The organism is Hydrogenophaga sp. 5NK40-0174 (assembly GCF_040372165.1).
Taxonomy (GTDB): Bacteria; Pseudomonadota; Gammaproteobacteria; order Burkholderiales; family Burkholderiaceae_C; genus Hydrogenophaga.
Genome location: NZ_BAABWG010000004.1, coordinates 561,999 through 618,039, shown reverse-complemented (window position 1 = coordinate 618,039; position 56,041 = coordinate 561,999). Strand labels below are relative to the sequence as shown.

The window sequence follows — 56,041 nt, the reverse complement described above, 5'->3', positions numbered from 1 at the left end:
ACGCCGTCTTGACCAGCGGCGAATGTGCGATGGCGTAAGCAACCTGAAGACACTCCTGGGCGTGCTTTCCGCCCCCTACCCTGACTTCAATGAACTTCGTGGCGCCTTCTCCGTCCCGGACCAACGCATGCGCGAGGTGGCGCGATACATCCATCAATGCGGTCAGTACAGCCTGACCATCGGCCGAATCCCAGTCCTCGATCGGCGGGTTGCCTGCCTGGCCTGTCGAAATGACAACAAACGAGTCATTGGTTGAGGTGTCCCCGTCAACGGTTACCCGGTTGAAACTGGCATCGGCGAGGCGCTTGGCCAGACCTTGCATGGCACCAGGGCTGACCGCTGCATCTGTAGCCACGTAGCCGAGCATTGTCGCCATGTTGGGGCGAATCATGCCCGCACCCTTGGCAATGCCGGAGACAGTCACTGCCTTGCCCCCGACCTCCACCTGACTGCTTCGAGCCTTCGGGATGGTATCAGTCGTCATGATGCCTTCGGCTGCTTTGAGCCACTTCGGACCAGCGACTGCATCAGCGCTGGCTGCATCCTGCAGCGCCGTAGGCAGTCCAGCCAACAGCCTGTCCATTGGAAGCGGCTCCATGATCACGCCGGTCGAGAACGGCAGAACTTGCTCATGATTGACGCCGAGCGCACGAGCCAGGGCGCTGGCCGTCTGGCGTGCATCATTCAGGCCCTGTGCGCCGGTACCGGCGTTCGCGTTCCCGGTATTGATTACGATGGCGCGAATATCCGCTCCGGCCTCCAGGTGGTCCCTGCAAACTTGTACCGGCGCTGCCGCATATCGATTGAGCGTGAAAACTGCATCGACCAGAGTGCCTTCGTCCAACAAAAACACAGTCAGATCTTTGCGAGCTTTCTTACGGATACCTGCCTCGGTGACACCGATGCGCACGCCGGCAACGGGCAGGAGTTGATCAGGATTCGGAGTATCTAGATTGACTGGCATATGGGCCTCGTATAAAAAAAGGCAGTTGGCCACCACCGACTGCCTTCTCATCGTTCACGCTGAGATCAGCTCAACTTGCCGTGGCATTGCTTGTATTTTTTACCACTTCCGCAAGGGCAAGGGTCATTTCGCCCCACGCGAGGGACATCATCACCACTGGAAGGTGTTGCAGTCATCCCATCTGTTGTATGGGCCTCACCTGACTCGTCTGGTGCGGTGTAGGTCACGTTCGAGATGTGCTCGGCGCTCTCACCAATCTGCTGGGCCGCCTCATTGGCCTGCTCGGCAGATTGAATGCGGACATTCATCAAAATGCGCGTCACTTCGTGCTTGACGCTGTCGAGCAGTTGTCCAAACAGCATGAAGGCTTCACGCTTGTACTCTTGCTTCGGCTGTTTCTGTGCATAGCCACGCAAGTGAATACCTTGCCGCAGATAGTCCAGTGCCGCGAGATGATCGCGCCACTGGCTGTCAATGTTCTGCAGCAGCACCATGCGCTCAAATTGGGTGAAGTTCTCTTCGCCAACCAGCGCCACCTTCTCCTCGAAAGCCTTGGTGGCTTCGCCCTGTACGCGCTCCGCCAGCTCCTCTGCATCGATGGCGTCGGCATCATTGACCCACTGGACGACTGGAACTTGCAGTGACCAGTCGTCTGCAAGGGCTTTCTCCAGACCCGGCAGATCCCACTGCTCCTCCACACTTCCAGCGGGAACATACTGCTGGACCACATCAGAGAAGCAGCCGTTTCGCAGGTCATCAATCTGTGCCCTGAGGGAATCGGCGTCGATGATGTCGTTTCGCTGCTGATAGATCACTTTGCGCTGATCGTTGGCCACATCATCGTATTCCAGCAGCTGCTTGCGAATATCGAAGTTGCGAGCCTCCACTTTGCGCTGCGCGCTCTCAATGCTCCGCGTGACCATGCCTGCCTCAATGGCCTCGCCCTCGGGCATCTTGAGCTTGTCCATGATGGCCCGGACGCGATCTCCCGCAAAGATCCGCATGAGCTGGTCATCCAGGCTCAGGTAGAAACGGGACGACCCGGGGTCACCTTGACGGCCAGAACGCCCGCGCAGCTGGTTGTCGATACGGCGCGACTCATGCCGTTCGGTGGCAATGATGCGCAGGCCGCCGAGTGATTTGACCTTTCCGTGATCCTCTTGCCAATGTTGGCGAATCTGCTCTGCTTTCTCTTCTCTGGCTTTTTCGTCCAGGGTTTCGTCGTTCTCCACCGCCGCCAACAGCTTCTCAAGATTGCCGCCCAGCACGATATCGGTGCCACGCCCAGCCATGTTTGTCGCGATGGTGATCGCGCCAGGACGGCCTGCCTGGACAATGATGTCCGCCTCACGCTCGTGCTGCTTTGCATTGAGGACTTCATGCGGAAGCCCCTCTTTGGCCAGCAGGTCCGCAATGATCTCGGAATTCTCAATCGAGGATGTTCCGACGAGTACGGGCTGACCGCGTTCGTGGCACTCGCGGATGTCCTCAATGGCGGCCCGGTATTTCTCAGGCGTGGTCTTGTACACCCGATCGAGCTGATCGCTTCGCTGGCTGTTGCGGTTCGGTGGAATCACGACGGTTTCAAGGCCGTAGATCTCCTGGAACTCATACGCCTCTGTGTCCGCAGTTCCGGTCATGCCCGAGAGCTTCTTGTAGAGGCGGAAGTAGTTCTGGAACGTGATGGAAGCCAGTGTCTGGTTCTCGGGCTGGATCGCCACGCCTTCCTTGGCTTCGACAGCCTGGTGCAGGCCATCGCTCCAGCGTCGTCCAGCCATCAGGCGGCCCGTGAACTCATCGACGATGACCACTTCTCCGCCCTGCACCACATAGTGCTGGTCACGATGAAACAGGTGGTGCGCTTTGAGCGATGTCACCAGATGGTGCATCAAGGTGATGTTCCCTGGGTCGTACAAGGATGCCCCCTCAGGCAACAGGCCAGCGCCAGAGAGCAGTTCCTCTGCCTTTTCGTGCCCTTGTTCGGTGAGGTGGATGGAATGCGCTTTTTCGTCGACCGTGAAGTCTCCGGGCTTGATCACGCCTTCGCCTGTCCTGGGATCGGCCTCGCCTTCCTGGCGAACCAAAGAGGGGATCAGCGCCTTGATCGCCACGTACACAGGTGTTTGGTCTTCCGCCTGGCCACTGATGATGAGCGGCGTACGGGCTTCATCGATCAAAATGGAATCGACCTCATCGACAATGGCGAAATTCAGGCCCCGCTGAACACGGTACTTGGATTCGTACACCATGTTGTCGCGGAGATAGTCGAAGCCATACTCGTTGTTGGTGCCGTAGGTGATGTCTGCAGCGTACGCTGCCTGCTTGTCGGCCCGCTCCATTTGCGGCAGGTTGATGCCCACCGACAGGCCAAGAAAACCATACAGACGGCCCATCCACTGCGCGTCGCGGCTGGCGAGGTAATCATTGACCGTCACCACATGGACGCCGTTACCTGTGAGCGCATTGAGGTAGACGGGTAGCGTGGCCGTCAGCGTTTTGCCTTCGCCAGTACGCATCTCTGCAACCTTGCCTTGATGCAGTGCCAGGCCACCAATCATCTGCACGTCAAAATGACGCATCTTCATGACCCGCTTGCTGGCCTCCCTCACCACGGCAAACGCATCGGGGAGGATATCGTCCAGCGTCTCGCCCTGCCCGAGTCGCTGCTTCAAAGCAGGCGTCTGGGCACTCAGCTCTTCGTCCGACAGCTTTTCATACTGCGGCTCAAGTGCGTTGATGCGGACAACAATCTTGCGGTAGCTTTTGAGCAGACGGTCATTTCGGCTGCCGAAGATTTTGGTGAGAATGTTGGTGGCCATAAAAAAATTGGCTCGACCAGGCGATCTTTCGCTTCAGGACGAACCGGATATTCGCTTAAGAGTTGATGCAGGTGCCCAGCTCCATACGAGAGCAGGCACGAGCCAACAGGGATGATTCCGGGCTAACAGGCCATTCTACCTTCGCCCGGCAGTGGTCCTTAGCGCTTGGCGGATATGGTCGCCAGTTGCTCCCCAGCATCGAGGAACCGACGCGGGTTCTGGACAGTGCCTGCCACCCAGACTTCAAAGTGCAAATGGGGGCCGGTCGACCGCCCTGTCGAACCGACGTCGGCGATGTGCTGGCCGCGCTTGACCAGGTCCCCTTTCTTGACAAATACCTTCGATGCATGGGCATATCGGGTAATCACCTTGTTGCCATGGTCAATCTCTACCATGTTGCCGTAGGCAGGGTGACGTTGCTCAACCACGACAACCCCTCCTGCTGCGGCCAGAATCGGGGTGCCGGTATCTGCTGGAAAGTCCAGCCCGGTGTGCAGTGCCTTGCGGCCATTGATCGGATCTATTCGGTATCCGAAGGGTGAACCGATGCGCGCGCCTTCCACGGGTTCCTGGGTCGGGACAAGATAAGACTGCAGTTGCTGCTCGAACAAGCGAGACTCCACATATGTCAACCAGTCCAGCCGTTGCGCCGACTCTTCATCAAGCGAATCCATCGCATGACCAAACTCTTCGGCAGACAAAGGGGATACGCTCATCAAAGCACCACCTTCGCCCGGCTTCACCTTGAAATCCTCAGGATCCAGGCCCGCGAGTTCGGCGACTCGTGCCCCCAGGGAGTCTACTTGGATGAGGCGGGCCTGCATTTCGCCGAGCCGCCTCGCCATCGCGTCAAGGTTGGCCCTCATATAGGCGCTGTCCGCGTTTTCTTCCTCAGCTGGCACCCCCCAGGCTTGCACCCACCCCTGGTGCTGTGCCCATGCCAGGCCACCAACCGTCAGAGCGCCAAGCCCGCCTATCAGCAGCAGCGCCAGCATCATCAGTTTTGCGCCCGTCAAATGAATAGCCTTGCTCTTTGCAAGCCAAGCGTCCGTGATAATGATGTGCATTGCTGTCCCCGACTGACTGAATCGCTCTGTTTGATTGGTTCAGATACAAATAAGAGATGTCCAACTACCGCCCCACCTACAACATGCGCTCGTTGGAGCAAGCTGCGGGCGACGCGCCAACTTTGGCCGCCCTGCAGGCTCGCATTGCCAAGTCACAAGCACATTTGGAGCGAGTGAAGCCACTCTTGCCGCCCGCGCTCAGGAGCCAGGTGAGGTCAGGCCCTCTCACAGACGGTCAATGGTGCATTCTGGTCCGAAGCGCGCCCGCAGCGGTGAAGATCCGGCAGTTACTGCCAAGGCTTCTGGACGCACTGAACCAAAGTGGTGCAGAGGTTAGCGCGATTCGCGTAAAAATCCAAGGCCCCACCGAACGCGCGGTTTATTGAGCCTGACAGACGAATAAAAAGGAGAGCATGGATTTCAGCCACGCTCTCCTTTGTCTTGGTGCCGCTTGTCTGACTCGAACAGACGACCTATCGCTTACAAGGCGAGTGCTCTACCAACTGAGCTAAAGCGGCGAATCTCGAATTCTACTTGACTCGCTTGAGGGTCGGGCGACCACCGGTTGGCGGCGGATTGGGCGGGTCAGGCTGGTGGTCCTCACTGTCCACGATGGCCGGACCACTTGGCACTGCACGCAAGGGCGTAACGTTGCTGTTGGGCTCTTCTTCCGACGCCCCTCCTTCAACAGGAGCGAGAGCTTGTGCGGGCTGCTCTGGTGGGGGAAAGCCCATTCCCTGACCATTCTCCTTGGCATAAATGGCCAGGACATGGGAGACCGGAATCATCACATCTCTGGGAATACCGCCGAAACGGGCTTTGAAATGGATGTAGTCATTGCCCAGCTGCAAGCCGCTGGTGGCGTCGTAGCTGACGTTGAGCACGATCTCGCCGTTGTTCACGTACTCTGCTGGAACCTGAACAGATTCGTCAACGCAGACGGCCATGTACGGTGAAAAGCCGTTTTCCGTACACCATTCATGCAACGCTCGAACCAAGTATGGGCGAGTAGATGGCAATCCAGGATCAGCGTCAATCATGCGGGAGCTTGTTCAGGTAGCAGGGTGAGCAATGGGGCGGGTGCTTACTTGCGCATCACCTTCTCGGAGGGCGTCAACGCCTCAATGTAAGCGGGGCGCGAGAAGATTCGCTCTGCATATTTGAGCAGAGGCGCTGCGTTCTTGCTCAGTTCAATGCCATAGAAGTCCAGGCGCCACAGCAATGGAGCAATGGCCACATCAAGCATGGAGAAGTTGTCGCCCAGCATGAATTTGTTTTTGAGAAACACTGGAGCGAGCTGGGTCAGGCGGTCACGAATGTGCGAGCGCGCCTTCTCCAAGGCCTTCTCGTTGCTCTTGGCCGCACGGCTCTCCAGCACGGCCACGTGTGCAAACAGCTCTTTCTCGAAGTTCAGGAGAAACAACCGAACGCGCGCACGATCCACCGGATCTCCGGGCATCAGCTGGGGATGCGGAAAACGCTCATCGATGTACTCGTTGATGATGTTGGACTCATACAGGATGAGATCGCGCTCGACCAGGATAGGCACCTGACCGTAAGGGTTCATCACGCTGATATCTTCCGGCTTGTTGTAGAGGTCGACATCACGGATCTCGAAGTCCATGCCTTTTTCAAACAGAACAAAGCGGCAGCGATGAGAGAAGGGGCAGGTAGTGCCAGAGTACAAGACCATCATTCGAGGGGCTCCTTGAAACAAAACAGTGGAAGGCGACGCTGCGGAACGGCAGTCGTATCGCTTCCACTGGCCGGGCCAGCCCCGGACCGTTGTCCGGCCGACGGGTACTGGCTGAGGGATAGATGGGAAATTACTTGACGTCTTTCCAGTAGGCGGCGTTCAGGCGCCAGGCGATCAGGGTGAAGACTGAAAGGAAAATAAGCACCCAGACGCCAACACGAACACGCTTGGTCTGGGCAGGCTCGCCCATCCACTGGAGATAGGCCACCAGGTCACCAACAGCGTCGTCATATTCCGCCTTGGACATGGTGCCAGGCTTGACCTGTTCCCAGCCGGTCACGATTTCCGTCGTGTGGCCATGGCTTTCGACCTCTTTGATCACAGGCTTTTGCTCGCCTTGCAGTTGCCACAGTGGATGTGGCATAGCAATGCTCGGGAACACCTTGTTGTTCCAGCCAGTGGCCTTCGTGCCGTCCCGATAGTAGGTGCGCAACAGCGTATAGATATAGTCGGCACCGTTGTACCCATGGCCGGCACGCGAACGCGCGATCACGGTCAGATCAGGCGGCGTGGCACCAAACCAGTCTTTGGCCTCGCGCGCATTGATTGACGCCTTCATCGTGTCACCGATCTTGTCGGTGGCAAAGGTGAAGTACTTCTGGATTTCCTTGTCTTCCAGACCAATATCGCGCAAACGGTTGTACCGCATGAACGCTGCCGAATGGCAGTTCAGGCAGTAGTTGACAAAAATCTTCGCACCGCGCTGCAAAGCAGCCTGGTCAGTCACCCGATTGGGCGCTTTGTCGATGGGAAACCCGCCTCCGGCGGCCGTAGCCGCACTGCTCATGCCAAGAGCCAGTGCGATGCCCAAAAGAATCTTTTTCATTGGAAGTTTTCTCCGCTAATGGCTTCTGTGTCTCAGTGAGGCTTGAACGTCACGCGGTCTGGGACCGGTTTGAACTCGCCCTTGGTGGACCACCATGGCATCAGCAGGAAGAAGCCAAAGTAGAACAGAGTGCCAACTTGAGACACGCGCTCTCCAACAGGAGATGGAGGCAAGACGCCAAGGTAGCCCAGGATCAGGAAGTTGATGACGAAAACGGCATACAACCACTTGTTCCAGCTCGGACGGTAGCGGATGGACTTGGCAGGGCTGAAATCAAGCCAAGGCAGGAAGAACAGAATGATGACGGCAGCGCCCATCACCACCACACCCCAGAACTTGGCATCGATGGTCAGCATGGCAACAGCCAGCACTGCGGCCACACCCAAGACACCCACCTTGATAATCGCATTCAGTCGGCCAATGAACAGCGCACCCAGGGCGGCAAGCGCGACACACCCCACCAGCACATACATCATCTCGGAGGTGATGGCACGCAGCATGGAGTAGAAAGGCGTGAAATACCAGACTGGCGCAATGTGCGGTGGCGTCTTCAGCGGATCGGCCGGGATGAAGTTGTTGAACTCCAGGAAATAGCCGCCAAACTCGGGAGCGAAGAACACGATGGCAGTGAACGCCATCAGGAACAGGCCCAGACCGAAGATGTCGTGCACGCTGTAGTAAGGATGGAATGGAATGCCGTCGAGCGGGATGCCATTGGCGTCCTTGTGCGCCTTGATCTCGACGCCGTCAGGGTTGTTGGAACCCACTTCATGCAGCGCAATGATGTGGGCGACCACCAGACCCAGCAGAACCAGAGGCACAGCAATCACGTGGAAGCTGAAGAAGCGGTTCAGCGTTGCGTCGCCGACAACGAAGTCACCGCGGATCAGCAGGGCAAGGTCAGGACCGACCACCGGAATGGCAGAGAACAGGTTCACAATCACCTGCGCACCCCAGTAGGACATCTGGCCCCAAGGCAGCAGATAGCCCATGAAGGCTTCAGCCATCAAAGCCAGGAAGATCCCGCAACCAAAGACCCAGACCAGTTCGCGTGGCTTGCGGTAAGAACCGTAGATCAGGCCACGGTACATGTGCAGATAAACCACGATAAAGAAGGCAGATGCGCCCGTGGAGTGCATGTAGCGGATCAGCCAGCCCCAGGGAACATCACGCATGATGTACTCGACCGATGCAAAGGCCAGCGCCGCATCAGGCTTGTAGTGCATCACGAGGAAGATGCCGGTGACAATCTGGATCACGAGCACTACGAGTGCCAGTGAACCGAAGATGTACCACCAGTTGAAGTTTTTCGGGGCGTAGTACTCTGCCATGTGCTCGTTGAAGAGCTTGGACAGAGGGAACCGGTTGTCAATCCAGTTCAGCGTCTTTTGCGCCAGGGGCGCGTCAGGTGAAATTTCTTTGAATTCAGCCATGGAATGCCTCAGTGGTCGAAGGTCTGCTGCTTTTCGCGGCAGACGGATCAGGCCTTTTTCTCTTCACCAACAACGATAACGCTGTCGGATGCGTAGTAGTGCGGTGGCACTTCGAGGTTGTCGGGGGCGGGTTTGTTCTTGAACACCCGGCCCGCCAGGTCGAAGGTCGATCCGTGACAGGGGCAGAGGAATCCACCCGGCCAGTCCGCGGGAAGGGATGGCTGAGCACCCGGCTGGAGCTTGTCTACCGGGGAGCACCCGAGGTGAGAGCAGATGCCGATGCCGACAAAAATCTCTGGCTTGATGGAGCGATGGCGGTTCTTGGCGTACTCTGGCGTCGGGTAGGCCTTGCGCTCGGAATTGGGGTCAGCCAGTTGCGACTCATCCTCTTCCAGCGTCTTCAGTTGCTCAGGGGTGCGACGCATGATCCATACGGGCTTGCCGCGCCATTCCTTGACGATCTTCTCGCCCGGGGCAAGAGAAGAAACATCGACTTCGATGGGGGCACCAGCGGCCTTGGCACGCTCCGAAGGCTGGAAGCTGCTCACAAAAGGCACGGCGACAGCGGCTGCACCTGCACCACCCATGGCACAGGAAGCGATCAGCCAAGTCCGGCGGCTGCTTTGGGCAGCCGCATCGACAGTTGCATCATCACTCATGGGGAACTTTCATTAACATGAAACTAGGGTCAACCCGCTATTGTACCGGACCTAGACAGGCAAATCGAGGGTAAATGAGGCCGCGTCTCATCCAGAATCGATTTGCGCTGCTAACCATCAGTTTCGATTCAGCCCCTAATACAAATGTGTTCCATGTGACAATGCTTGCACCCCGCTCAGTAACACCACGCGGGGAGCAAAGATCGATAGCCCCAAATCACCACAGGAGAGTCACATGGGCATGATGCAAGAGTTCAAGGAATTTGCCGCGAAGGGCAACGTGATGGATATGGCCGTCGGTGTGATCATCGGCGCGGCATTCGGAAAGATCGTCAGCTCGCTGGTTGACGATGTGGTGATGCCTGTAGTGAGCACCATCTTCGGAGGCCTGGACTTCTCCAATTACTTCATCCCCCTGGCCGGACAATCTGAAACCGTGCTCGCCGAAGCAAAGAAAGCTGGCGCCGTCCTCGCTTACGGCAACTTTCTGACCATTTTGCTCAACTTCATCATTCTGGCTTTCATCATTTTCATGCTGGTCAAACAGGTCAACCGGCTCAAGCGTGAGGAACCGGCAGCACCTCCGGCCGCCACGCCCGAGGACATTGTGTTGCTGAGGGAGATTCGTGACAGCCTCAAGCGCTGAAGCAGGCAGCTGATACCAGCGGCCCTACCCATGAAAGAAGCCGCTACTCCCAGCGGCTTCTTTCTTTCTGTTTGGTGAACCCGCCCCCGGGCAGTCAACCCAATGGGCAGAGGTTTCGCTCAGCACTGACCCATGGCCTGCTCCAGCGCGGCCAACAGGCTTTCGCAGGAAGCACTCCCTGTGCCCGCCAGATCAAATGCCGTGCCATGGTCGGGGCTGGTGCGCAGGAAAGGCAATCCAATCGTCGTATTGACTCCGTGCTCCAGGCCCATCAGCTTGACCGGGATCAGGCCCTGATCGTGATACATCGCGATCACCAGATCGAACTCGCCCTGGCGAGCCCTCATGAAGACTGTGTCCGGTGCATGCGGCCCCGACACGTTCACTCCCTCGGCTTGCAAAGAAGCCACCACCGGCCCCAGCACGTCCAGCTCCTGGCGACCAAACAGCCCTCCTTCTCCGGCATGGGGGTTGACCCCTGCCACAGCCACACGAAGGCCAGGCACGCCCTGGCGTGAAAAATGAGCCTGGGTCAGCAGTATCGTCTGCCTGAGGTTCTCGGCCGTGATCGCAGCCAGTGCCTCCTGCAAACTGACATGGATGCTCATCAGCACAGTCCGTAGGCCAGGGCAACTGAGCATCATTCGGACAGGCACCGACTCGATGCCAATACCGGCGTGAAGCGCGGCCAGGTGCTGCAACATCTCCGTATGCCCGGGAAAGGGTTCTCCAGCGGCTGCCAGAGCTTCCTTGTGGATAGGCGCGGTCACCAGGGCTCTTGCATGCCCATGCAGACAGGCCGCGGCGGCAGCCTTGATGGCCTGCGCGGCCATATGCCCTGCTGCAGCGCTCACCTGGCCCCAGACAGGCAAGCTGGCCGCCCCTGACTGCCGCAGGGAAACAAGCTGAACCCGCCCTGTCGTTGAGGGCACGCATCGACCTTCATGGTCATCCGCCTCGAAGAGGTCAGCAAACCGCACCCCCAGTACGCCACACGCACGGTCGAACACGCCATCGTGACCATAGACGACGCAGGACGACCGGATCTCGGGGCGTTCCAGCATTGCCCGGACAACAATCTCCGGCCCGATGCCCGCCGGATCACCCATGCTGATGGCGACAGGCCTGGGAGAATTTGAGAGAGCCATGGAAGGCCTTTCTTCAGGCCGGGTTGGGTATGTCCACAAACTGGTGCTGGACACCAAGTTCGTCCGCCAGCCGTTGTCCCACCGCCTGCACGCCATACCGCTCGGATGCATGGTGACCACAGGCAATGAACGCGACTCCGCATTCGCGCGCGTAGTGCGCTTGTGGCTCGGATATCTCACCCGTGATGAAGACATCAGCACCTGCAGCGATGGCGGATTCGAAGTACCCTTGAGCACCTCCCGTACACAGGGCTACTGTCTTGATCTGCCGGCCGTCACCCTCCACCAGTAACGGCGTTCGATCGAGGCGCTCTTTGACGTGGCTGGCCAATGCCGCAGCCGATTCGAATGCAGCGTCGCCAATCCAGCCCAGTTGCTGGTCGCCAAAGCTGCCAGCTTCGCCCTGCCATCGCTTGACGCCCAGTCGCGCCGCCAGCTGGGCGTTATTGCCCAGCTCCGCATGGGCGTCCAGCGGCAGATGGTAGGCGTACAGATTGACGTCGTGAGCCAACAAGCGCGCGAGGCGCTGCCTCATCCACCCAACAACCCGCCCGTCCTGGCCGCGCCAGAACAGGCCGTGATGAACCAGAATGGCGTCTGCTTGCGCATCGATCGCTGCGTCGATCAGTGCCAGACTTGCTGTGACGCCGGTCACCAAGCGCCGGACCCTGGACTTTCCTTCGACCTGAAGACCGTTCGGTCCATAGTCCTTGAAAAGCGCTGGCTGAAGCAGCATCTGCAGGCGCTGGGTCAACTCGGACCGGTCGACGCCATGAGTGGAATCGACTTGTGATGTTTTGGCTGTCATGCCGCTATTTTGACAGCCAGAGCGGCTTTCGCGTCAGCGCTGCGCCTTCGCCGATTCGTCGATCTTGCGGGAGAAGAAACGCAGGAACCAAACGGCCATCACAATGATGAACACCAGCACCGCCAGGCTCAGCAAGCCGTAGTCAGTGGAAAAAAGGTCGATCACCGCTTTCATGTCACTCTCTCCTTTGCAGATAGATACATGAGCATTGCACTGCTCATGGCCAAGTCAGGCATTGACATGGGTCAATAGGCTTGAAATATCAGTGACTCGCCGTCAATTGCATGACAATAGTCATGTTCGGCGGCCATATCGGCCGCGCAATTGCCTGCAATCCCTATGAAACGTATCTGGTTGGTTTTCTCGCAGGCTGTCACTGTGTTGCTGGCAGCCTATTTCGTGGTGGCGACGCTCAAGCCGGACTGGGTGCGCAACGCGGGCAAGGGAGCGTCGGTCGTTCAGGTGTTTGAGAGCACCGTGCCTGCAGACGCGAACGCTGGCGCCAACGGCGTGCCCAACTTCCGCAATGCTGCCAAAGTGGCGGCTCCCGCCGTTGTCAGCATCAACACCTCTACCGCAGTGGCCTCTAACGGTGCCACTGATCCGTGGTTTCAGTTCTTTTTTGGAGAGCAAGACCAGTCACCCGCGCAGGCCGGCTTGGGCTCTGGCGTCATTGTCAGCCCCGCCGGGTACATCCTGACGAACAACCACGTGGTGGAAGAGGCCGACCAGATCGAAGTGGTCCTCAATGATGGCCGCCGCACGGCAGCAAAGGTCATAGGCACCGACCCTGAAACAGACCTGGCCGTCCTCAAGATCGAGTTGGGAAATTTGCCTGTCATCACGCTGGGCGACACCGGCAGCCTGGCCATTGGAGACCCCGTTCTGGCCATTGGCAACCCGTTCGGCGTGGGTCAAACAGTGACCAGTGGCATTGTCAGCGCCCTGGGCAGAAACCAGCTCGGCATCAACACGTTCGAGAATTTCATCCAGACTGACGCCGCGATCAACCCAGGAAACTCGGGCGGCGCTCTGGTTGACACAAGAGGGACACTCATGGGCATCAACACGGCCATTTACTCTCGCTCAGGCGGATCCATGGGCATTGGCTTTGCCATTCCGACATCCACGGCGAAATCGGTGCTGGATGCTATCGTTCTTGAAGGAAAGGTCACACGCGGATGGATTGGCGTGGAGCCACAAAACCTGACGCCTGAGCTGGCGCAGACATTTGGCCTCAGCAACGACAGTGGCGTCATCATCACTGGCGTGCTCCAGAACGGCCCCGCCGCCAGCGCCGGAATGATGCCCGGTGACGTCATCGTTGCCGTCAATGGCGTCACCGTGGGTAATGTCTCTCAGCTGCTGGCTACCGTTGCAGCGCTCAAGCCTGGTGAACCGGCCAAACTGGAAATTGTCAGGCGCAGCGGCAAAGAGACTTTGACTGTCACCCCCGCCAAACGTGACCCAGCGCTTCTGAGAGGTCTGGCACGCTAGACATATAGGAGCAGTCGCAGCTGGGGGACAGCCGACGCTCCTTCCAGGGATCACGCGGCTGGGGTACCACTTGGATGCCCCGGTGCTCGGCACTCAGGAGAAAGCACACCTACTGACCACACGCAAGGCGCTACAAGGCACAGCCCCAGAAGTATTAGTCCTTGCCCGCGCTGCCGGTGTCGCCTTGACCATCAACGCTGGCATCCGACGCATTTTCTTCATCGCCATCAGACGCGTCCTTCTTGGGCGCAAACCAGCGCGCCCCGATGATGCCGAGCTCATAGAGCAGGCACATGGGTACGGCCAGCGCCAACTGCGAGATCACGTCTGGTGGCGTGACGACGGCGGCGATGATGAAGGCGACGACGATGAAATAGCCGCGAAAGCCCTTGAGCTTCTCAACAGAAACCATGTCGAGACGCACCAGAAGCATCACGACAATAGGCACCTGGAATGCCAGGCCGAAAGCCAGATACAACGACAGAATCGCCTCCACATACGAAGCGATATCAGGGGTCGCCGCAACGCTCTCGGGCGTGAAGTTCTGAATGAAGCCAAACATCTTGTCCAGCACAAAGAACTGAACAAACCCAATGCCCAGGTAGGCCAGTGCGCTGCCGAGCACGATCAGGGGGATGGCAAAGCGCTTTTCGTGTTTGTAGAGACCGGGCGCGATGAATGACCACAGCTGGTACATCCACCAAGGCAGAGAGACCAACAGCGCGGCCATGGCCAGCACTTTAAGGGGCACAAAGAAAGGCGAGAACACCCCAACCGCGATGAGCTTGGCATCAGGCGGCATGTGCGCCTTGATGGGCACGGCAATCAAATCGATCAAACCGCTTGGGCCAGGCCATAAGGCCAACGCGCCCATGCACACCAGCAATCCGATCAAGCTGTAGACCAAGCGGTCTCTCAACTCCATCAAGTGCTGGACAAAGGGCTGCTCTGTGCCTGCCAGCTCGTCAGCTGGCTCATTTTTTTCGGACATCAACGGGAACTTGAGGTATTGCGGGGGCGGTAGCGCGCCACTCGCGCCGCGCCAGAAAGAGCGCGGGTTCGCACGCCTGAGCGTGCCTTGTACCACTGAGGCATCGCTGTCTGCTTGATGCGCCAGTTCTTGCGTGGGTGCCTGTAGGTGGGATAGACGGGCTCTCCAAGCTCATTCAGGGCGTCAGAGGAATAGGCTCCGTCGCTCTCTTCAAGGGCTGAGGTGGCCTCCGCCCAGGACTTCTCGAAATCGTTGGCCCCCTCGCGCACAGACGATTCGACGTCACGGGCTGCGCCTTCGACGCTGTCTCGCATCTTCTTCAGCTCGTCAAGTTCGAGCGAACGGTTGACCTCTGCCTTCACATCAGCCACATAGCGCTGCGCCTTGCCCAGCAAAGCCCCTACGGTTCTGGCTACCCGCGGCAACTTCTCCGGGCCAATCACGACCAGTGCCACCGCACCGATGAGGGCGAGCTTGGATATTCCGAGGTCAATCATGACGATCTAACAAAAACAAGAAGGCGGAACACATGGCAGAAGGTGCGCCGTGGCCGAACCCCGCAGCGCCCCATGACCAACGCTGGCTCAGCTCTTCTGCTTTGCCTCGACGTCGATGGCCTCAGATTGTTCCGCAGACTTGCTCTGGGTGACCTGACCTGCCGGAGCAGCTGGCGCTTCATCCGCGCTGCCGTCCTTCATCCCATCTTTGAAACCTTTGACGGCGCCACCGAGATCAGAACCAATGTTCCGAAGCTTCTTGGTACCAAAAACCAGAAGCACGATCACCAGCACCACCAACCAGTGCCAAATAGAAAACGATCCCATTCCTTACTCTCCAGAACTGAAATATCGCACGATGCGCAATTGATTTGATTCTACGCCGCGCAGAGGTTCCCTCGACCGATTCACGCCTCAACGGCGGTAGATATTGGCCATTTTTACCAGTTTCAACCCTTTTTCCAGGGGCGGGGGCCACCAATCACGTGCACGTGCAAATGGTGAACCTCTTGCCCACCATGCGCGCCCGTGTTGCAGACAACGCGAAACCCACCCTCAGGATAGGGCTCACAGCCCTGCTCGGCAGCCAGTTTTGGCGCCAGCACCATCATCTTGCCCATCAAGGCTGCATGTTTGTCTTCCAGGTGGGCCATCGACGGGATGTGTGCCTTGGGGACCATCAAAAAGTGAACAGGTGCCCACGGCTCGATGTCATGAAAAACGAAGACATCGTCGTCTTCGTACACCTTCTTGCTGGGAATGGCGCCAGCAACAATCTTGCAGAAAATGCAGTTCGGGTCGTGAGATTCGGACATACAGAGTTAAAAGAAATCAAACAAGGTCGAGCCTCACCGGCAGGACTGGTCAACTGGGCATTGGACGGCTGTCCTTCATCCACAGTGCGCCTTTGATAATCCGGTAGAGGAACCAAATGGAAACCACGATCCAGGCAATCATGCCCGGAACAACAAAAACAAACCAAAGCGGCAAGGTCACCACGTAGAGCACACCGGCCCAGATCACCGAACGAATGCGCCAGGAAAAATGCGTGGCCTGCCACGTCCCTTCTGCATCGGACTGCTTGACCAGATCAATGATCAATGCAATCAGCAGAAGACCGAGCCCGACTTGCGTACCCGGAAGAACTGCAGCAAGGGCGACGACAAAATGCAAGCCGTAGCTGATCCACCCGATCGTCTTCAGCGACTCGGCGTCCTTGTCTCCACTCTCGCCGACGGGGGTCACGTCGATGATGTCTTTGTCTTCGGACATGCTCTCTCCTTGCTTGGTACCCAGGGGCACATCAATCGGACTGCCCTTCTCGCGCTTTGGCTTTGCGAAGGGCTTTCTCTTCGAGGCCGCTCAAACCTTCCCTGCGAACCAGCTCGTTGACAACATCGGCAGGGCTGACCCCATAGTGCGACAGGGCGATCATGCTGTGAAACCACAGATCGGCAACCTCATTGACCAGCTTCTGGCGGTCGCCTCCTGCATCGCAGTCCTTTGCTGCCAGCACCACTTCCGTCGCCTCTTCACCGACCTTTTTGAGGAAGGCGTCCGACCCCTTGTGGAAAAGGCGTGCCACATAGCTTTTCTCCGGGTCGCCACCCTGGGATGGCTTGCGAGACTCAATGACTGCAGCGAGTCGCTCCAGCGCATCCAGCTGATTGAAATCGCTCATGGTTTGTAAATGCTCTTTGGATCTTTGACGACTGGCTCAACTGCCACCCATGCCCCTTCACGCAGTTCCTGATAGAAACAACTGTGCCGCCCGGTATGGCAGGCGATGGACGGATCGTGGCCTTTCTGTGTGATCTTGAGAAGAACCACGTCATTGTCACAATCGAGCCTGAGGGCATGCACCACTTGTTCATGCCCGGATTCTTCACCCTTGAACCACAGCTTGTTCCGGGAGCGACTGAAATACACAGCCCGCCCCAACTCCGCCGTTTTCTGCAGCGCCTCGCGGTTCATCCAGGCAAACATGAGGACGTCCCCGCTTTCCGCTTCCTGTGCGATGACAGGAACCAAGCCATTGGCGTCCCACTTAACTTCGTCCAACCATTTCATCCATGGAATCTACCATGCCTCGGCATGAGCTGACACCTTGTCACACAATAGCGCCAAGGGCATTGGCTAGCGGTCATAATGTCCGGAATCAACAGGCCACTGCCCTCATAGCCCCATGAAAGCTAGAACCATCATTCTCGTCATCTTCATCTTGCTGGTCGCTGGCTTCGTCGCGTTGAATGTCGACACCATCTTGCAGCCTTCAACCCTGAACTTCGGGTTTACTGAACTTGAAGCGCCAGTCGGGCTGTTCATGCTGGGCGTCATTGCAGTCACGCTGGTTCTGTTCCTCTTGCTACAGCTGTATCACCAGGCTTTGCACATGATGGAGATCAAGCGGCTGACCAAGGAGGCCAGCGAGCAGCGGCAGCTTGCCGACAAGGCCGAAGCATCCCGGTTCACCGAGTTGCGCAACTACCTTCAGACAGAGCTGCAGGCCATCGCAGACCGGGAGCGGGACATTGCGGACAAACTGCATGCTCGCGTGGACCTGCTGCAAACCAATCTTGAGCAAGTCATGGAGCAAACAGGAAACGGACTGTCCGCCAGCATTGGTGAACTCGAAGACCGCGTGGAACGACGTTTGCCCCCCGCTGAGAGCGACGCGCTGTAAGCGCCCAGGATTCGCCGGCATCGGCACGCCGCTTGGTCAGCGGCGATTGTTGCGGGGTTCTGCAGTCGTCAGAGGCGCACCGGGATACCGCGCTCGGCCATTTTTTCCTTGGCTTGTGCGACTGTGAACTCGCCGTAGTGAAAAATGCTGGCAGCCAGCACAGCGTCGGCTCCGCCTTGCTGCACACCATCGGCCAGATGGTCCAGCGTCCCGACGCCGCCCGAAGCGATAACGGGAATGTCCACAATATCGGATACCGCTTTGGTCAAGGCCAGATCGAACCCGGATTTGGTCCCATCTTTGTCCATGCTGGTCAAGAGTATCTCTCCAGCACCCAAAACCGCCATCTGCCGAGCCCACTGAATGGCGTCCAGGCCGGTGTTCTTTCGTCCACCATGGCTGTAGACATCCCAGCCTTCACCGCGCGCCATCAGGTCATCGCCAAAACGTCGCTTGGCGTCGATCGCCACGACAATGCACTGCGAGCCGTACTTGTCAGCGGCCAGTCGAATGACATCGGGATTGGCAATCGCTGCGGAGTTGAAGCTTGTCTTGTCTGCCCCGGCATTGAGCAAGCGGCGAACATCCTCAACGGTGCGCACGCCCCCTCCCACAGTCAGCGGGATGAATACCTGAGACGCGACATCTTCGATGATGTGCAGGATCAGGTCGCGATCGTCCGAGGTTGCCGTGATGTCCAGAAAGGTCAGCTCGTCAGCACCCTGCTCGTTGTAGCGGGCTGCAATTTCCACAGGATCCCCTGCATCTCGCAGCTCGACGAAGTTGACGCCTTTGACAACCCGCCCACCTGTGACATCCAGGCACGGGATGATGCGTTTAGCCAGCATGGTATGAATCAGTCGCGCAGAGTTGAAATGGAACCGCGCTGCATCACTCTTGCGAGGTCAGTTCGTCGGCGAGTGCCTGGGCCTCTTCGAAATCGAGATCGCCGCTGTAGATTGAACGCCCGCAGATCACCCCCTCCACACCATCTTCTTCAACGGCGCAAAGGTTGCGGATATCGTCGAGGTTGGACAGCCCACCGGATGCAATCACCGGGATGCTGATGGACTGGGACAAGGCTACGGTGGCATCGATGTTGATTCCCGACAGCATTCCGTCGCGCCCAATGTCTGTGTAGATGATGGACTCCACGCCATAGTCTTCGTACTTTCGCGCCAGGTCAACAACCTCATGACCGGTGAGCTTGCTCCAGCCGTCAGTGGCAACTTTGCCGTCTTTGGCGTCCAGGCCCACGATGATGTGGCCGCCAAACGCAGAGCATGCATCCTGCAGAAAGCCAGGATTCTTCACTGCTGCTGTGCCAATGATCACATACCTCAACCCGATGTCGAGGTAGCGCTCGATGGTGTCCAGGTCGCGAATACCTCCGCCAAGCTGCACGTCAATGTCAGGGCCGAGCTCCTTCAGGATCGCCTTGATCGCCGCCTCGTTCTTGGGTTTGCCTGCAAAAGCACCATTGAGGTCCACCAAGTGAACCCGTCGCGCGCCCTTGTCAACCCATTGCCGGGCCATGGCGGCAGGATTCTCGCTGAAGACAGTGGATTGATCCATGTCGCCTTGTTTGAGGCGAACACATTGACCGTCCTTGAGATCGATGGCGGGGATGAGAAGCATGGCTGTCAGTGAGCTCAGGGTGTCCAGGAAAGGAAGTTGGAGTAAAGCGCCAGCCCCTGGTCAGCACTTTTCTCCGGGTGGAATTGCGTAGCAAAAATATTATCGCGGGCCAGCGCCGCTGCAAAGCGCCCGCCGTAGTCCGCCTCGCCCACGCAGTGATGAGGGTCAGCTGGTCGGGCGAAATAGCTGTGCACAAAATAGAAGTAGGCGCCGTCAGGTACACCCTTCCAGACCGGGTGAGCAGGTCCTCTGCCCAGGTCATGAAAAACCGGGTTCCATCCCATCTGGGGAACCTTGAAACGGCTTCCGTCCTGTTGCACCATACCCTCCAGGCGGAAGCGTACAACCTCGCCCGGGATGAGGCCAAGGCATTCTGTCGGTCCTTCTTCGCTTCGGTCGAGCAGCATCTGCATGCCGACACACACCCCAAACAGCGGTTTGGAAGCAGCAGCCTCAAGCACCACATCCATCAGGCCGGAATCCCGAAGCTCACGGATGCAGTCACCCATATGGCCTTGGCCAGGGAGAACCACTCGATGGGCATCTCGCACAGCCTGCGCGCTAGAGGTCACCACGACATCCGTGGCGGTCCCCATGGCAGCATGGATGACCGCTTGAGAAACCGAACGCAAATTTCCGCTGCCGTAGTCGACGACAGCCACTGTCTGGCGATTCATGACATGGAGAAGGACAACTGGCTACAGCGAGCCTTTGGTCGAAGGCACAACGTCGCCGAGACGAGCGTCGCGCTCGAGCGCCATCCGAAGGGCTCGAGCAAACGCCTTGAAGATGGTTTCTGCCTGATGGTGAGCATTCTCGCCTTTGAGATTGTCAATATGCAGCGTAACACCCGCATGATTGACAAAACCTTGGAAGAATTCATAGGCAAGCTGACTGTCAAACGCCCCAATCATCCCTGCACGGAACTCGACGTTCATGTACAGGCCCGGACGTCCGGAGAAATCCACGACCACCCTGGAGAGCGCCTCATCGAGCGGCACGTAGGCATGGCCATAGCGTCGGATCCCCTTCTTGTCGCCCACGGCTTTGCTCATGGCCTGCCCCAGAACAATACCGACATCTTCCACCGTGTGGTGTCCGTCAATATGCAAATCGCCTTTGGCCTCAACCAGCAGGTCAATCAGGCCATGGCGCGCGATCTGGTCCAGCATGTGGTCGAAAAAACCGATGCCTGTGGACAGTTCGGCCTTCCCGGAACCATCCAGATTGAGCCGCACGCGAATTTGCGTCTCGGCGGTATCACGCTGAACGTCGGCTTCCCGGGCCGCTGTGGAGTTGGGAGAAACTTGGGTCATAAGCTTTGCTTGAGGGCATCAACCAGAATGGCGTTTTCCTGCGGTGTGCCTACCGTCAGGCGCAGACAATTGCCCAGCAATGAGTGCATTGTAGAAACATTCTTGACCAAAATGCCTCGCTGCTTCAATTCGGCGAAAGTTTTGGCGGCATCTGGCACCCTGACCAGGACCATATTGGCCTCGCTGGGAAAAGGCTTGACGCCAGAGATCGCGGCCAGAGCAGCCAGCAACCGGTCTCTTTCTTCGCGGACAGTGGCGGCCTGGTCGGCCAACGCCTGGGCATGCTCCAGAGCAAACAATCCGCACTCGGCGTTGAGTGACGAAACGTTGTAGGGCGGGCGAACCTTGTCTATCTGTGCAATCAACTCGGCGTCCCCTAGCATGTAGCCCAGACGGGCCCCCGCCAAGCCTTGCTTGGACATGGTTCTCATGAGCAGCACATGGCGGTTGTCACCCGGATTCGTCCGAATCTGGCTCAACCAGCTCTTGCTGGCAAAAGGCTGATACGCCTCATCGATCACCACAATTCCGCCATAGGCACCCACTGCACGGACAACCGTACGCACGGCATCTTCGCCCCAGAGGTTCGCAGTGGGGTTGTTGGGGTAAGCCAGAAAGGTCACCGCTGGCTGGTGCTCTGCAATCGCTACCGACATGGCTGGCACGTCCAGTTCGAAGTCGGCGGTCAGCGGCACGCCATGGAACGCCAGACCCATGAGTCTGGCGCTCAACTCATACATCACGAACCCTGGAACGGGTGCCAGGATGGATGCCCCGGTCCTGGAGCAGGCCAGCACCAGAAGTGAGATGAGCTCGTCTGAACCATTGCCCAGCACAATGGCCTGAGAATCGTTCAGGTCCAACGAGCTTGCCAGCATAGCCTTCAAGTCGGCGACACGCGACCCCGGGTACCGGTTAACCTCCACTTCGCCCAGACGCTTGCCCAGCTCCGCACGCAGGCGCTCAGGCAGAGGAAATGGGTTCTCCATGGCATCGAGCTTGACCATCCCGGCGGCCGACTGCACGACATAGGCCTGCATGGCCTTGATGTCGTCACGAATGAAACGCAAAGCGGTATTCACTGGCTGTTCCGCATGGGGGGGACTGTATCCAGCCGCAGCTCCGCGGCCCTCGCATGTGCATGTAGCCCCTCACCATAGGCCATTTCAGCCGCAATCTGGCCCAAAGGTTGTGCACCCTGGGCGCTCACCTGGATGAGGCTGCTGCGCTTCTGAAAGTCATACACGCCCAATGGCGACGAGAAACGAGCGGTTCCGCTGGTGGGCAACACATGGTTGGGCCCCGCGCAATAGTCGCCCAGGCTTTCGCTCGTGTACGCACCGAGAAAAATGGCGCCGGCGTGCTTGAGCAGTGGCTCCCATTTGCCCGGCTCCCGGCTCGAGACCTCCAGATGCTCCGGCGCGATCCGGTTGCTGATCTCGCAGGCTTCTTCCATTGATTTGGTGAGAATGAGGGCTCCCCGGTCATTCAGACTCTTGGCAATGATCCCGGCGCGAGGCATGGTCGGCAGCAAGCGGTCGATCTCTGCCTGGACCTTGTCGAGATACGCGTCGTCGGGACACAGCAAGATGCTCTGTGCCAACTCGTCGTGCTCAGCCTGCGAGAAGAGATCCATGGCAACCCACTCAGGCGACGTCGTGCCATCAGCGAGGACCAGGATCTCGCTCGGCCCCGCAATCATGTCGATACCTACCGTACCGAACACCCGGCGTTTGGCCGAAGCCACGTAGGCGTTACCCGGGCCGGTGATTTTGTCCACCTTGGGGATGGTGTGTGTCCCATAGGCCAGCGCCCCGACCGCCTGAGCACCGCCAATCGTGAAGGCGCGCGTAACGCCAGCCACATAGGCGGCGGCCAGCACCAGCTCGTTGCGCTCCCCCTGGGTGGCCGTCTTACCGCCGGCGCCCCCCGTCGCGACACTGCCCCGCACTGGCGTGGGCACGACCATGATGATTTCCTGCACCCCGGCCACGTGAGCCGGTACGGCGTTCATGATCAGGCTGGACGGGTACGCAGCCTTTCCCCCGGGGACGTAGATCCCCACGCGGTCGAGCGGCGTGACCTTCTGGCCGAGCATGGTCCCGTCCTCATCAAGGTACGTCCAGGTCTCACCACCAGCCTTCTTCTGCGCTTCGTGATAGCTGCGCACGCGGGCTGCCGAGCGCTGCAGGGCATCGCGCTGAGCAGCAGGCAGGCTGTCAAACGCTCGTTTGAAGTCCTCTTGCGTGAGTTCCAGAGCTGCCATGGAATCTGCCTGCAGCCCATCGAACTTTGCCGTGTAGGCCATGACAGCCTCATCGCCGCGGGCTCGCACATCCGCCAGGATGTCGGCTACACGCTGCTCAATTGCACCGTCCGCCTCCTCCGACCAATGGAGACGCCGAGCCAGTGCGGCGTCGAAATCGGCGGATGCGGTAGAGAGGCGAAGAGGTCTGGCTGCTTGGGTCATGGTGCAAAGAGGCTTCAGGCCGATGCAGGAGCGCCAACGGCCTGGGCGAACGCATCGATGATGGGACGGATATCTGACTGTTTGAATTTGAGGGCGGCCTGGTTGACCACCAGGCGCGAACTGATGTCCATGATCTCCTCCACTTCGACCAGATGATTGGCTTTGAGTGTCTTTCCAGTGGAGACAAGGTCAACAATGGCATCAGCCATCCCGGTCAGGGGGGCCAGTTCCATGCTGCCATAGAGCTTGATCAGGTCGACATGAACGCCTTTGGAGGCGAAGAACTCACGGGCAATCGTGGTGTATTTGGTCGCCACGGTAAGGCGAGACCCCTGCCTCACTGCTTTCGCGTAATCGAAGTCGTCCGGCACCGCAACACTCATTCGGCACTTTGCAATCTGGAGATCCAGAGGCTGATACAAGCCCTGCCCTCCGTGCTCTATCAGGGTGTCCTTGCCTGTGACACCGAGATCAGCGCCACCATGGGCCACATAGGTCGGAACATCTGTTGCACGAACCAGCACGACCCGAACGCCCGGCTGATTGGTCTGAAGAATCAGCTTGCGCGATTTCTCGGGGTCCTCCAGCACCTCAATGCCAGCAGCGGCCAGAAGTGGGAGGGTTTCGTCAAAGATGCGTCCTTTGGACAACGCCAGGGTAATCATGTCTGGTTTCTCTCAGCAATGCGGACCGTCACCAGCCCTTAGCGAACTCTCTCAATATCGGCGCCAATGCCACGCAATTTGGACTCCATCTGGTCGTAGCCCCGGTCCAGGTGATAGATCCTGTCCACAATGGTCTCACCCTGAGCGACCAGTCCGCCGATCACGAGACTTGCCGAGGCACGAAGGTCAGTGGCCATCACTGTAGCGCCGGAAAGCTGCTCAACGCCTTCGACCACTGCCACTTTGCCATCGATCTGGATACGGGCACCGAGACGCATCAACTCGCTCACATGCATGAAGCGGTTTTCGAAAATGGTTTCGGTCACCGTTGCCGTTCCCTGCGACACGCAATTGAGCGCCATGAACTGGGCCTGCATGTCAGTCGGAAAGCCTGGATACTCTGTGGTACGAAAGCTCTGCGACTTCAAGCGGCCATGGCTGCGAATTCTGATGAACCCGTCGCCTGCATCGACCTCTGCGCCGGCATCCCTCAATTTCTCGACAACCGATTCAAGGTGATCTGCTCTGGCGTTGCGCAGAATCACTTCGCCCCCGGTCGCCGCCACCGCACAAAGAAATGTTCCTGCTTCAATTCGGTCGGCAACAACCTGGTGCTCGCACCCACGCAGCCGGTCGACACCCTGAATATGGATTCGACTCGTGCCATGGCCTTCAATTCGCGCACCCATGGCAATCAGCATTTCGGCCAGATCTGGGATTTCGGGCTCTTGCGCAGCGTTCTCCAACACGGTTTCTCCGTCTGCCAGAGCGGCTGCCATGAGCAGGTTTTCCGTCCCCGTGACAGTGACCATGTCGGTGGCAATACGCGCGCCTTTCAGGCGCTTCTGACCTTCGGGCAACTGGGCAACGATGTAGCCGTGCTCTACCGTGATGTCTGCACCCATGGCCTGAAGGCCCTTGATGTGCTGATCGACTGGCCTTGCGCCGATGGCGCACCCGCCTGGCAACGAAACCCTGGCCTGGCCAAACCTTGCCAACAGTGGACCAAGCACCAGGACGGATGCCCGCATGGTCTTGACCAGTTCGTATGGTGCTTCTGGCTCAATCGGCCCTTTCGCGTCAAACCGCATGCCACCACGCTCACCCAGTGTTTCTGTGCGAACCCCCATGTGGTCCAGCAATGACCGCATGGTGGCGACGTCCCTGAGACGCGGCACGTTGGTCAACATGACTGGCTCATCGGTCAACAAGGTTGCGCAAAGCTCAGGGAGGGCTGCGTTCTTCGCCCCCGATATCAGGACCTCGCCACTGAGCGGCTTGCCACCAACGATCTTCAGTTTATCCATCTGAGAGTCTCCTGTACCTCAGTTCTGTGCTGCCCACTCTTGGGGCGTCAATGTCTTCATCGACAGTGCATGCACTTCGTCTGTCTTGATGCGCTCGCCCAGCGTCGCATAGACCCGCTGGTGCCGTGCAATCGAGCGCTTGCCCTCAAACTCCGGAGAGACAATGACAGCGGACCAATGCCGCCCATCCCCTGAAACCTCAATGTGCTCGCAGGCTAGGTTGGCGGCGATGATGTCTTGAAGCTCTTGTGCTGTCATTTGAACTGTGTCCTGGATAAGGTCGATGTGAGGGCTGCCAAACCGCGGCCGCACAGGCAAGGGTACTGGAGTCACTCAATGCCGGATTTTGTACCCGATTCGCAAGAGGTGAAGCGCGATGAGCGAGACAAAGACCAGCGCTCCGCCCACGATGGCCAGTGACAGCCATGGGGAAACATCGCTGGTGCCGAAAAAGCCATAGCGGAAGCCGTCAATCATGTAGAAAAACGGGTTGAGGTGGCTGATCTGCTGCCAAACGTCAGGCAACGAGTGTATTGAGTAGAAGACGCCCGACAGAAACGTCATCGGCATGATGATGAAGTTCTGGAAAGCAGCCATCTGGTCGAACTTCTCGGCCCACAACCCCGCGATCACGCCCAGTGCCCCCAACAATGCGGCCCCAAGAAAGCCAAAAAGGACGATCCACAGTGGCGCCACTATGTCTGGCCGGGCAAACCACCAGGTGGCAAGAATGACTCCGGCTCCCACAGCCATGCCCCGGACAACCGAAGATCCGACGTAGGCCACAAACCATGCACGATGTGACAAGGGCGTGAGCAGAAGGAAAATCAGGTTGCCCATGATCTTGCTCTGAACCAGGGACGAGCTGCTGTTTGCAAATGCGTTTTGCAGCACACTCATCATCACCAGGCCTGGGAGCAGGAAGGCGGTATAGCTGACTGTGCCGTACACCTGCACACGGTCCTCCAGAACGTGTCCGAAGATCATCATGTACAGGATCGCCGTAATGACCGGAGCCGCCACCGTCTGAAATCCTACTTTCCAGAAGCGCAAAATCTCCTTGTAAAAGAGTGTCTGCCATCCGGTCATGCTGCACCTCCTGTCACTTCTTCGGAAGACAGCGACTCGCTGGCCATGACCTCAATAAAGACATCTTCGAGATCCGGCTTTCGAATCTCCACATCCTCGACGGCGATACCTGCCTGCCTGATCTGGCCCAGCCATTGCTCGATTTCCGTCGCGTCATGGGCTGGCAGTTGAACCACTCGACCTGTCACTCGTGCAACCGATGCCAGGTCGGCCGGCAGGGGCTGGTCGGTCTTGAATGACAGGACGTTGGTTGATGTCTGGCGCAAGAGGTCCGATGTGGAAGCCAGTGCCACCATTTCACCGCGCTTGAGCATGGCAATCCGCCCACACAAGGCCTCGGCCTCTTCCAGGTAGTGGGTGGTCAACAGGACTGTGCTGCCTTCACGATTGAGCTGGGAGACAAACTGCCAAAGCGTCTGGCGCAACTCGACATCGACGCCGGCTGTTGGCTCATCCAGAACAATGACTGGCGGCTTGTGAACCAGTGCCTGTGCCACCAGAACCCTGCGCTTCATTCCGCCGGAGAGCTGGCGCATGTTCGAGTTGGCCTTGTCGGCCAGGCCCAGGCCGTCGAGCAGGCTGTCGATCCAGGCGTCATTGCGCTTGATCCCAAAGTAGCCGGACTGGATTTTCAGGATGTCCCGAACGCTGAAAAACGGGTCGAACACCAACTCCTGAGGCACCACGCCGAGGGCCTTTCTGGCCTTTTGGAAGTCACTGCGCACATCATGACCCAGCACCGACGCCGTTCCACCACTGGCTCTCGCCAGCCCGGCCAGAATGCTGATCAATGTGGTCTTCCCCGCTCCATTGGGGCCAAGCAACCCAAAGAACTCACCCTGCTCTATGTCGAAGCTGACACCTTTGAGCGCACGAAAATCTCCTCTGGGTGAGGAATAGGACTTGGAGACGTTGGAGAAGGAGACTGCGGGCATGGATGGATGGCTAAAAGCCCATGACCGCCATTCAAACGAAAAAGGGCAGGAGAACCTGCCCTGGCGGCCCAAAACCCTATATTTTAAGCGGTGAGCAATTCACTCACGCCATACAGGCGAATGAGCTCCTTCAGGTGCTCAGGGATACCGACAACCTGCAACGTCCGGTTGTTTCTATGCAGATGACGCCGGAGATCAAGCAAGGCCGCTACCGACGCGGTATCGAAATCCTTCAAGGTGCTTGCGTCCACCATGACCCGCCCTCCCTCAACGCCATCTGCGGCAAGCCTGAGCTGCTTCATGGCTCCCGCCACCGACTCGATGGTCAGCTGGGCAGGCAATTTCAGGCTTGAAGAGGTGGTTGTCATGGCAGGCAAACTCAATACGGGAAGCAACTCAGCTGGCGTTGGCCTTGTTCCGCTCAGACAGGGTCGCAATCAGACCATCAATGCCTTTGGTTGAAATTTCCTGGGCAAACTGGGAGCGATAGGTCTGCACAAGCCAGACACCCAGCACATTCAAATCAAAGATCTTCCAGCCAGACTCTGTCTTCTCCAGGCGGTAGTCAAGCTGAATGGGTTCGCCTCGTCCCCGCACCTCGGAGCGCACAACGACTTCGGTGTCACTCGGGTTGGCACGAAACGGGCGGTAGCTGAGCGTCTGATCCCGGATCTCGGCCAAAGCACCGGAATAGGTCCGGACGAGCAAGGTCTTGAACTCGCTTTGCAACTTTGACTTCTGCTCGGCGGAGGCCTGGCGCCAATAGCGACCAACTGCAGAAGCGGTCATGCGCTCGAAGTTCACGTTGGGCATGATTTTGGTGTCAACCAACTCGGCAATTTTTGCCGTGTCTCCGGCCTGGATCGCCGGATCTGACTTCACCACCTCCAGCACTTCGCCGGAAATGCGCTTGATCAGTGCGTCGGGCGCCTCATCGGGCGTGGCATGAGCCACCATTGCAACCATGGACGTCCACGAAATGGTGATGGCTGCCAGCCAATGGCGTCGATTCATCATATGAAATCCTTTCCGGGCCAGAGACGCCCTCGTTCATGAACCCGTTTGAGTCCGTCGGACCTCAACGGTTCCCCAAGCCTGTGAATTATCTGGTACTTTCCACTTCACCCGCAGGAAGGTCAGCCGAGTCCGCGTCGGTGAACTCGGGCAAATGAGGCGCTTCCTCGACGATGATCTCGATTTGATTCTGCCGCCGCTGTAGGTACGCATCTCTCGTGAAGCTGTATTTGTCCAGTGCGACACTTTCAAGCATATTGGTCGCTCGAAGCAGGTTGGCTCGTTTTTCTACGGCCCGGAGTACATACAGCTCGTTGCGGGTCGGGATGTGGTCAATCCCCATCACCAGATCCCCTCGAGACTCAACACCCAGGCCCGCGGCATCCCGAACCGATGAAGGCCCCAGCAAAGGAAGAACCAGGTACGGCCCCGCAGGCACACCCCACCTGCCAAGCGTCTGCCCGAAATCCAGGCGAGTCCGCTCGATGCCCATCTCGGAGGCGAGATCCAGCAGGCCGCCAAAGCCGAGAAAAGTATTCACGTTGAAGCGAAGAAAATTGTTGGCCGCTTCCTTTGGGCGCAATTGCAGCGTTGCATTCACAAACGACCACGCATCGCTGAGGTTGCCAAAGAAGTTGCTGATGTGGGTGCGAATCAGATCGGGCGTGACAGTGGTGTACGCCGTCGCCACAGGCTTGAGCAATGCAGCGTCGACAGCGTCGTTGAACTCGGAGACCCCTCTGTTGAAGGGCTCAAGAGGATCCTTCGGATTCGCATTCGGGTGGGTGGCGCACCCACCAAGAGCCAGTAGCCCACCCAGCAGCAACGTCAACGCAAGCCAACGCCTGACGGTTTGATTGAAGCGCAGACCCAAAGTCATAAGCAAAGAACTTCCTAATGTTGTTTTTCTCGATGGCGGTTGGGCTCTTGTCCTGGCCCCTCCCTTTTCGCCAAGGCGGATGTCACTGCCCCTCGGAAGTCTTGTTGAACAAGAACTGGCCAATGAGGTTTTCCAGCACCACCGCAGACTGCGTATAGGTGATGGTATCGCCTTGCTTGAGGCTGTCCTCCAGCGCACCGGGCTCAATGCCAATGTACTGATCACCCAACAGGCCCGCCGTCAGGATTTTTGCAGACGAGTCCTTGGGAAAGTCAACAGCCTTTGAAATTTCGAGCGTGACGAGGCCCTGGAATGTCACAGGATCGAGGACGATGCTGGTGACCCGGCCAACGTTCACTCCTGCCGACCGCACCGGCGCTCTGGCCTTGAGGCCGCCAATATTGTCAAACCTTGCCTGGACCACATAGGTCTCTCCCCCTGCGTTGAAGCTCGCCAGGTTGGCGGCCTTCAGCGCAAGGAACAACAGGGCCAGTGCGCCAAGTATGACGAATGCGCCGACAAAGATTTCTGTGCTTTTCTTGTTCATTTGGTTGCTGTCCGCTCGTCAGGGAGTCGAAAACATGAGGGCCGTCAGGATGAAGTCCATGGCGAGCACACCCAGGGATGCCGTCACAACGGTACGGGTCGTGGCATAGGCAACGCCTTCAGGCGTCGCTTCGGTTTCATAACCCTGATAGAGCGCGACGGCTGTGCAGATCACACCAAAAACAACGCTCTTGATGACACCATTGCCAACATCGCGCCAGACGTCAACTCCATTTTGCTGGATAGCCCAGAAGTTGCCAGCGTCAACACCGATCAACCCCACGGCAACTATCCAGGCTCCCAGAATACCGATGGCAGAAAAAAGGGCTGTTAGCAACGGAACGGAAATGACGCCCGCCAGGAATCGTGGCGCGAGAACATGGACGCGTGGATCGATGGCCATGAGCTCCATGGCAGATATTTGCTCTCCAGCCTTCATCAGTCCGATCTCTGCAGTCAGTGAGGTGCCTGCACGGCCGGCAAACAGGAGCGCACTGACCACAGGCCCTAGCTCGCGCACCAACGACAGATTCACGACTAGCCCAAGCGCCTCCGCTGCGCCATAGCGAATCAGGGTGTTGTAGAGCTGCAAAGCCAGAACAAAGCCAACCGCCATGCCGGAGGCCAGGATGATCACCAGCGACCTGTTGCCGATGGCGTGTATCTGCTTGACCACGAGACCGAAGCGCAGAAATGCCATAGGCACTGCCTTGATCAGCTCGAAGAAGAAGATGGCGCCTCTTCCCCATCCGGCCAGGGTATTGATGGTGCGGCGACCTACGGCCTGAATGAAATTCATGCTCCAGCCCCCACACCGAAGTCATCCTCCAAGGCTGGAGCAGGATAGTGAAACGCGACCGGTCCGTCCGGTTCTCCCCGCACAAACTGTCTTACCTCGGGGTCTTCACTGCTCATCAGTTGCTCGGGCGTCCCTTGGGCAACCACTCGTCCCCCGGTGGCCAGCAACACCACCCAGTCGCTGATCTCCATACACTGTGGAATGTCATGGGAAATCAGCAATGCCGTTGCACCTGTCACATCTGTCAGGGTTCTGATCAGCTTGGCAGTAACGCCCATGGACACAAGGTCCAATCCGGCGAAAGGTTCGTCATACATGATCAGTTCGGGGTCCAGCGCGATGGCTCGTGCCAGTGCAATGCGCCTTGCCATACCGCCAGACACCTCGCTGATCTTGAGCCCGGCAGCACCTCGCAAGCCGACGGCGTGCAGCTTCATCAGAACGATGTCGCGGATGAGCGCTTCGGGCAGGTCGCTCATTTCCCGAAGCGGGAAGGCCACATTGTCAAAAACGTTGAGATCCGTGAACAGCGCACCAAACTGGAACAGCATGCCCAGCCTGCGTCGAAGCCTGAGCAATTGCGCCTTGTTGCGGACGTCTACGGTTTCACCGTCGAAAATCACTCGCCCGTCATTCGCAGCATGCACACCACCGATCAGGCGAAGCAAAGTTGTCTTGCCACAGCCAGACCCCCCCAGCACCGCGGTCACCTTACCCCGGGCGAACTGCAGTGAGAGGTCATTCAGGATCGTGCGCCGGCTGTCATAGCCGAACGTCACATGATCGATTTCAATAAAGGAAGCGTCACTCATCGGGCCGGTGGCCTATACGGGAAAGCTCCGATTGTCGCACGAGCAAAGAAACCCATCTTGGCGACAGTAACCATTTGGGGTAATAAGCGACAACGCGTAAAAAAGCCGGGGATCAACCCCGGCTTTCTGATGCTGCTCAAGTCCTACCTGCAGTTCAGCGAGGCAGGTCTGTGGCGCCCATGAGGAACTCGTCAACGGCACGCGCGGCCTGACGTCCTTCCCGGATAGCCCACACCACCAGAGACTGACCGCGGCGCATGTCGCCTGCCACGAATACCTTCTCGACGTTGGTGGCATATCCGCCTTCGACGTCCGTGGTCGCTCTGGCATTTCCGCGTGCATCCTTGTCCAGACCGAATGCATCCAGAACCGAGCCCACTGGATGAACAAAGCCCATGGCCAGCAACACCAGATCCGCTTTGTATTCCTGCTCGGTTCCCGGAATTTCGCTGAGCTTGCCGTCCTTGAACTCGACACCGACCGTCTTGAGTCCGACCACCTTGCCGCCTTTGCCGACAAACTCCTTGGTCGAGATGGAAAACTCGCGGGTACAACCTTCCTGATGACTGGAGCTCGTGCGAAGCTTGAGTGGCCAGTAGGGCCAAACCATCGGTTTGTCTTCCTGCTCAGGTGGCTGAGGCATCAGCTCGAACTGCGTCACGCTGGCAGCGCCATGCCGGTTGCTGGTGCCCACGCAATCGGAGCCGGTATCACCGCCGCCGATCACAATCACATGCTTGCCGTCGGCCCGAAGCTGCCCTTTGAGCTTGTCGCCCGCGTTGACCTTGTTCTGCATGGGCAGAAACTCCATGGCGAAGTGAATGCCATCAAGGTCACGTCCTTTGACGGGAAGGTCTCGCGACTGCTCGGAACCACCGGTCAGCAGAACCGCGTCGAAATCTTTCTTGATCTGTTCGGCAGAAACGGTCTTCTTGGCGTCATTCGTGACCTTGCTGTCAGCCGGCCACTCACCCACCAGAACACTGGTCTCGAACTTCACGCCTTCCGCTTCCATCTGCTTGACCCGGCGATCAATATGGGATTTCTCCATCTTGAAGTCCGGAATGCCGTAGCGAAGCAGACCACCGATCCGGCTGTTTTTCTCAAACACGGTCACGTCGTGGCCTGCTCGGGCCAGTTGCTGTGCAGCGGCCATGCCGGCAGGACCCGACCCGACAACCGCGACCTTCTTGCCAGTCTTGTGCTTGGGTGGCTGGGGAACGACCCAGCCACTCTCCCATGCGCGATCAATGATGGAGTGTTCAATGGACTTGATACCCACCGCGTCCCCGTTGAAGTTCACCACACATGCAGCCTCGCAAGGCGCAGGGCAAATGCGGCCCGTGAACTCCGGAAAGTTGTTTGTGCTGTGCAAAACAGTGATCGCGTTTTGCCAATCGCCCTGGTAGACCAGGTCATTGAAGTCCGGAATGATGTTGTTGATCGGGCAGCCGTTGTTGCAAAAAGGCGTTCCGCAATCCATGCAGCGCGCAGCCTGCGTCTTGGCCTGCTCGTCGTTCAGACCGATCACGAACTCTTTGTAGTTCTTCAGGCGCGCATCTACCGGCTCGTAGCCTTCTTCAATGCGCTCATACTCCATGAAGCCTGTAACTTTTCCCATGATGATTTCCTGCTAGCTGTGCGATTACTTGGCGGGGCTGGTCTGCTTCTTGGCAGACGACTTGGCTTTGCTCGTAGCGGCCTCAGCCTTCTTGCTGGCATGAATTTCTGCCAGTGCGCGCTTGTATTCGTTCGGGAACACCTTGACGAACTTGGAGCGTGTCTGCGCCCAGTTGTCCAGAATGCCTCGAGCGCGCTTGCTTCCCGTCCAGCGGTTGTGATCCTGAAGCAGCTTCTTCAACTGCTCTTCGTCGGTCTGCCCGCGATGCCAGATGGCCTCATCGATGCTCTTTCTTTGTTCAGCGGCTGGCAACACGGGCTCGAGGCTCACCATGGCCATGTTGCAGCGCTTGGCAAAGAGTCCATCCTCGTCATAGATGTAGGCTGCGCCACCGCTCATGCCTGCGGCAAAGTTGCGGCCGGTCTTGCCCAGAACCACGACAGTACCACCGGTCATGTATTCGCACCCATGATCGCCAACGCCTTCCACCACCGCGGAAGCTCCGGAGAGGCGGACAGCGAAACGCTCGCCAGCCACACCGCTGAAGAAGGCTTCACCAGAGGTGGCACCGTACATCACCGTGTTGCCGACGATGATGTTCTGTGTGGCCTCTCCGCGGAAGTCGATGCTCGGCCGCACGATGACACGGCCTCCAGACAAGCCCTTGCCCGTGTAGTCGTTTGCATCACCGATCAGGTACATGGTGATGCCGTTGCACAGGAATGCACCGAATGACTGGCCTCCGGTACCCTCGAGCTGAATGTGGATCGAATCATCCGGCAAGCCGTCGGGGTGGTGCTTTGTCACTGCACCCGAGAGCATCGCGCCCACGGAGCGGTTGACGTTGCGGGTCGCCTCCATGAACTTCACGCGCTCGCCCTTCTCGATGGCAGGCTTGGATTTCTGGATCAACACGTTGTCCAGCGCCTTCTCCAGACCATGATCCTGGCTTTCGGTGTGAAAACGTGAGATCTCGGCAGGCATTTCTGGTGCAGCGAGCAGGCGTGAGAAATCCAGGCCCTTGGCTTTCCAGTGATCAATGCCCTTGCGCATGTCGAGCATGTCGGAGCGCCCGATCAGCTCGTCGAACTTGCGAATGCCCAGCTGGGCCATAAGCTGACGCGCCTCTTCCGCGACAAAGAAGAAGTAGTTCACCACGTGCTCAGGCTTGCCTGAGAACTTGCGGCGCAGCGTCTTGTCCTGAGTGGCGATACCGACAGGGCAGGTATTGAGGTGACACTTGCGCATCATGATGCAACCCTCAACCACCAGAGGAGCGGTGGCAAAACCGAACTCGTCTGCACCCAGCATGGCACCGATCACCACGTCGCGACCAGTCTTCATCTGACCGTCGGCCTGAACGCGGATACGGCCGCGCAGGCGGTTCAAGACGAGGGTTTGCTGGGTTTCGGCCAGACCAATTTCCCACGGGCTGCCGGCATGCTTCACCGACGACCATGGCGATGCCCCAGTTCCGCCGTCATGCCCGGCGATCACCAGATGATCGGCCTTGCACTTGGCCACGCCAGCTGCAATCGTGCCCACTCCGATTTCGGACACCAGCTTGACGCTGATGGACGAGTGCGAAGACACGTTCTTCAGGTCGTGGATCAGCTGTGCCAGATCCTCGATCGAGTAGATATCGTGGTGCGGCGGTGGCGAGATCAGACCCACGCCCGGAACGCTGTGGCGCAACTTGCCGATGTACTCGGATACTTTGCCGCCTGGCAGCTGACCGCCCTCTCCCGGCTTTGCGCCCTGCGCCATCTTGATCTGGATCTGATCGGCACTGTGCAGGTACTCGGCTGTCACGCCGAAGCGGCCAGACGCCACCTGCTTGATGCGCGAGCGCAGGCTATCGCCATCAAGCAACGGGGTATCGACCTCGATCAGGTCTTCTCCAATGATGCTCTTGAGCGACTCACCCTTGGTGATCTTGATGCCCTTGAGTTCATTGCGATAGCGTTTCTGGTCCTCACCACCTTCGCCCGTGTTGCTCTTTCCGCCAATGCGGTTCATCGCAACAGCCAGCGTGGCATGCGCTTCTGTCGAGATGGAGCCCAAAGACATCGCACCGGTAGCAAATCGCTTGACGATTTCAGCCGCTGACTCCACTTCTTCCACCGGAATGGCTTTGGATGGGTCGATCTTGAACTCGAAGAGCCCACGCAGCGTCATGTGGCGTTTGCTTTGATCATTGATGATCTCCGCATACTCCTTGTAGCTGCTGAAGTTGTTGCCGCGCGTGCTGTGCTGCAATTTGGCGATGGCATCCGGGGTCCACATGTGCTCCTCGCCACGCGCACGCCAGGCATATTCGCCACCTGGATCGAGCATGTTGGCGAGAACCGGGTCGTCTCCAAAAGCTGCCTTGTGCAGGCGAATGGCTTCTTCAGCCATTTCAAACACGCCGATGCCTTCCACGCGGCTCGGGGTGCCGGTGAAGTACTTGCTGACGGTTTCGGTGTTCAGGCCAATCGCCTCGAACAACTGCGCACCGCAATAGGACATGTAGGTCGACACGCCCATCTTGGACATGATCTTCGACAAGCCCTTGCCGATCGCCTTCACATAGTTGGCGATGGCCTTGTCCGCGCTCAGGTCGCCGGGCAAGTCCTTGCTGATGGCCTTCAGCGTCTCCATGGCCAGATAGGGATGAACAGCCTCGGCACCGTAGCCGCCCAGCACGGCGAAGTGATGTACCTCTCGCGCCGTGCCGGTTTCCACTACCAGACCCGTCGCCGTGCGCATGCCTTCGCGCACCAGGTGCTGGTGAACGGCAGACAAGGCCAGCAACGCCGGGATGGCCACCTGTGTGCGGCTGACACCACGATCGCTGATGATCAGGATGTTGGAGCCGCCTTTGATGGCATCGATGGCCTCTGCACAAAGCGATGCCAGCTTGGCTTCGACACCTTCACGTCCCCAGGCGATCGGATAGGTGATATCCAGGGTGTGACTGCGGAACTTGCCCTGCGTGCCATTTTCGATATCGCGCAACTTGGCCATGTCGTCAAAGTCGAGCACAGGCTGGCTGACCTCAAGGCGCATCGGCGGGTTGACCTGGTTGATATCAAGCAGGTTGGGCTTGGGTCCGATAAAGGACACGAGCGACATCACGATGGCTTCGCGGATCGGATCGATCGGCGGATTGGTCACCTGTGCGAACAGCTGCTTGAAGTAGTTGTAGAGCGGCTTGCTGCGCCCGGACAATACAGCCAGCGGGCTGTCGTTGCCCATGGAGCCGATGGCTTCCTCGCCATTGGCCGCCATAGGGCTCATCAGGAACTTGAGATCCTCCTGGGAGAAACCGAAGGCCTGTTGCTGATCGAGCAGCTCAGGCGAGACCGACTCCATGCCGGCCGACGTTGGCTCGGACTTGACGGCGGGCAGCTCTTTGGCTGCTTCGCCAGCAACGGGGTGATCGACATCGTCCAGCCGGATACGCAGGTCTTCAATCCATAGCTTGTATGGCTTGGAGTTGGACAGCTGCGACTTCAGCTCCTCGTCGTCGATCATGCGTCCCTGGTCAAGATCGATCAGGAACATCTTGCCCGGCTGCAGACGCCATTTGCGGACGATCTTGTTTTCAGGCACGGGCAATACGCCAGACTCGGAACCCATGATGACCAGATCATCATCTGTGACGCAGTAGCGTGAGGGGCGCAGTCCGTTGCGATCCAGCGTCGCGCCGATCTGGCGGCCGTCGGTGAACACAATCGAGGCTGGTCCGTCCCATGGCTCAAGCATGGCGGCGTGATATTCGTAGAACGCGCGGCGACGCTCGTCCATGAGCGTGTGCTGCTCCCAGGGCTCCGGGATCATCATCATGACTGCATGGCTGATGGGGTAGCCCGCCATGGTCAGGAGCTCCAGGCAGTTGTCGAACACTGCTGTGTCAGACTGGCCCGCCAGACTGATCGGATAGAGCTTTTGCAGGTCGTCACCGAGCACCGGAGAGCTCATGACGCCCTCCCGTGCCTTCATCCAGTTGTAGTTGCCTTTGACGGTGTTGATTTCACCGTTATGTGCCACGTATCGGTATGGGTGGGCCAGAGGCCACTCGGGGAAGGTGTTGGTCGAGAAGCGCTGGTGCACCAGGCCCAGCGCGCTCACGCAGCGGGGATCCTGCAGATCCAGGAAGTACGTTCCAACCTGATCGGCCAGCAACAAGCCCTTGTACACAATCGTACGGGTGCTCATGCTCGGCACATAGTATTCGCTGCTGTGCTTGAGCTTGAGTGATTGCACCCGAGCACTTGCCGTCTTGCGGATCACGTACAGTTTTCGCTCAAGGGAGTCCTGAACGATCACGTCGTTGCCGCGGCCGATGAAGACCTGGCGGATCACAGGCTCCTTCTCGCGAACAGCCGGGGACATGGGCATGTCCTTGTTGACCGGAACGTCGCGCCAGCCAAGGAGGACCTGGCCTTCGGCCTTGATGGCTCGCTCCATTTCCTGCTCGCATGCCAGACGGGAAGCATGCTCTTTGGGCATGAAGATCATGCCGACGCCGTACTCACCAGCGGGCGGAAGCGACACACCCTGCTTGGCCATTTCCTCGCGATAGAGAGTGTCAGGTAGCTGAATGAGGATACCGGCACCGTCACCCATGAGCTTGTCAGCGCCCACTGCTCCGCGGTGGTCAATGTTCTCGAGAATCTTCAGGGCTTGTGTCACGATGTCGTGACGCTTCTCGCCCTTGATGTGGGCAACAAAGCCAACGCCACAGGCGTCATGTTCCTGGGATGGATCGTAGAGGCCTCGCTGTTGCAGCAGGTCTTTTTCGGCAGCCGTTGTCATGGCGCTTCCTTTTGAGTGGCAAGGCTGCATCCGCGCAGCAGAAACTGGCGGCAGGCAACCGTGAGAAAAAGTTTTCGCGGGATGCGAAGGATAGTGCATTGCAACAACAATGCCAAGCTGTTTTTTTAGGGTCTGACCCTATTTTATAAAATTGAGACTTTCTGATCGCATTAATTGGGGTCAGATATCCTGAGGGGAGCTTTTCTTGCCGCGTGGCGGGCGACCGGCAGTCAGCGGACGCAACCGGCGGCCGGTCAGCTTGCTCAACTCAGCCAGGAAGTCGCTGGATCCGTAAGGCCATCCGTGAAGCGCGCTCTCCTCAATCACCTTGGCTGTGCGCGCCGAAAGTCCCGCATGCACCAAGTCGGCGTACGCTGCCTCTCGCGCGAAAGGCGTGTTTCCCAGGCGCCAGTAACTTTCATGCGGTACCACGCGTCGGTCTTGCCTCAGACCCACAAAGTCCTGATGAGATGTCCACTCGTACCTCTCCGGTGAGTGACACAAGCCTGCCGCCACAGGCAAGGTATCGAGAAACACCATGCAGGCCAGAAGACTGTCGCCCTCTTCTACCAGGTTTGAACGGTAGCGCCCATCCCACATCGCACCATGAATGCTGTGCCGCTGGTTGAAGGTCGTCACAAAACGGCGGCCGACACCTTGCATCATGCGCGATATGCCACCCTCCAATGTGGGCGTTGCCAGCAACTGAAACTGTGTTGGCAGCAGTGCATAGGCATGAATCTGCACGCCATGTTGCTCGGCAGCCTGTGCCAAGGCATCCCAGAGCAAGGCAAGATCACCTTCGCCTGGTACAAGGTTGCGCCCCGGCGCGACACGTTGAATGACATGGTGTACATGCCCAGTCAGAGTCAATCTGGTCAGACGCGCCATTCTGTCGCTCAGTTCACTGAAGTCTTTTTCTCTTCGAACAGTCCGACACCGAACAGGCGATCATGCTCGCGGATGGCAAACCTGTCCGTCATGCCTGCAATGTAGTCCGCGACCGCACGCATCGTGTTTTCGGATTGCGCGTGGGCTTCTGGCATTTCAGACGGCCGGGACATATAGGCCTGAAAGAGATCCCGGATCACTTGCTTGGCTCTTCCCGTCGTGTCCATCACTCGAGGGTGCCGATAGAGGTGACGCAGCAGAAAGGATTTGAGGTGACGTGAGTCGCTGCGCATCTGGGCAGAGAAGGCGATCAGGGGTTCGCTCTTGCGAACATCGTCCACACCTTGCACTCCAGCCATACCGATTTGCCTCCACGACGCCGAAATGACATCGTAAACCTGTTCGCTGAGCATCAGCCTGATGGACTCGAAGAGAAGCCTTCGCCCATCCAGGCCCGGATGGTCTTTGAGTGCTTGTCGGTGAAAGCGTGCAAACAACGGCACACGGAGCAGTTGGTCCAGCTCAAGCAGTCCGCTGCGTACCCCATCGTCGATGTCATGGGCGTTGTAGGCAATTTCGTCCGCCAGGTTGCAGAGTTGTGCCTCCAGGCTAGGAGATCCACCTGACAGGAACCGGTCCGCAATACCAGAGGGGTCATTTTCCCGCAGGCGCTTTGCATTGGCCTTCGAGCAGTGCTTGAGAATGCCCTCCCGTGTCTCGAAGGTCAGGTTCAGGCCGTCAAACGATGGGTATCGTTCTTCAAGCCTGTCGACCACTCGCAGGCTCTGGATGTTGTGCTCGAACCCCATCAGTTCGTCCCATGGCAGGCCAGCATCGGCCTGGACTTTCTTGACACAGGCGTTCAGCGCGTCCTGACCTGCATGCCCGAAAGGCGTGTGCCCCAGGTCATGAGAGAGCGCCACGGCTTCTACCAGATCTTCGTTGAGCCGCAAGGATCGCGCAATGCTTCTCCCCAGCTGTGCAACCTCCAGTGAATGGGTCAACCTTGTACGAAACAGGTCCCCTTCGTGGTTGAGGAACACCTGGGTCTTGTAGACCAGACGCCGGAATGCCGTTGAATGGACAATTCTGTCGCGGTCGCGTTGAAAAGCCGTTCGGGTCGGCGCTTCAGGCTCGTGATGTCGACGTCCTCTCGACGCAGCCGGATTCGCAGCCCAAGGCGCCAGCTCGGCGTGGTGAATGGGCGGCAAATCAAAGGGGAGCATGCGCAGGACGTCTTGTTCAGCCGCCGCTGCAGCTTTCGTCAATGACTTCGCGGACCATGGTACCGGGCGCGGACTTCACAAAGGCCGAACCTTGTCCGTCAACGACCACGAACTTGATCTGGCCAGCCTCGGATTTCTTGTCGTTCTGCATCAGAGCAAGGTATCGTTCGACGTTCTGGCGTTCATCGATGACAGGCGCCACCACCGGCAAGCCAGCGGCCTTCACAACGGCCTTGAGGCGTTCGACGAAAGCCATGTCAACCAAGCCAAGCTTGTGCGACAGCAAGGCACCCATGACCATCCCGCATCCGACAGCTTCCCCGTGGAGCCAGTTGCCGTATCCCATGCCTGCCTCGATGGCATGGCCAAATGTGTGCCCGAAGTTCAGGATGGCTCGCAGGCCTCCCTCGCGTTCATCCTTTGACACCACGTCAGCCTTGATTTCACAGCTTCGGCGGATGGCATGCACGAGTCGCGCCTGATCCATGGACCTGAGGCCGGCCATGTTCTGTTCAACCCACTCCAGAAAGGCCATATCGGCAATCGGCCCATACTTGATCACCTCCGCCAGACCAGCACTCAGCTCCCTTTCGGGGAGTGTGCGCAATACGTCTGTATCGCACAGCACCACTTCTGGTTGATAGAACGCACCGATCATGTTCTTGCCGGCCGGGTGATTGATGGCTGTCTTTCCGCCCACGGACGAATCAACTTGGGACAGCAATGTGGTTGGCACCTGTACAAAAGGCACGCCACGCATGTAGCAGGCAGCGGCAAACCCGGTCATGTCGCCCACGACACCACCGCCGAGCGCATACAAAACGGTTTTTCTGTCACACGCCTTCTCCAGCAGTGCTGTGAAGATCTGATTGAGCGAGTCCCAGGTCTTGTAGGCTTCACCATCTGGCAGCACGACATGGTGCACTGTCTTGTGCCTCATGGAGAGCGTCTTCAGGAGTCTGTCCAGGTACAGCGGTGCGACGGTGGTGTTGGTAACGACCACGGCTGTCGTGCTTTTTGGCGCAGCCACATAGCCACTGGCGTTAAAAGCCACTTCCGGGCCGATCAAAATGTCGTAGCTGCGCTCGCCCAAGTCAATATGGATCACTTCAGGCTGGGATAGGGGCTTCGCGGTTGGCACACTCATGCCCTGAAGTGTAGTCGGTCTCGGACTCACAAGTGAGGAATCCCGGGCCGCTCAGCCAGTGCCCGTCTGAGCCAGCCCACCCATCTCGAGCTGCATGATGATCATGTTGACCAGCGTTGCCACAGATGGCCGACCGGTTTCAATCGTGTAATGGCAGACATCCCTGTACAGCGGATCGCGTTGTTCGAACAAGTCGCGCAGGCGCGCCAAAGGGTCAGCCACCTGGAGTAACGGGCGTTGACGGTCGTGGCGCAGCCGCCGGTAGATGTCTTCTGGCGTCGACCTCAGGTAAATGACCTGACTGCGCTCGTGAAGACATTGGCGATTGGCTTCGCGCAAAACCGCTCCACCGCCCGTGGAGATGACGGTATCGGCACGTCGTGTCAGCTCTTCGATGACAGTTGCCTCAATGTCCCGGAACCGCTCTTCGCCTTCCTTCTCGAAAAAGGAGCGAATGGAACACCCGATGTGCTGCTCAATGACATGGTCTGAATCGACAAATGACAGCGAAAGACGGCGCGACAACTGACGACCGACGGTCGATTTTCCTGAGCCTGGAAGGCCAACGAGACTGATCAGCAAAATAAAAAAGCTTGGCGTCCATGACGCCAAGCAATCAATGTTTGCAAATACCCTTGCAGGTGCGATTCAAACTGAGGCTCAGCTTTCCTCATCCTCTGCTTTTTCGGTAGTGATCTCCAATGTCGCGGTTCCTGAATTCTTGTCCAGAACAGTGATCACGTACTTCGAGTCGCAACCACCAACTTGAAGAATGGTAAAGATAGGGTCTCTTCCCGTATCGAAATAATCAATGTCAATTTTGACCCGATCCGGATCAGATACGTGGACACGGAATGGAGGTTCACCGCCAATGATGGTGACACGTGTGTTCACGTTGTACAAGACATTGCAAAACTGAAACGTGTATTTCTGCTCGTCGGCCGACAGATGAACGGGATTGAGTTCACCTCGAATTCCGCCGTCACCCGACTCGTCACCACCGCCGCCACATGATGCGAGAAATGTAGAGACTGCAACGGCAGCTGCAATCACAAATGGTTTTTTCATGCTTCTACTCACTTATATGAACTGGTCAACGGGAGACACCACGGTCAGCGATGACGCGAGGCGTCAGGAAGACCAAAAGCTCGCGTTTGTTTGACGTGTTGCGACGGTTCTTAAAGAGGTTCCCCACTACCGGTATGTCACCCAAAAGTGGAATCTTCGTCACCGTCGAAGCTTCCTCCTGCTCGAAGATGCCTCCGATGACAACTGTGCCGCCGTTCTCGACAAGAACCTGGGTTTGCACGTGTTTGGTATTGATGGCAATGCCCATTTCGGTCTCTTCGCCGCGGCTGTCCTTGTTCACATCAACGTCCAGAATGACATTGCCTTCTGGCGTGATCGAAGGTGTCACCTCAAGCTTGAGGTTGGCCTTGCGGAAAGCGATCGCAGTGGCGCCACTGGCCGTTGCCGTCTGGTAAGGGAACTCAGTACCTTGCTCAATCAGGGCCTTGACCTGGTCTGCAGTCACCACACGAGGGCTGGATACAATCCGGCCACGGCCGTCAGCTTCAAGGGCAGAAATCTCCAGGTTGAGGAAGCGGTTGGCCGCCTGACTGAAAAGCGAGACTGCAAATGCGGCGGGGGCGAAACCGGCAACTCCTGCAGCAGGCAAATTAACAAAGGACGTGTTGTCTGTGGTCAGTGGGTCCGGCGTATTGACTGTATCGTTCGTGTTAAAACTCCCGATAGAGGTAATGCTCGCTGCATCATACGAACCAGCAATCGAAGCACGGCTGTCGCCACCCGCTCCGAGATCGTAGCCCGATAGCCCCCCTCGAACGCCCCTCAGGTCTGCTCCACCCAAGCGAACGCCCAGAGACCGACCAAAGGTGTCATCTGCTTCTACGATTCGTGCCTCGATCAGTACTTGGCGAATTGGAATATCGACTTTCGATATCAGTTGTTGAACTTGCTCAAGTTTTGACGGAACATCGGTGACAAACAGCTGATTTGTTCTGGGTTCAGCTATGACACTTCCACGCTCTGAGAGGATGCGTGCAGCATCGGTCCCCTCAGCGCCAGAGCCCAGAATCTGCTTGGCGACATCCGCTGCCTTGGCATAGTTCATCTGGAACGATTGCGTGCGCAGAGGTTCCAGAGTCTGCAAAGCCTTACGATCTTCGAGATCCTGCTTCTCGCGCGCGGCAATCTCGTCACGCGGCGCAATCCACAGCACGTTGCCGTTCTTGCGCATGCCCAAGCCCTTGGCGTCAAGAATGATCTCAAGTGCTTGATCCCAAGGTACATCTTTGAGGCGCAGCGTCACAGAACCGCCAACGGAATCGGAGGTCACCACGTTGAAATTGGTGAAGTCTGCGATCACCTGCAGCAGCGAACGGATCTCGATGTTCTGGAAGTTCAGCGAGAGCTTTTCACCGTTGTAACCGGGACCTTGGGTCAGCTTGTTCGGGTCGATCTTCTGCTCGCGCACTTCCAGCACGAACTGCGTGTCGCTTTGGTATGCAGAATGCTCCCACTGACCGATCGGCCGCACGACCATGCGCACACGGTCACCTGCCTGGCTGGTAGCGATGGTCTGCACCGGGGTGCCGAAATCCGTCACATCCAGCTTTCGGGCCAGACCTTCTGGAAGGTCTGTCTTCAGGAATTCAACCACCAGATCCTTGCCGACCTGCTTGATGTCGACACCAACCTGATTGTTTTGCAGCTCAACCACGACCCGACCTGCAGCATCGGCGCCGCGACGGAAATCGATGTCCTTCAATGTACCAACATCACTGTTGAGGTCTTTGGCAAATGTCTCAGCCTTCACAGGCGCTGCTGAAGGCGCGGCCTCTGTTGACTTCGCACTTGCGTCACGATCCATCACGACCAGCAGAGCATTGCCCTCAATCTTTGCCTCGTAGGGAGAGGGCTGCTTCAAGTTGATCACAACTCTGGTACGTTCCCCCGCCTGAACAACATTGGCAGACCGCATGTTGCCTTGATTGATGTCGACAGAGTTTGAGCCGACAGCATTGACCAATCCAGGGAAATCCAGGGAAATGCGCGCAGGCGACTGAATCGTGAACCCAGTCGGAACGGCAGACAATGGTTCAGCCGTCTCGATCCGGATGACTTCAACTCCGCTTTGTACGCTTCCTGTTACCGACTGAATAGCGTTCTGCGCGTGAGAGACCAGAGCGGTCATCGCCAATACGACAGACATGCCGCCCTTGAGCATTCCCTGCCCAATGCGATTCAGCTTGGCATTCATAGTTGACGTTTTCATTAGTTCGCTTCCTCTTGTAGCAGCAGGGATGCTGTTCGTTCTGTCCATTCACCGGTCGCGTCTTGCACAATCTCTCGCAAGACAACCTCAGTCTCCGTAATTTCCATTACTTTGCCGAAGTTCTGACCAAGGTAGTTGCCCTTGCGCACCTGGTAGAGCAGTCCGTTAACGTTGATCAACGCAACCGCTTGTCCCTTTTTGTCCAAGCTACCCACCATGGACATGTTGTCCAGTGGGAACGATTCCAGCGGTTCCTTGCGTCGCTGCAGCTCGGGCTCCACTAGCGCAGAGTTCAGAAGTGGATTTACCTGAGCACCACGAAGGATTGCAGCAAGGCGTTCGCCACTAAAGGGGTCCATCTCGTCTGCAACGTCATACGATTCAGGTACAAACTTGACTGGAGCGGGGATTGGCTTGATGCTAGGTCGCACCCGGGCTCGTTCGTTCTTCATCCATGCGCTCAAGTCCTCCTCGCTTGATCCACCACATGCACTCAGCACCGTAGTCAGTAGCGCCATAAGGACCACCCCGGCAAACCTTGGGGCTGCAATGTCAAATCGCTGAATGTCCAGCATCATTTGCCCCCTTTCTTGTCCTTGGCGATTTTGCGTTGTTCCGCAACTTCTTCAGGATCCAAGTAGCGGAAGGTTTTCACGACACCTTCCAGCGTCATGCGGCCTCCAGCTTTGTTGTTCTCTGGCCCGATCTTGACATCATTGAGCGTCACAATCCTAGGCAGATTTGCCAGATCTCCAGCAAAGAGCCCCATGTCATGGTAGTCACCAGTCATTTTGATCTGGATGGGCAACTCTGCGTAGTACTCACGAGGCACAGTAATGCCAGGTTTGAAAAGCTCAAACTGAAGACTACGCCCCAAGCCGGCCTGGTTGATATCGGAAAGCAGCGCATCCATTTCCGCCCTACCTGGAAGTTGCTTCTCGAGCTGAGTCACGTACTGCTGCACCTGCTCAAGCTGCTTCTTCAACGCATCCAAATTGACGGCCTGAGTCACCTTCTTGGTAAACGACTGACGCAATTGCTGCTCTTTGGCTTGGGCGGCAACAAGCGCTTCGTCTTCAGGCTGAATCAGGAAATACCATCCCGCAACTGCGATGGCAATCGCAGTCACCAAAAAGAGCAGCACTCGTGGCGCCACCGGCCACATCGACGGATCATTTGGGTCCAGACCGGAAAACTGGCGCCTGAGCTTCTCTTCGAAGGTCGGCTCATCTGCCATGACCGGATTTTGAATTGCTTTAGCCATTTCTCACACTCCTTCGCCTCATCCTTTGCCGCCAGCCGCCTGAGGTGTCCCCTCGGGGCTATCAGCATTCACAGACGAAGGCCTTACGAGATCAACTTTCAGAGTGAACTTCGAAACGCGACGCTTTGCTCCGCCATCAACATCTACGTCTGATGCCACGATCTCAATCAACTGCGGGTTTTTGCCCATCCATTGGCTGTTGGTCGAAATGTTCCGAAGCAACTCGGAAACCCGCTCTTGTGATTGCGCATATCCTTGAATCGTGACAGCTTGAGCCGTTTGCTCAATTTTGACCAGATAGACACCGTCTGGCAGCTGTGTGACCAACTCTTCCATCATGTAGACAGGAAGGTTGCGGTCTCCCTGAAGATCTTCCACCGCCTGTTTACGGGCACGGAGAGACTCGATCTCGGCTTCGAGTGTTGCGATGTCCTTGATCTCCAGATCCAGCTTGGCGATCGCCTGGGTCAACTGGAGGTTTCTGTCTTCCTGGTGGCCAATCCGGGCCTGGTACCAGAGGTAGGCGGCTCCGACCACCAATGCCCCCGCCACTGCGGCTAGGAACAAGTGGACATAAAACTCTTCCTTGCGGCGCTTGCGTGCAGCTTCGCGGTGCGGAAGCAGGTTAATCAATATCATTCGTAGAACCTCCGCATCGCCAGCCCCGTTGCCGTCAGGTATGACGGCGCTTCACGGGAAATCTTGCGGGCGTGAACTGTCGATGCCATGTCCATGGCATCGAACGGATTGATCACCTGGCACGCAAACGACGTCTGATGCGTGACTGCCTCGGTCAAACCGGGGAGAGACGCACTGCCTCCCGCCATCAAGATATGGTCAACCTTGTTGTGCGGTGTACTGGTGAAGAAGAACTGCAGCGCACGGGCGACTTCCTGCGCCATGCTTTCAATGAAAGGCTCGAGAACCGCGGTCTTGTAGTCTTCCGGCAGATCGCCCGACCGCTTCTTCGACTCCGCCTCATCAGGCGAAAAGCCGTACTGGCGAACAATCAGCTGGGTCAGCTGCGCGCCGCCAAATGCCTGATCGCGCTCGTAAAGCACATCTTCGTTGCGGATCACCTGCATGCTGGTGGTCAGAGCACCGACCTCGAACAGCGCCACCAGAGAGTCCATGCCCTGGTTGGGCAGAGTCTCAATGACACGCCCCGCGGCCATGCGTGATGCATACGACTCCACATCCATCACCACGGGCTTGAGGCCTGCGGCTTCGGCCAGGCCCTGGCGGTCGGAGACTTTCTCCTTGCGGGAGGCTGCAATCAGGACTTCCACATCGCCCATGGAGTTGGCGCTAGGGCCCACCACACAGAAGTCAAGACTAACTTCGTCCAGAGAAAAGGGAATGTACTGATTGGCTTCGGATTCGACCTGCAGCTCGAGTTCCTGATCGGAGAGGCCACCAGGAAGGATGATCTTCTTGGTGATCACCGCCGAGGCAGGCAATGCCATGGCCACGTTCTTGGTCTTGCTTCCGCTCTTGCGAACCACCCGGCGAACGGCCTCGACAACCTCATCGAATTTCTCGATGTTGCCGTCATTGATCCACCCTCGCTCCAGGGGCTCGATGGCACAGCGTTCCAGCACCAAATCGCCCGAACGGGTTTGCCCCAGCTCAACCAGCTTGACGCTGGAAGAACTGACATCGATGCCGAGCATCGGCGCCGGACCCCGGCTAAATATTGACCCCAGTGAACTCAAGGCGGCCCCCAATAATTGAAAGCGCGACAACGCGCCATACTTAAGATTTCACTTGAATGCTAGCAGCAAGCCCTTTGTGCAGCAAAGAATTTTTGTCTTTGACGCAATCGGAAACGTTGTCAAAAGCATACGCATGTGCTGACGATTCCCACGAGGCAACGCTTGCTGCGAGGATCAGAGCATGTCCGTGCAACGCCTTGATCAACGTGACATTGGGCAACGGTTGACTTCCTATAATGGGCCCCTTTGACCTTGTTTCAGGCCGATGACCGATCAAGCGCCTAGCGCAAAAGCTCCCAAACATGCCCCCAAGGGCCGTTCAGGCTCGTCCATGGGCTGGATCGTGCGCGCCTTTGCCTGGCTCGTCGGCCTCGGTGCTGCTGCCGTCCTGTCCGGAATGATGGTGGTGGCTACCGGCATGGCCGTGGCCTATCCCAACCTGCCAGACGTCACGGACTTGGCCGACTATCGGCCCAAGCTGCCGTTGCGTGTGCTGGCGGCAGACGGAACACAGATCGGAGAGTTTGGAGAAGAACGACGTAACCTGTTGAGAATAAAGGAAATTCCAGAGGTTATGGTTGATGCCGTGCTGGCCATCGAAGACGCTCGCTTCTTTGAACACAGCGGCGTGGACTACAAGGGCATCGTCCGTGCCGCCCTGTCCAATCTGGGGCAGGCCAAGCGCCAAGGCGCATCGACCATCACGATGCAGGTTGCCCGCAACGTTTACCTTTCCGCAGAAAAGACCTACACACGCAAGATCTACGAGGTTCTGCTGACCTTCAAGCTCGAGCACATGCTCACCAAAGAGCAAATCCTCGAGATCTACATGAACCAGATTTTTCTGGGTCACCGTGCGTACGGTTTTGAAGCGGCCGCACAGACCTACTTTGGCAAACCCCTCAAACAAGTCACGGTGGCTGAGGCGGCCATGCTGGCTGGCCTCCCAAAGGCCCCGTCAGCCTACAACCCGTTCACCAATCCTCAACGCGCCCGCCAGCGACAGCTGCACATCATCGATCGCATGGTGGCCAATGGCTACATTTCGGACGCTCAGGCTGAAGAGGCCCGCGAAGAGAAGCTGAAACTCAATCGAGGCGAAAAGGTCCGAAAAGAAGAGAGTCACGCAGAATACGTGGCAGAGCTCGCTCGCCAGGCCATCGTTGCTCAATATGGAGACAACGCCTACACGCGCGGGCTGGTCGTCACCACCACTCTAGACATGGATGAGCAGGAGGCGGCTTATCAGGCCGTGCGGGAGGGCATTCTCGAGTTCGAACTGAGACAGGTCTACCGCGGACCTGAAGCCTTTATCGAGCTGCCTGCCGCTGGTGAGGCACGACAGGAGGCTGTCGACGATGCACTGGAAGAGCACCGGGACAATGGCAACTTCCTGGCTGCAGTGGTCGTAGAAGCGTCCCCCCGCGAAGTGGTGGTGGTGAGACAGGATGGCGAGCCCTTGTCGATCAAGGGACGCGGACTGGAGCCAGTTCGGTCCGGCCTGAAGAGCAACGCCAATGATCAGAAGCGCATTCGTCCTGGTGCCCTGGTTCGCATTGTGGATCGCGGCCCCAAGAACGGCTGGTACATCACGCAGCTGCCCGAAGTCGAGGCGGCATTGATCGCACTGGATACCCGAAGCGGAGACGTTCGGGCCATGGTTGGCGGCTTTGATTTCAACAAGAACAAGTTCAATCATGTGACGCAGGCATGGCGTCAGCCTGGCTCCAGTTTCAAGCCGTTCATCTACTCCGCTGCGCTCGAAAAGGGCTTGTCGCCCGCGACGATCGTCAACGATGCGCCGCTGTTCTATACGGCACAGGAAACGGGCGGCAAGCCGTGGGAGCCCAAGAACTATGACGGGCAGTTCGACGGACCGATGTCTGTGCGCCGCGCATTGGCCAAATCCAAGAACATGACGTCCATCCGTACGCTGCAACTGGTGGGCACGCAAAGTGCCCAGCGGTGGGTGACGCGCTTTGGCTTCGAGGCCAAACGCCACCCTCCCTACCTGACGATGGCGCTGGGTGCAGGCTCTGCGACGCCGATGGAAATGGCCACCTCCTACGCCGTATTTGCCAACGGTGGCTATCGGGTCGCGCCTCGACTCATCAAGCGGGTCGCCGAGCAACATGGCCGCGTCATCTATGAAGCGCCGGAGTTGTCTCTCAATGAGCAACAGCGCGCCATACCGGCACGCAATGCGTTCATCATGAACAGTCTGTTGCAGGAAGTGACCCGCAGCGGCACAGCCGCCAAAGCCAGAGGCTTGCTGCAAAGACCCGATGTCTATGGCAAGACGGGCACCACCAATGACGCCCGCGATGCCTGGTTTGTGGGCTATCAACCCTCTGTTGTGGCCGCTGCCTGGGTTGGCTACGACATTCCCAAGAAGCTGGGCCGCAGGGAGACCGGCGGCGGCTTGAGCCTGCCGATCTGGGTGGACTACATGCGGGTTGCACTCAAGGACAAACCCGTCGAGAGCTACTCTGCCCCTCGAGGCGTCATGCAAGTCGGCGGTGAATGGTATTACGAAGAATTTGGCCCTGGCTTCGGCGTGTATGGTCTCGGACTGGACGACCCATGGCCTGGCATGCCCGAGGAGGACCTGGGTCAGGACATGTTCTATGGCGGAGAACTTGACCCGTTCTCAGCGACCTCGCCGGCCGGCACTGCAACGCCCCCTGTGCCATCTCCACAGCAACAGCAACAGCAACGCGAGAGACGCAGTATTCTGGATATCTTCCGCAACTGAGACAAGAGATGCGCTCACCCGCGGCCGAAAGGCTGGCCGGGGGGGGGTAGTCAGAACCTGAGGGTCTGACCGGACTGCTCGCTGGCAAAGTCGCTGAGGTTGGAGAGAAATTCCCCCTGCCCTTTGGTGTCCAGCCACTGCTGCCCATCGAACCGATAGTGAAACCCGCCAGCCTTGGCGGCCATCCAGACCTCTTGCAACGGCTTCTGCAGGTTGATGATGATCTGGCTTCGGTTGGCAAACGTGATGGTGATCATCCCGCCAACCCGCTGGTTGTCCAGATCAGCATCGGTGTCATCATTGATTCTGTCGCAAGCGGCCTCGATGGAACGCAAAAGGGCTTCGGCTTGGTCCAGATATTCGCTGTCAGTCATTACAATAGCACCCATGAATACAAACCGGATTCTAGGCTCCTCTGCATCGGGCCGTGCGCTCTCCCAACTGGTTGCCCTGGTCTTGACCGGGTTGTTTCTGACCGCCTGCGGTCAGAAAGGTCCGCTGTACCTGCCTGCGCCCGACACCCCGGCCGCATCGACAGAAAACACCGAGGCCTCCGAAGGCGAGACGCTCAAGGACGACGAGGAACCCATCAAGCAGCGCTGAGCCATCTTCCGGCAGGTGCTGTCAAGCGACAGCATCAGGAGGCGGTCAGCTGCCTGCGTCTGCGCCATTGCCACAGACGCCAGGACTCCAGTGCCAGGAAGATGGAGGCATAGACAGCCACCTCCCCGAACAGGTTCTTGCCCGCCCGCATCCAGAAGAAATGCAGGATGGACAGGACCACCACTGCATGAACACTTCGGTGCACTGATTTCCATCGCTGCGCGCCCAGCCAGCGAATCGCTCTATTGAAAGACGTCGCTGCCATGGCCAACAAAGCCAGCCAGGACAGAACACCCACAAGAATGAACGGTCGCTTGGCGATGTCTGCGAGCACATCGATCCACAGAAAGCCCATGTCAAACCATGCATACGCGGTCAGGTGCAGGGTGGCATAGAAAAAGACGAACAGCCCGAGCATCCGCCTGATGCGTGCCAGGGATGGCCAACCCAGCAGCTCTCGCAACGGCGTGACGCACATCACCGCGACCAATGCGCGCATGGTCCAGTCGCCCAGCGACCGGATCAGGGCTTCGGCAGGGTTCGCGCCAAGTTGATCCGCGACAGCCGCCCAGCAAAGATAGGCCATTGGCAGTAGCCAAAGTAGACACACGAGCGGCTTCGCTGACCAGTGCCTCCAGACTGCATCTGCCCAGCGCATGCTGCCGCCCCGATGCTTGCCGACCAGATGCGTCGTCACTTGCTCCCCAACCTCAGAACTGTTTGCGCAAATCCATCCCCGCGTAGAGATGCTCAACCTGATCCGAATACCCGTTGAACATTTCCGTCTTGCGGCGACGAGCGAAGAGCCCTCCCTCGTCACCGATCCGGCGTTCGGTGGCCTGGCTCCAGCGGGGGTGCGCCACCTCAGGGTTGACATTGGAGTAGAACCCGTATTCCTGTGGAGCAGCATCGTTCCATGACGTCGCAGGCTGCTTGTCTGTCAGACGGATGCCGACCAGAGACTTGCCGCTCTTGAAACCATACTTCCACGGCACGACCAGCCTCAACGGTGCACCGCTCTGATTGGGCAGGACTTCACCATACAGGCCAAACGCAAGCAAAGTCAGCGGGTGCATGGCCTCATCGAGGCGCAATCCCTCCTTGTACGGCCAGCGCAGCACGTTGGAACGAATGCCGGGCATGGTGTCGCGATCGACCTTGGTGATGAACTGAACGTACTTTGCTCCCCCCTGTGGTTCCACTTTGCTCAGCAGTGCTGACAGTGAGTAGCCTACCCAGGGAATGACCATTGACCATCCCTCAACACAGCGCAGACGGTAGATGCGCTCTTCCATGGGAGAGAGTTTAAGGAGGTCTTCCAGATCCCAAATGCCCGGCTTGTTGACCAGGCCGGATACCGTCACGGCCCAAGGCCGAGGCTGAAACCGGCCTGCATTTTGCGCCGGATCGGATTTGCTGGTGCCGAATTCGTAGAAGTTGTTGTAGGTAGTGACGTCCTTGTACTCGGTCAAGTCGTCTGATGCCATCGCGCCCGGCACCTTGGAGGCCACACCAGGCAAAGTTGGGAGCTGCCCGGGGCCTTTGACGGCAGCCATCGCATCTCTGGCCGCCCAGGAGGCCAAAGCCAATCCGCCTGCGCCCAGAGCAAGCCGATGCATCACGTCACGCCTGTTGAGGTATTCGGCCTTGGGCGTGATGTCGCTGGCGATGGAATGGTTGAAGCCCGATTGGGCACTGCGCAAGATCATGGGACTGCTCCTGATGTGACTTACTGCTTGGTCGTCCAGGCAGAAAAAATCTTACAGTGAGACAGCCGACTTGGGTGGCAGCCATGGTTTATTGGTGGCTGAGCGGTGGTCGGCGCTCAGCCAGTCAAAGGATCAAAGCTCGCCGTAGCTGTGGAGGCCACTGAGGAACATGTTGACTCCCAGGAAGGCAAAGGTCGTCACAGCCAGCCCCACCAACGCCCACCACGCAGCGACTGTGCCACGCAGCCCTTTCATCAGGCGCATGTGCAGCCAGGCAGCGTAGTTGAGCCAGACGATGAGCGCCCAGGTTTCTTTGGGATCCCAGGACCAATAGCCTCCCCAGGCTTCCGCAGCCCAGAAGGCACCCAGAACGGTGGCGATCGTGAAGAAAGCAAAGCCGACTGCAATGGCCTTGTACATCACGTCGTCCAGGACTTCCAGCGAAGGCAAGCGCTCACCCAGGCGCTTGCGGGCAGCCAGAATGCCTCCCGTGATCAGCGCTGACACACCAAAGTAAATGAACCAGTAGCTGCCGCCCTTGTCGGTCGCTCCTTGACGGAAAACGATGGGCTCAAAGCACAGCACCACGCCAAGTATCCAGAGTGGCGCCAGCTTGTACCAGCGCGTCTCGGCTGCGCTTTGCTTGACCAGATACGCAAATGCAAGCATCGCAGACAATGCAAACGTGCCATATCCGATGAAGTTCGCTGGCACATGCAGCTTCATCCACCAGCTCTTGAGCGCCGGTACGAGTGGCTGGATCTGATGCGCATCTCTGACCACTGTGTACCAGAGGAGAAAGCCGACAGCCGCACTGACCACCAGCATCACGAACGCGCCCATGCGTCGGGTTTGGTACTGGTCTTCGAAGTACAGGTAGAAAAGCGCTGTCAACCAGCAGAACAGGATGAACACTTCGTAGAGGTTGCTCACAGGAATGTGGCCAATGTCCGGCCCGATCTGGTGGCTTTCGTACCAGCGGACCATGGTCCCGATCAATGCGAGACCAACGGCGACCCAAGTCAGGCGTGAGCCGAGCAGCTCAAACGTATCCCCGCCCCGAGAGAACATGCCGAGCCAGTAGAACGCCGTCGCCATGAACATCAACATGCTCATCCACAGAATGGCCGACTGGCTGGATAGAAAATACTTGAGCAAGAATGCTTCGTCACCACGCGCCAGGTTGGCGCCTTCGGGCGTCTGATAGAGCCATATGGCGAGCAGGGCCAGCACACCGACCACCACGGCCAGCCGCTGCAATGGGCGCCAGAACCAGCCCAGCCAGATCACCGAGGGCACGGTGCCGACAAGAATCCACTTCTCGTAGATATCCATTGCATTGGCGTACTGTGCAAACGCCCATGCGGCGCCGGCGACGCAAATGGCAGCGAACAGCCAGTCCCACACATTGCGGGAGGCCAGCCAGCCGGTAGCGCCCGAGCCTGCAGTTCGCTCTCGCTTGAGTTCGATCGTTTGCGTGGCGGTGTTCATGAGGTCATCCTCAACAGTTCGTTCTTCAGTTGTGAAAACTCGCGATCGCCGTCGATGGTCTTGCGGTTTGCCGACAAGGCCATGGTGGCATGCGAGTTCTTGTCTCCGTGGGGTATGACCCATATCCAGATTCTTCGTTCCCTGACATACAGCATGGCGAACACGCCAATGATGAGCAGGACACAGCCGAGGTAGACAATGTTCTGGCCGGGCGCACGCGCCACCTGGAACACGCTGGCCTGGACTTGTTCAAACTCGCTGAGTTGGAACGTCATGGGTGCGGGGTAGAAGAAAGCGTCGCTCAAAGCCACGACTGCCAGGCTCATGAAGCGCTGTGTGGCCGCATCTTCCTGTGCAGGTGCCAAGCCTGCATCGGCCCGTGAGAGTTGATACAGTTCAAACAGGGTGCCCTGCAGGATCCTCACCAGCACCGAGCTGGCATTCTCAAGATCGCCCGCTGGCACATTGGTTTCCAGGAAAGAAGAGACCGCCACCAGCCCACCGGGAGGGGGTGGCGTGCCTGGTGCAGCAGACTTCGGAACCGGCGCCTCCTCTGACCCGGCGAACAGATTCAACGCTCGCAAGGCGGAATCGCTCAACGCTTTGACAAGGTCATCGCGCCCTTGTTCGACCGCGCCGACGGCATAGCGTTTTACCGCTTCCTCACGCATGGAGGGGTCGGCAAGTGCTGCCCTCAAGCGAACGAAACCATCCATCTCGCCTTTCTCATCGGCCGGCACCCGCAAGTAGCGAAATGGTTCTGACGGTGCTTCTCTCATGCCAAGCAGAAACAGTGCATCGCCATCGATCTGCACGGGAAGCATGTAGTTGTGATACTCGATGGCCTGCCCTGCCGGATCGCGCAATTTGTATTCGATACTCGGACCCACATTGCGCAGCGTCTTGCCTTGACTGGACTTGTGGCCTGCCCCCAGCCGACTCTCGAGCTCCTGCCGGAGGTCCACTGCGCGCACATCCGTGCTGCCACCTGCGCCGCCGGTGTTCGCCATGTTCTCGACGTTGATCACACGCAGGCCTGTGAACTCAAGCGTCAGCTTGTCGTCTCCACGGCTCAGTGAGGTTGAGCCGCCGATATTACCGGTGACCTCAAATGGTCTGGTGGGCCCGTTCATGGGAAAGGCCTTCATCGTCACCTTTGATCCACCGTCTTCAAAGCTCGACTGGTAAATATTGATACCTCGGTGGCTGGCCGGGTGGTTCACCTCGACTCGCGCTTCCTTTTTCTCGCCTGTTTCGTGATCATGAATGACGATGTCACTGGCGAAGAGCTTGGGCATGCCAGTGGAGTAATAGTCGACGATGAACTTCTTGAGTTCGATGGTGAAGGGCAGGTCCTGAATCAACACCCCATCCGGCTGAGCCAAAATAGCGGCACTGGAACTGGTGCCTTCGCTGACCTTCAAGTTGCCCCGGAAAGTGGGATTGGATGGTGTCAGCCGGCTCGCCTCGGGAACGTCTGCAATCAGGCCACTTCCCGTAAAGACTTCCTTGCCATTGAACCAGGTCTGGGCGCGCACGATCAGGTCACCATCGAGCAAGCCGCCAAGGCAGATCAGCACAATCGCCCCATGCGCGGCCAGGTAGCCCACCTTGTTGGCCGCACCGGTCTTGGCGGCAAGCATCCAGCCGGTCTGACCATCATCGAGCGCGCGCGTCTGCAATTTGACCCGCCAACCCTTGTCGAGCAGTGCCTGGCCCATGCGGTGGGCGGCGGCCTCAGGCAAGTCCTGTTGTTCGGCTTGCGCCTTGTGACCAAAAGCCTGAAGGCTCTTTTCACGGATATCTTCCTTGAACGCCTTGAAGTCCGTCAGGATCTTGGGTGTGTTGCGCGCAATGCACAGACTGGTGCTGGTGACCAGAAAGGCCAGAATCACCAGGAACCACCACACGCTGTAGACCGTGTACAGGCCTGCGGTCTCAAACACATCAGCCCAGAACGGGCCAAACTGATTCACATAGTTGTTGGCCGGCTGATGCTGCTGGACCACCGTGCCGATGACCGACGCGATGCAGATCACGGTCAACAAGGCAATGGCAAACCGCATCGAAGACAGCAATTCTGTCAGGTCCTTCGCCAGGCCCGAGCTGTTTCGTACCTGGATGCCTTGGGTGGAAGCGCTCATAGTGAAGGAGTCAAAAGCAAAAAGGGCGGCCCTGGAACACCAGAACTCGCCCTGATCTGATTCGGAATCAAGCCGACGGTTCAACGCTGGTCACAGGAGACCAGAATTG

At 58.0% G+C, this 56,041-nt stretch carries 58 protein-coding genes and 1 tRNA gene (1 of these 59 running past the window's edge); 6 read left to right on the top strand and 53 right to left on the bottom strand.

The features are described 5' to 3' along the window. The 3 genes from argJ to ABWV89_RS16365 form a co-directional block, all read right to left on the bottom strand. A protein-coding gene (gene argJ / locus ABWV89_RS16375; protein WP_353399162.1) for a bifunctional glutamate N-acetyltransferase/amino-acid acetyltransferase ArgJ crosses the window boundary here: on the bottom strand, window positions 1–964 show its 5' portion. 284 nt of this gene lie to the left of the window's left edge; only the first 964 of its 1,248 coding nucleotides appear in the window; its start codon is at window positions 962–964; the stop codon falls past the left edge of the window. A gap of 65 nt (window positions 965–1,029) precedes the next feature. Next, window positions 1,030–3,783: a preprotein translocase subunit SecA gene (secA, locus tag ABWV89_RS16370; RefSeq protein WP_353399159.1), complete on the bottom strand. Its 2,754-nt coding sequence runs from the start codon at window positions 3,781–3,783 to the stop codon at window positions 1,030–1,032. Window positions 3,784–3,941: 158 nt separating this feature from the next. Further along, entirely contained in the window at window positions 3,942–4,799 is an 858-nt protein-coding gene (locus ABWV89_RS16365; RefSeq protein WP_353399157.1) for a M23 family metallopeptidase, read from the bottom strand. Window positions 4,800–4,906: 107 nt separating this feature from the next. Between ABWV89_RS16365 and ABWV89_RS16360 the strand changes: the two genes are divergently transcribed. Next, window positions 4,907–5,236, top strand: coding sequence for a DciA family protein (locus tag ABWV89_RS16360; protein WP_353399154.1), 330 nt, complete (start codon window positions 4,907–4,909; stop codon window positions 5,234–5,236). Between the two features lie 56 nt (window positions 5,237–5,292). Here the strand turns inward: ABWV89_RS16360 and ABWV89_RS16355 are convergent. From ABWV89_RS16355 to petA, 6 genes are all read right to left on the bottom strand, one after another. Then, window positions 5,293–5,368 (bottom strand) — tRNA-Thr (locus ABWV89_RS16355). 12 nt (window positions 5,369–5,380) lie between these two features. Continuing rightward, entirely contained in the window at window positions 5,381–5,890 is a 510-nt protein-coding gene (locus tag ABWV89_RS16350) for a ClpXP protease specificity-enhancing factor (protein ID WP_353399151.1), read from the bottom strand. A gap of 44 nt (window positions 5,891–5,934) precedes the next feature. Beyond that, the gene (locus ABWV89_RS16345) at window positions 5,935–6,546 is read right to left on the bottom strand and encodes a glutathione S-transferase N-terminal domain-containing protein (protein WP_353399148.1); all 612 of its coding nucleotides are present in this window, start codon (window positions 6,544–6,546) and stop codon (window positions 5,935–5,937) included. Between the two features lie 130 nt (window positions 6,547–6,676). Continuing rightward, the gene (locus ABWV89_RS16340; RefSeq protein ID WP_353399145.1) at window positions 6,677–7,432 is read right to left on the bottom strand and encodes a cytochrome c1; all 756 of its coding nucleotides are present in this window, start codon (window positions 7,430–7,432) and stop codon (window positions 6,677–6,679) included. A 32-nt stretch (window positions 7,433–7,464) separates the two neighbouring features. Next, window positions 7,465–8,865, bottom strand: a complete 1,401-nt coding sequence (locus ABWV89_RS16335; protein ID WP_353399142.1) for a cytochrome b — start codon at window positions 8,863–8,865, stop codon at window positions 7,465–7,467. Between the two features lie 47 nt (window positions 8,866–8,912). Then, a complete protein-coding gene (gene petA / locus ABWV89_RS16330; RefSeq protein ID WP_353399140.1) occupies window positions 8,913–9,524 on the bottom strand; it encodes a ubiquinol-cytochrome c reductase iron-sulfur subunit in 612 nt (203 codons plus the stop codon). A 235-nt stretch (window positions 9,525–9,759) separates the two neighbouring features. On the opposite strand from petA, the gene mscL reads away from it, so the two are divergent. Further along, on the top strand, window positions 9,760–10,170 hold the full coding sequence (gene mscL / locus ABWV89_RS16325) for a large conductance mechanosensitive channel protein MscL (protein WP_353399137.1): 411 nt from the start codon (window positions 9,760–9,762) through the stop codon (window positions 10,168–10,170). Window positions 10,171–10,289: 119 nt separating this feature from the next. Here the strand turns inward: mscL and pdxA are convergent, their stop codons facing one another. Genes pdxA through ABWV89_RS16310 form a run of 3 tightly spaced genes read right to left on the bottom strand, consistent with a single transcriptional unit; the run spans window position 10,290 to window position 12,300 of the window. Further along, window positions 10,290–11,318 (bottom strand): 4-hydroxythreonine-4-phosphate dehydrogenase PdxA, encoded by a 1,029-nt coding sequence (gene pdxA, locus ABWV89_RS16320; RefSeq protein WP_353399135.1) that lies wholly within the window; start codon window positions 11,316–11,318, stop codon window positions 10,290–10,292. Between the two features lie 13 nt (window positions 11,319–11,331). Next, a complete protein-coding gene (locus ABWV89_RS16315) occupies window positions 11,332–12,126 on the bottom strand; it encodes a Nif3-like dinuclear metal center hexameric protein (protein WP_353399132.1) in 795 nt (264 codons plus the stop codon). A 33-nt stretch (window positions 12,127–12,159) separates the two neighbouring features. Then, entirely contained in the window at window positions 12,160–12,300 is a 141-nt protein-coding gene (locus ABWV89_RS16310; protein ID WP_353399130.1) for a DUF3149 domain-containing protein, read from the bottom strand. Between the two features lie 165 nt (window positions 12,301–12,465). Between ABWV89_RS16310 and ABWV89_RS16305 the strand changes: the two genes are divergently transcribed. Further along, a complete protein-coding gene (locus ABWV89_RS16305) occupies window positions 12,466–13,623 on the top strand; it encodes a S1C family serine protease (protein WP_353399128.1) in 1,158 nt (385 codons plus the stop codon). Window positions 13,624–13,777: 154 nt separating this feature from the next. Here ABWV89_RS16305 and tatC read toward each other — a convergent pair whose 3' ends face one another. The 7 genes from tatC to hisI form a co-directional block, all read right to left on the bottom strand. Further along, the gene (gene tatC / locus ABWV89_RS16300; protein ID WP_353399125.1) at window positions 13,778–14,614 is read right to left on the bottom strand and encodes a twin-arginine translocase subunit TatC; all 837 of its coding nucleotides are present in this window, start codon (window positions 14,612–14,614) and stop codon (window positions 13,778–13,780) included. Next, on the bottom strand, window positions 14,614–15,111 hold the full coding sequence (gene tatB / locus ABWV89_RS16295; protein WP_353399122.1) for a Sec-independent protein translocase protein TatB: 498 nt from the start codon (window positions 15,109–15,111) through the stop codon (window positions 14,614–14,616). Before tatB ends, tatC begins: the two co-directional genes overlap by 1 nt. 87 nt (window positions 15,112–15,198) lie before the next feature. Next, a complete protein-coding gene (gene tatA / locus ABWV89_RS16290) occupies window positions 15,199–15,438 on the bottom strand; it encodes a Sec-independent protein translocase subunit TatA (RefSeq protein ID WP_353399120.1) in 240 nt (79 codons plus the stop codon). Between the two features lie 122 nt (window positions 15,439–15,560). Beyond that, on the bottom strand, window positions 15,561–15,926 hold the full coding sequence (locus tag ABWV89_RS16285; protein ID WP_353399119.1) for a histidine triad nucleotide-binding protein: 366 nt from the start codon (window positions 15,924–15,926) through the stop codon (window positions 15,561–15,563). A gap of 49 nt (window positions 15,927–15,975) precedes the next feature. After that, window positions 15,976–16,383: a DUF4870 family protein gene (locus ABWV89_RS16280; protein WP_353399116.1), complete on the bottom strand. Its 408-nt coding sequence runs from the start codon at window positions 16,381–16,383 to the stop codon at window positions 15,976–15,978. 31 nt (window positions 16,384–16,414) lie between these two features. Then, the gene (locus ABWV89_RS16275; RefSeq protein ID WP_353399113.1) at window positions 16,415–16,792 is read right to left on the bottom strand and encodes a phosphoribosyl-ATP diphosphatase; all 378 of its coding nucleotides are present in this window, start codon (window positions 16,790–16,792) and stop codon (window positions 16,415–16,417) included. Beyond that, entirely contained in the window at window positions 16,789–17,190 is a 402-nt protein-coding gene (gene hisI, locus ABWV89_RS16270; RefSeq protein ID WP_353399299.1) for a phosphoribosyl-AMP cyclohydrolase, read from the bottom strand. The genes ABWV89_RS16275 and hisI overlap by 4 nt, the downstream gene beginning before the upstream one ends. A gap of 106 nt (window positions 17,191–17,296) precedes the next feature. Here hisI and ABWV89_RS16265 point away from each other — a divergent pair, with 106 nt between their 5' ends. Then, window positions 17,297–17,794 (top strand): lipopolysaccharide assembly protein LapA domain-containing protein, encoded by a 498-nt coding sequence (locus ABWV89_RS16265; protein WP_353399110.1) that lies wholly within the window; start codon window positions 17,297–17,299, stop codon window positions 17,792–17,794. Between the two features lie 68 nt (window positions 17,795–17,862). Here the strand turns inward: ABWV89_RS16265 and hisF are convergent, their stop codons facing one another. From hisF to ABWV89_RS16120, 29 genes are all read right to left on the bottom strand, one after another. Beyond that, window positions 17,863–18,642, bottom strand: coding sequence for an imidazole glycerol phosphate synthase subunit HisF (hisF, locus tag ABWV89_RS16260; protein ID WP_353399107.1), 780 nt, complete (start codon window positions 18,640–18,642; stop codon window positions 17,863–17,865). A 43-nt stretch (window positions 18,643–18,685) separates the two neighbouring features. Beyond that, a complete protein-coding gene (gene hisA / locus ABWV89_RS16255) occupies window positions 18,686–19,432 on the bottom strand; it encodes a 1-(5-phosphoribosyl)-5-[(5-phosphoribosylamino)methylideneamino]imidazole-4-carboxamide isomerase (protein ID WP_353399104.1) in 747 nt (248 codons plus the stop codon). 14 nt (window positions 19,433–19,446) lie between these two features. Further along, window positions 19,447–20,109: an imidazole glycerol phosphate synthase subunit HisH gene (gene hisH, locus ABWV89_RS16250; protein ID WP_353399101.1), complete on the bottom strand. Its 663-nt coding sequence runs from the start codon at window positions 20,107–20,109 to the stop codon at window positions 19,447–19,449. A 21-nt stretch (window positions 20,110–20,130) separates the two neighbouring features. Continuing rightward, window positions 20,131–20,748 carry an imidazoleglycerol-phosphate dehydratase HisB gene (gene hisB, locus ABWV89_RS16245; RefSeq protein ID WP_353399098.1) on the bottom strand — a complete coding sequence of 206 codons (618 nt, stop codon included), beginning with the start codon at window positions 20,746–20,748 and terminating at the stop codon, window positions 20,131–20,133. After that, window positions 20,745–21,830, bottom strand: coding sequence for a histidinol-phosphate transaminase (hisC, locus tag ABWV89_RS16240; protein ID WP_502903233.1), 1,086 nt, complete (start codon window positions 21,828–21,830; stop codon window positions 20,745–20,747). The genes hisB and hisC overlap by 4 nt, the downstream gene beginning before the upstream one ends. Continuing rightward, the gene (hisD, locus tag ABWV89_RS16235) at window positions 21,827–23,218 is read right to left on the bottom strand and encodes a histidinol dehydrogenase (protein WP_353399096.1); all 1,392 of its coding nucleotides are present in this window, start codon (window positions 23,216–23,218) and stop codon (window positions 21,827–21,829) included. Before hisD ends, hisC begins: the two co-directional genes overlap by 4 nt. Window positions 23,219–23,232: 14 nt before the next feature. Beyond that, on the bottom strand, window positions 23,233–23,883 hold the full coding sequence (gene hisG, locus ABWV89_RS16230; RefSeq protein ID WP_353399093.1) for an ATP phosphoribosyltransferase: 651 nt from the start codon (window positions 23,881–23,883) through the stop codon (window positions 23,233–23,235). A 38-nt stretch (window positions 23,884–23,921) separates the two neighbouring features. Next, window positions 23,922–25,190 carry a UDP-N-acetylglucosamine 1-carboxyvinyltransferase gene (murA, locus tag ABWV89_RS16225; protein ID WP_353399090.1) on the bottom strand — a complete coding sequence of 423 codons (1,269 nt, stop codon included), beginning with the start codon at window positions 25,188–25,190 and terminating at the stop codon, window positions 23,922–23,924. An 18-nt stretch (window positions 25,191–25,208) separates the two neighbouring features. Continuing rightward, window positions 25,209–25,448, bottom strand: coding sequence for a BolA family protein (locus ABWV89_RS16220; protein ID WP_353399087.1), 240 nt, complete (start codon window positions 25,446–25,448; stop codon window positions 25,209–25,211). Between the two features lie 75 nt (window positions 25,449–25,523). After that, a complete protein-coding gene (locus tag ABWV89_RS16215) occupies window positions 25,524–26,279 on the bottom strand; it encodes an ABC transporter permease (protein WP_353399084.1) in 756 nt (251 codons plus the stop codon). Further along, complete coding sequence (locus tag ABWV89_RS16210; protein ID WP_353399081.1) at window positions 26,276–27,214, bottom strand: ABC transporter ATP-binding protein; 939 nt, start codon at window positions 27,212–27,214, stop codon at window positions 26,276–26,278. Before ABWV89_RS16210 ends, ABWV89_RS16215 begins: the two co-directional genes overlap by 4 nt. A gap of 83 nt (window positions 27,215–27,297) precedes the next feature. Next, entirely contained in the window at window positions 27,298–27,582 is a 285-nt protein-coding gene (locus tag ABWV89_RS16205) for an STAS domain-containing protein (protein ID WP_353399078.1), read from the bottom strand. A gap of 28 nt (window positions 27,583–27,610) precedes the next feature. Then, complete coding sequence (locus ABWV89_RS16200) at window positions 27,611–28,228, bottom strand: MlaC/ttg2D family ABC transporter substrate-binding protein (protein WP_353399295.1); 618 nt, start codon at window positions 28,226–28,228, stop codon at window positions 27,611–27,613. An 88-nt stretch (window positions 28,229–28,316) separates the two neighbouring features. Next, window positions 28,317–29,108, bottom strand: coding sequence for an MlaA family lipoprotein (locus tag ABWV89_RS16195; RefSeq protein WP_353399075.1), 792 nt, complete (start codon window positions 29,106–29,108; stop codon window positions 28,317–28,319). 82 nt (window positions 29,109–29,190) lie between these two features. Further along, window positions 29,191–29,655 (bottom strand): outer membrane lipid asymmetry maintenance protein MlaD, encoded by a 465-nt coding sequence (mlaD, locus tag ABWV89_RS16190; RefSeq protein ID WP_353399072.1) that lies wholly within the window; start codon window positions 29,653–29,655, stop codon window positions 29,191–29,193. Window positions 29,656–29,673: 18 nt separating this feature from the next. Next, entirely contained in the window at window positions 29,674–30,453 is a 780-nt protein-coding gene (mlaE, locus tag ABWV89_RS16185) for a lipid asymmetry maintenance ABC transporter permease subunit MlaE (RefSeq protein ID WP_353399069.1), read from the bottom strand. After that, entirely contained in the window at window positions 30,450–31,265 is an 816-nt protein-coding gene (locus tag ABWV89_RS16180; protein ID WP_353399066.1) for an ABC transporter ATP-binding protein, read from the bottom strand. Before ABWV89_RS16180 ends, mlaE begins: the two co-directional genes overlap by 4 nt. A 154-nt stretch (window positions 31,266–31,419) precedes the next feature. Next, on the bottom strand, window positions 31,420–32,886 hold the full coding sequence (locus ABWV89_RS16175) for a glutamate synthase subunit beta (protein ID WP_353399063.1): 1,467 nt from the start codon (window positions 32,884–32,886) through the stop codon (window positions 31,420–31,422). 24 nt (window positions 32,887–32,910) lie between these two features. After that, window positions 32,911–37,689, bottom strand: a complete 4,779-nt coding sequence (locus tag ABWV89_RS16170) for a glutamate synthase-related protein (protein WP_353399060.1) — start codon at window positions 37,687–37,689, stop codon at window positions 32,911–32,913. Between the two features lie 180 nt (window positions 37,690–37,869). Next, entirely contained in the window at window positions 37,870–38,478 is a 609-nt protein-coding gene (locus tag ABWV89_RS16165) for a transposase (protein WP_353399058.1), read from the bottom strand. Window positions 38,479–38,588: 110 nt separating this feature from the next. Further along, the gene (locus ABWV89_RS16160) at window positions 38,589–39,806 is read right to left on the bottom strand and encodes a deoxyguanosinetriphosphate triphosphohydrolase (protein WP_353399055.1); all 1,218 of its coding nucleotides are present in this window, start codon (window positions 39,804–39,806) and stop codon (window positions 38,589–38,591) included. A 16-nt stretch (window positions 39,807–39,822) separates the two neighbouring features. Further along, window positions 39,823–40,953, bottom strand: coding sequence for a 3-dehydroquinate synthase (gene aroB / locus ABWV89_RS16155; protein ID WP_353399052.1), 1,131 nt, complete (start codon window positions 40,951–40,953; stop codon window positions 39,823–39,825). Window positions 40,954–41,004: 51 nt separating this feature from the next. Beyond that, window positions 41,005–41,535, bottom strand: coding sequence for a shikimate kinase (locus ABWV89_RS16150; protein WP_353399049.1), 531 nt, complete (start codon window positions 41,533–41,535; stop codon window positions 41,005–41,007). A gap of 78 nt (window positions 41,536–41,613) precedes the next feature. Continuing rightward, window positions 41,614–42,021, bottom strand: a complete 408-nt coding sequence (locus tag ABWV89_RS16145) for a hypothetical protein (protein ID WP_353399046.1) — start codon at window positions 42,019–42,021, stop codon at window positions 41,614–41,616. A gap of 25 nt (window positions 42,022–42,046) precedes the next feature. Next, window positions 42,047–44,236: a type IV pilus secretin PilQ gene (locus ABWV89_RS16140; protein ID WP_502903243.1), complete on the bottom strand. Its 2,190-nt coding sequence runs from the start codon at window positions 44,234–44,236 to the stop codon at window positions 42,047–42,049. A 14-nt stretch (window positions 44,237–44,250) separates the two neighbouring features. Continuing rightward, window positions 44,251–44,829, bottom strand: a complete 579-nt coding sequence (locus tag ABWV89_RS16135; RefSeq protein ID WP_353399043.1) for a pilus assembly protein PilP — start codon at window positions 44,827–44,829, stop codon at window positions 44,251–44,253. Beyond that, on the bottom strand, window positions 44,826–45,515 hold the full coding sequence (locus tag ABWV89_RS16130; RefSeq protein ID WP_353399041.1) for a type IV pilus inner membrane component PilO: 690 nt from the start codon (window positions 45,513–45,515) through the stop codon (window positions 44,826–44,828). The genes ABWV89_RS16135 and ABWV89_RS16130 overlap by 4 nt, the downstream gene beginning before the upstream one ends. Before the next feature lie 18 nt (window positions 45,516–45,533). Then, the gene (locus tag ABWV89_RS16125) at window positions 45,534–46,154 is read right to left on the bottom strand and encodes a PilN domain-containing protein (protein ID WP_353399039.1); all 621 of its coding nucleotides are present in this window, start codon (window positions 46,152–46,154) and stop codon (window positions 45,534–45,536) included. Continuing rightward, window positions 46,151–47,230, bottom strand: a complete 1,080-nt coding sequence (locus ABWV89_RS16120; protein WP_353399036.1) for a pilus assembly protein PilM — start codon at window positions 47,228–47,230, stop codon at window positions 46,151–46,153. The genes ABWV89_RS16125 and ABWV89_RS16120 overlap by 4 nt, the downstream gene beginning before the upstream one ends. A 265-nt stretch (window positions 47,231–47,495) precedes the next feature. Between ABWV89_RS16120 and ABWV89_RS16115 the strand changes: the two genes are divergently transcribed. Then, entirely contained in the window at window positions 47,496–49,985 is a 2,490-nt protein-coding gene (locus tag ABWV89_RS16115) for a penicillin-binding protein 1A (RefSeq protein WP_353399033.1), read from the top strand. Between the two features lie 50 nt (window positions 49,986–50,035). Here the strand turns inward: ABWV89_RS16115 and cyaY are convergent, their stop codons facing one another. Then, entirely contained in the window at window positions 50,036–50,359 is a 324-nt protein-coding gene (gene cyaY, locus ABWV89_RS16110) for an iron donor protein CyaY (RefSeq protein ID WP_353399030.1), read from the bottom strand. Window positions 50,360–50,372: 13 nt separating this feature from the next. Between cyaY and lptM the strand changes: the two genes are divergently transcribed. Next, entirely contained in the window at window positions 50,373–50,588 is a 216-nt protein-coding gene (gene lptM, locus ABWV89_RS16105) for an LPS translocon maturation chaperone LptM (RefSeq protein WP_353399027.1), read from the top strand. Between the two features lie 34 nt (window positions 50,589–50,622). Here the strand turns inward: lptM and msrQ are convergent, their stop codons facing one another. The 4 genes from msrQ to ABWV89_RS16085 all read right to left on the bottom strand — a co-directional run bounded on the left by msrQ (window position 50,623) and on the right by ABWV89_RS16085 (window position 55,932). Next, window positions 50,623–51,246, bottom strand: coding sequence for a protein-methionine-sulfoxide reductase heme-binding subunit MsrQ (msrQ, locus tag ABWV89_RS16100; RefSeq protein WP_502903242.1), 624 nt, complete (start codon window positions 51,244–51,246; stop codon window positions 50,623–50,625). A 52-nt stretch (window positions 51,247–51,298) separates the two neighbouring features. Next, window positions 51,299–52,297: a protein-methionine-sulfoxide reductase catalytic subunit MsrP gene (gene msrP / locus ABWV89_RS16095; RefSeq protein ID WP_353399021.1), complete on the bottom strand. Its 999-nt coding sequence runs from the start codon at window positions 52,295–52,297 to the stop codon at window positions 51,299–51,301. 132 nt (window positions 52,298–52,429) lie between these two features. Next, complete coding sequence (ccsB, locus tag ABWV89_RS16090; protein ID WP_353399018.1) at window positions 52,430–53,788, bottom strand: c-type cytochrome biogenesis protein CcsB; 1,359 nt, start codon at window positions 53,786–53,788, stop codon at window positions 52,430–52,432. After that, window positions 53,785–55,932 carry a cytochrome c biogenesis protein ResB gene (locus ABWV89_RS16085; RefSeq protein WP_353399015.1) on the bottom strand — a complete coding sequence of 716 codons (2,148 nt, stop codon included), beginning with the start codon at window positions 55,930–55,932 and terminating at the stop codon, window positions 53,785–53,787. Before ABWV89_RS16085 ends, ccsB begins: the two co-directional genes overlap by 4 nt. Window positions 55,933–56,041: the final 109 nt, after the last annotated feature.

Coding starts and splice junctions, on each gene's coding strand:
- secA (WP_353399159.1), bottom strand. CDS start 3,783: ATGGCCACCAACATTCTCACCAAAATCTTCGGCAGCCGAAATGACCGT.
- ABWV89_RS16360 (WP_353399154.1), top strand. CDS start 4,907: ATGTCCAACTACCGCCCCACCTACAACATGCGCTCGTTGGAGCAAGCT.
- ABWV89_RS16350 (WP_353399151.1), bottom strand. CDS start 5,890: ATGATTGACGCTGATCCTGGATTGCCATCTACTCGCCCATACTTGGTT.
- ABWV89_RS16345 (WP_353399148.1), bottom strand. CDS start 6,546: ATGATGGTCTTGTACTCTGGCACTACCTGCCCCTTCTCTCATCGCTGC.
- ABWV89_RS16340 (WP_353399145.1), bottom strand. CDS start 7,432: ATGAAAAAGATTCTTTTGGGCATCGCACTGGCTCTTGGCATGAGCAGT.
- ABWV89_RS16335 (WP_353399142.1), bottom strand. CDS start 8,865: ATGGCTGAATTCAAAGAAATTTCACCTGACGCGCCCCTGGCGCAAAAG.
- petA (WP_353399140.1), bottom strand. CDS start 9,524: ATGAGTGATGATGCAACTGTCGATGCGGCTGCCCAAAGCAGCCGCCGG.
- mscL (WP_353399137.1), top strand. CDS start 9,760: ATGGGCATGATGCAAGAGTTCAAGGAATTTGCCGCGAAGGGCAACGTG.
- pdxA (WP_353399135.1), bottom strand. CDS start 11,318: ATGGCTCTCTCAAATTCTCCCAGGCCTGTCGCCATCAGCATGGGTGAT.
- ABWV89_RS16315 (WP_353399132.1), bottom strand. CDS start 12,126: ATGACAGCCAAAACATCACAAGTCGATTCCACTCATGGCGTCGACCGG.
- ABWV89_RS16310 (WP_353399130.1), bottom strand. CDS start 12,300: ATGAAAGCGGTGATCGACCTTTTTTCCACTGACTACGGCTTGCTGAGC.
- ABWV89_RS16305 (WP_353399128.1), top strand. CDS start 12,466: ATGAAACGTATCTGGTTGGTTTTCTCGCAGGCTGTCACTGTGTTGCTG.
- tatC (WP_353399125.1), bottom strand. CDS start 14,614: ATGTCCGAAAAAAATGAGCCAGCTGACGAGCTGGCAGGCACAGAGCAG.
- tatB (WP_353399122.1), bottom strand. CDS start 15,111: ATGATTGACCTCGGAATATCCAAGCTCGCCCTCATCGGTGCGGTGGCA.
- tatA (WP_353399120.1), bottom strand. CDS start 15,438: ATGGGATCGTTTTCTATTTGGCACTGGTTGGTGGTGCTGGTGATCGTG.
- ABWV89_RS16285 (WP_353399119.1), bottom strand. CDS start 15,926: ATGTCCGAATCTCACGACCCGAACTGCATTTTCTGCAAGATTGTTGCT.
- ABWV89_RS16280 (WP_353399116.1), bottom strand. CDS start 16,383: ATGTCCGAAGACAAAGACATCATCGACGTGACCCCCGTCGGCGAGAGT.
- ABWV89_RS16275 (WP_353399113.1), bottom strand. CDS start 16,792: ATGAGCGATTTCAATCAGCTGGATGCGCTGGAGCGACTCGCTGCAGTC.
- ABWV89_RS16265 (WP_353399110.1), top strand. CDS start 17,297: ATGAAAGCTAGAACCATCATTCTCGTCATCTTCATCTTGCTGGTCGCT.
- hisF (WP_353399107.1), bottom strand. CDS start 18,642: ATGCTGGCTAAACGCATCATCCCGTGCCTGGATGTCACAGGTGGGCGG.
- hisA (WP_353399104.1), bottom strand. CDS start 19,432: ATGCTTCTCATCCCCGCCATCGATCTCAAGGACGGTCAATGTGTTCGC.
- hisH (WP_353399101.1), bottom strand. CDS start 20,109: ATGAATCGCCAGACAGTGGCTGTCGTCGACTACGGCAGCGGAAATTTG.
- hisB (WP_353399098.1), bottom strand. CDS start 20,748: ATGACCCAAGTTTCTCCCAACTCCACAGCGGCCCGGGAAGCCGACGTT.
- hisD (WP_353399096.1), bottom strand. CDS start 23,218: ATGACCCAAGCAGCCAGACCTCTTCGCCTCTCTACCGCATCCGCCGAT.
- hisG (WP_353399093.1), bottom strand. CDS start 23,883: ATGATTACCCTGGCGTTGTCCAAAGGACGCATCTTTGACGAAACCCTC.
- murA (WP_353399090.1), bottom strand. CDS start 25,190: ATGGATAAACTGAAGATCGTTGGTGGCAAGCCGCTCAGTGGCGAGGTC.
- ABWV89_RS16220 (WP_353399087.1), bottom strand. CDS start 25,448: ATGACAGCACAAGAGCTTCAAGACATCATCGCCGCCAACCTAGCCTGC.
- ABWV89_RS16215 (WP_353399084.1), bottom strand. CDS start 26,279: ATGACCGGATGGCAGACACTCTTTTACAAGGAGATTTTGCGCTTCTGG.
- ABWV89_RS16210 (WP_353399081.1), bottom strand. CDS start 27,214: ATGCCCGCAGTCTCCTTCTCCAACGTCTCCAAGTCCTATTCCTCACCC.
- ABWV89_RS16205 (WP_353399078.1), bottom strand. CDS start 27,582: ATGACAACCACCTCTTCAAGCCTGAAATTGCCTGCCCAGCTGACCATC.
- ABWV89_RS16200 (WP_353399295.1), bottom strand. CDS start 28,228: ATGAATCGACGCCATTGGCTGGCAGCCATCACCATTTCGTGGACGTCC.
- ABWV89_RS16195 (WP_353399075.1), bottom strand. CDS start 29,108: ATGACTTTGGGTCTGCGCTTCAATCAAACCGTCAGGCGTTGGCTTGCG.
- mlaD (WP_353399072.1), bottom strand. CDS start 29,655: ATGAACAAGAAAAGCACAGAAATCTTTGTCGGCGCATTCGTCATACTT.
- mlaE (WP_353399069.1), bottom strand. CDS start 30,453: ATGAATTTCATTCAGGCCGTAGGTCGCCGCACCATCAATACCCTGGCC.
- ABWV89_RS16180 (WP_353399066.1), bottom strand. CDS start 31,265: ATGAGTGACGCTTCCTTTATTGAAATCGATCATGTGACGTTCGGCTAT.
- ABWV89_RS16175 (WP_353399063.1), bottom strand. CDS start 32,886: ATGGGAAAAGTTACAGGCTTCATGGAGTATGAGCGCATTGAAGAAGGC.
- ABWV89_RS16170 (WP_353399060.1), bottom strand. CDS start 37,689: ATGACAACGGCTGCCGAAAAAGACCTGCTGCAACAGCGAGGCCTCTAC.
- ABWV89_RS16160 (WP_353399055.1), bottom strand. CDS start 39,806: ATGCTCCCCTTTGATTTGCCGCCCATTCACCACGCCGAGCTGGCGCCT.
- aroB (WP_353399052.1), bottom strand. CDS start 40,953: ATGAGTGTGCCAACCGCGAAGCCCCTATCCCAGCCTGAAGTGATCCAT.
- ABWV89_RS16145 (WP_353399046.1), bottom strand. CDS start 42,021: ATGAAAAAACCATTTGTGATTGCAGCTGCCGTTGCAGTCTCTACATTT.
- ABWV89_RS16140 (WP_502903243.1), bottom strand. CDS start 44,236: ATGAATGCCAAGCTGAATCGCATTGGGCAGGGAATGCTCAAGGGCGGC.
- ABWV89_RS16135 (WP_353399043.1), bottom strand. CDS start 44,829: ATGATGCTGGACATTCAGCGATTTGACATTGCAGCCCCAAGGTTTGCC.
- ABWV89_RS16130 (WP_353399041.1), bottom strand. CDS start 45,515: ATGGCTAAAGCAATTCAAAATCCGGTCATGGCAGATGAGCCGACCTTC.
- ABWV89_RS16125 (WP_353399039.1), bottom strand. CDS start 46,154: ATGATATTGATTAACCTGCTTCCGCACCGCGAAGCTGCACGCAAGCGC.
- ABWV89_RS16115 (WP_353399033.1), top strand. CDS start 47,496: ATGACCGATCAAGCGCCTAGCGCAAAAGCTCCCAAACATGCCCCCAAG.
- cyaY (WP_353399030.1), bottom strand. CDS start 50,359: ATGACTGACAGCGAATATCTGGACCAAGCCGAAGCCCTTTTGCGTTCC.
- lptM (WP_353399027.1), top strand. CDS start 50,373: ATGAATACAAACCGGATTCTAGGCTCCTCTGCATCGGGCCGTGCGCTC.
- msrQ (WP_502903242.1), bottom strand. CDS start 51,246: ATGCGCTGGGCAGATGCAGTCTGGAGGCACTGGTCAGCGAAGCCGCTC.
- msrP (WP_353399021.1), bottom strand. CDS start 52,297: ATGATCTTGCGCAGTGCCCAATCGGGCTTCAACCATTCCATCGCCAGC.
- ccsB (WP_353399018.1), bottom strand. CDS start 53,788: ATGAACACCGCCACGCAAACGATCGAACTCAAGCGAGAGCGAACTGCA.
- ABWV89_RS16085 (WP_353399015.1), bottom strand. CDS start 55,932: ATGAGCGCTTCCACCCAAGGCATCCAGGTACGAAACAGCTCGGGCCTG.